Below are 51,568 nucleotides of genomic sequence, written 5' to 3'. Positions count from 1 at the left end.
AGCCACCGCCACGGTTGCCACCGCGGTCGTCACGGTTGAAACCGCCACCACGGTTGCCACCGCGGTCGTCACGGTTGAAACCGCCACCACGGTTGTCGTCGCGGCGGAAGCCGCCACCACGGTTGTCGTCACGGCGGAAGCCGCCACGGTCGTTGTCACGACGCTCGAAGCCGCCACGGTTGCCGCCACGGTCGTTGTCACGACGGTCACGACGCTCGAAGTTGCCCCGGTCGTCACGGCGCTGACGCGGCTGCTCGTACGAGGACGACTGCTGCGGCACCTCGGCGGCGACGGCCTCGGCGGCCTGCTCGGCGGCGGCCTCGGCGGCGGCGGCGACGGCCGCGGCCACGCCCTCCTCGTCCTCGCCGCGCTCACGGGCGGCACGCGCGGTGAGGCGGTCGGCCTCCTCGCGCAGCTCGGCCGCGCGACGGCCCGCGCGCTCCAACTGCTTGGTCAGCTGGGTGACTTCGCGCTCGGCCTGCTGCGCCGCGTTGCCCGCGGACTCGGCCTGCACCTCGGTCATGGACCGGGCACCGGTGATCTCCGCGACCTCGGGGTCGAAGGCGGCACCGCCCTGGATGATGTGACGCCCGGCGTCGACGCCCGCGTCCTCCATCAGACGGAAGATCTGGCGGCGCTGGTGCGGCAGCGACAGGGAGACGACCGTGCCGGTGCGGCCGGCGCGCGCCGTACGGCCCGCGCGGTGCAGGTAGTCCTTGTGGTCACCGGCCGGGTCCACGTTCAGGACCAGGTCGATGCCGTCGACGTGGATGCCGCGGGCGGCGACGTCGGTCGCGACGAGCGCGTTGACGTAGCCGTCCTTGAAGTCGGCGAGGGTGCGGGTACGCGCGCCCTGCGTCATGCCGCCGTGCAGGGCGTCGGCCTTCACACCGGACTCGCGCAGCTGCTCGGCGATGCGGTCGGCACCCAGCTGGGTACGGACGAAGATGATCGTGCGGCCCTTGCGGGAGGCGATGGCCGCGGTGACCGGCGCCTTGTCCTTGGGCTTCACGATGAGGATGTGGTGCGACATCGTCGTGACGTTGCCCTGGGCGCTGTCGACCTCGTGGCTGACCGGGTTGTTCAGGTAACGGGAGACGAGGGTCTTGATCTCGTTCTCCATCGTGGCGGAGAACAGCATCCGCTGGCCGCCGGCCGGGACCTGGTCGAGCAGCTCGGTGACCTCGGGCAGGAAGCCCAGGTCGGACATCTGGTCGGCCTCGTCGAGGACGGCGACCTCGATGTTGCCGAGGTTGCAGGCGCCACGGTTGATGAGGTCGCGCAGTCGGCCCGGGGTGGCGACGAGGATGTCGACGCCTCGCTCCAGGGCGTAGATCTGGTTGCTCATCGACGTACCGCCGCAGACGACCTTCATCTTCAGGCCGACCTGGTCGCCGTAGGGCTGCAGGGCGTCCGCGACCTGCATCGCGAGCTCACGGGTCGGGGTGAGGATGACGGCGCGCGGCTTGTGCTTCTCGGAGCGGCCGCCGGTCAGGCGGGCCAGCGTCGGCAGACCGAACGAGAGGGTCTTGCCGGAGCCGGTACGGCCACGGCCGAGGATGTCCTTGCCGGCCAGGGCGTCCGGGATGGTCGCGGCCTGGATCGGGAAGGGGGTCGACACACCGTTCGCGGCGAGCTTGCGCACGACGGGCTCGGGCAGGCCGAGGTCCGCGAAGGTGAGGGTGGGCTCGGCGGCCTCGTCGTTCTCAACATCGGTGTCGACGGTCTCGAGCGCCTCGACGGCCTCGGCGATGTCGACGTTCTCGTCGGCGGTCACGATGGTGTGTTCAGCAGAAATGGACATGCGAAATGCGAAACCTTCCGGAGTTTCGGCACGCGCCCGTCAACTCCGTGTATTCGCAAATTCGCAAATCGACCGCCTCAATGCGGTCCAGCCACGGCAAGGGAGAGTACGCGCCACGCGGCGCTCTTGTACGGCGCCGGGCAAATGGGATCAAACGATCTACCACCATACGCACCCCCCACCCCCGAAGGCAAACCGCTTCCTGGCGAAACCCCCTCGTGAGACGCGGCTCACACGCCTACGCCGGGCTTCCGGCCTGCGGCGCCGGCTCACGCATCAGCTGCGGGGAGGCCTGCTGCTCGTGCGCGGACGACGACGGCTCCGCTGTCGTCGCGGACGGCGTGGGCGTCGGCGTCGGCGTCTCCTCCGGCGGGGCCGGCGACGACGGAGTGACGCGCGGCGGACTCGGCCTCGCCGGCGGTGTGGTGCCCCGCGCGGGCGGTGCCGCCTTCGACGGGGCCGCGCCGCGCGACGCGGAGGCGGCGGGAGGCGAGGCGGAACCCGAGGCCGAAGCGGCGGCGTCCGGACCCGCCGACGACGCGCCCTCGCCCCGCCCCCCGGTACCGCCGACCCCGTCGGAGACCATCGTGCCCCCGTCGGGTGCGGGGCCCGCGCCGCGGTGCGCCGTGGGGTGCGAGGGCGCGGGGGACCGCCCGTCGTCGGCCACGCTCATGCACCCGGCGGCCGCGGCGACGGCGACCGTGGCCGCGGCCAGACGGCTCAGTCGAAGGGCACAAAGCGATACGGGCAGCTGGCGCACGGGCGCACCTCCGGGCACGTGACAGGGTCACCGTTCCCAACTCTCGCGCCGCACAAGAAGACACGCACCGCACAAAGCCCGCACAAACAACGCCGGACGGCCCTGCTTCTCAGCCGTCCCCCGAGAAGCAGCCGCAGCCGTGAGGCCTCAGCCGTACCCGAGAGCGTGCAGCCGCGCGTCGTCGATCCCGAAGTGGTGCGCGATCTCGTGCACCACCGTGATCTCGGTCTCCGCGACGACGTCCTCCCTGGACTCGCACATCCGCAGCGTCGGACCCCGGTAGATGGTGATCCGGTCCGGCAGGACCCCCGCGTACCACTCACCACGGTCGGTGAGCGGCGTCCCTTCGTAGAGCCCGAGCAGCTCGGGCTCGCCCGCGGGCGGTTCGTCCTCGACGAACACCGCGACGTTGTCCATGAGCCGCGTCAACTCGGGCGGAATCCGGTCGAGCGCCTCGGCCACCAGTTCCTCGAATGCCTCGCGCGTCATCTCCAGCACACCGCCATTGTCCGGCACGACCCCGCATATCCACCCGTCCACTTGGGCATACGGCAGCAATGGCCCGCTCTCCCGCTGTCGCCATACGCCGAGTCCTCCACCGGTTACGGGGCTCCCGCACCGCCCCATCGCCCCTCCCGCGGCGCCGCTCGCGCCCCCTTTCACCCCCGGACCTGCATACGGCCCCCGCGCCCCGCCCGTACATACGCGCCCTGGGCCTGGTCACGGTCGTCCTGCTGGGCGCCTGGCTCGGCCTCCTCGTCGTCGGCAGCGTCCGCGCCCCCGTGGGACCGATGGACACCCGGATGACGCTGCGCCCGTCCCTGTCCGGCGGAACGAAGATCAACGTGTCCCCGCTCGGCGCCCTGGAACTCAAGTCCCACACGGCCCCCATCCGCCTCGACGTCGACGTCGACCAGCTGGACCCGATCCGCTCGCGGGCCCTGGTCGACCACCCGGAGCGCATTTCGGGGCTTCAGGACGAGGTGGCCCGCGACGTCGAGCACGGCACCCTCGACCTGGCCGTCCGCTCCTGCGTGGCGGTGGTCTCCGGCGCGACCGCGCTCGGCCTCGCCGTCTACCGGCGCCCGCGCCGCGCCCTGGCGGCCGGCGGTCTGGCCCTCGCGCTCCTCGCGGCGTCCGGCGGGACCGCGTACGCGACCTGGAACCCGAACTCGGTCCTGGAGCCGAAGTTCTCCGGGCTGCTCTCCTCGGCCCCCTCCGTGGTCGGCAGCGCCCGCTCGATCGTCACCGAGTTCGACGTCTACCAGGAGGAGTTGGCCCGCCTGGTCACCAACGTCACCAAGCTCTACGACGTGACGTCCACGCTGCCCACGTACCGCCCGGACCCCTCCACGATCCGCGTCCTGCACGTCTCCGACATCCACCTCAACCCGGCCTCGTGGAAGATCATCGCGTCGCTCGTCGAGCAGTACCGGATCTCGGTCATCATCGACACCGGCGACACCATGGACCACGGCTCGGCCGCCGAGAACGCCTTCCTCGACCCGATCAGGGACCTCGGCGCGCCCTACGTGTGGATCCGCGGCAACCACGACTCGAAGACGACCCAGAAGTACCTGTCGTCCCGCAAGCGCTTCAAGAACGTCCGCGTACTCGACGACGGCAGGGCCGTCACGGTCGCGGGCCTGCGCATCGCCGGCACCGGGGACCCGCAGTACACCCCGGACCGCTCCACCAAGGCCCAGGGCGACCCGGCCGAGCGGATGGCGGGCATCCGGCTCGCCTCGGCGCTGCGCGACCAGCGGGCGGCGGGCACCCCGGTCGACATCGCGCTGGCGCACGAACCGGTGGCGGCCCGCGAGACGGACGGCGCGGTGCCGCTGGTCCTGGCCGGGCACATCCACCGCCAGAAGATGCAGGTGCTCCCCCTCGGGACCCGGCTCCGCGTCGAGGGCTCGACCGGCGGCAGCGGCCTGCGCGCGGTCGACGACAAATACCCCGATCCCGTCGAGACGTCCGTGCTCTATCTGGACAGCGCCACCAAGCGTCTGCAGGCCTGGGACGAGATCAGGCTCGGCGGTCTCGGCCTGTCGAAGGCCGAGGTCAGCCGCCACCTCCCCAAGGAGAACCAGCCGGGTGCGACCCCCTCGTCGCCCGGCTCCGCCTCCACCACCGATTCCGCCTCCACGGGCCCCCGGTAAACCGTTTTGGCGATAGCTCCCCGCATCCCATATGCTTCTCACGTCCCCGACGCGCTGCGAAGCGCCCAGGCGGGCCGATAGCCCTCATCGTCTAGCGGCCTAGGACGCCGCCCTTTCAAGGCGGTAGCACGGGTTCGAATCCCGTTGGGGGCACGTAAGTCCGTGTGCAACACTGTTGCACGCAACAGCTTGGTCCTGTGGAGCAGTTTGGAGTGCTCGCCACCCTGTCAAGGTGGAGGCCGCGGGTTCAAATCCCGTCAGGACCGCTGAAGTTCCTCGTGAACTTCGTGGCTGGGTAGCTCAGTTGGTACGAGCGATCGCCTGAAAAGCGATAGGTCGCCGGTTCGATCCCGGCCCCAGCCACAGGAATTAGGCCCCGTCCTCGGACGGGGCCTATTGCGTTGCCCGGCAGCCGGCCCTACACGGCCGCCGCGTGCAGCGGCTGGGTCCCGCGTCCGCCCGGATGCTTGTGCCGCCAGAACCAGAACAGGCCGCTCGACACGAGCCCCCACCCGGCCAGCACCAGGAACGGGAAGGCGTGCTGGTGGCCCTGGAAGTAGACCGCGGTGTGCTGGGCGTTCACCGACGCACCCGGTGGCAGCCACTGTCCGAGGCGGCCGACGAACGTGGGCAGCAGCGGCGGCGCCACCGCCCCGCCCGACGCCGGATTGCCCACCAGGACCAGCAGCCCCCAGGTCGGGATCATCGCCCAGCGGTGGAAGAACGTGTTGAACATCGTGAAGACCATCCCGCAGCTGAACATCGTCAGCGCGAGGATCAGCCAGGACTCGACGAACGGCAGATCCAGCGCGCCGAGCCCCCAGTCCACGACCGCCGCCACGGCGAACCCGCCGAACAGCGCGTAGATCACGGTGAAAGCGATCCGCTCGGCCGGGTTCAGGCCCCGCGCGTGCACGCTCAGCTGGATCGCCCCGACGAAGCCGATGATCACGGCCGCCAGCGAGATGTAGAAGATCGCCAGGCCCCGCGGGTCGCCGCTCTGCAGCGGGTGCAGGTCCTTGGCGGTGACCGGGATCCCGGTCTTCTTGCTGACGACGGGCGCGGCCTCCGAGAAGACCTGGGCCACGGAGACGCCGGACGCGCTGGACACGTCCAGCTCGACCCGGGCCCCCTTGTCGCGCACGTCGAGCACCGCGAAGATCCGCTGCTCGTCGATGGCCTTGCGGGCCGCTGCCCGGGTGGCGTAGTGCTTCAGATCGAGCTCCGCGTCGAGCGCCTTCTCCATCGCTCCGACGAAGGCACTGCGCCGCGCGGCGTCCCGCTCCCCGGTGACGCCGGTGGGGATGTTGTGCGGCGTGGGGTTCGCCATGGAGTACGTGTACGAGGCCGCGAACAGCGCCGCCGCCGCGGCCAGGATGACGACGAGCACGCACGCCGGCAGGAACGGGGACTTCTTGTACGAGGTCCAGCGCTCGGCCTTCGTCGGCGCCCGCCCGTGCTCACCGTGCGGGGGGTGCGGTCGCGGCTGTTCCTGTTCGTGCAAGGACGACATACCTGGACGCTAAAGCACAGATAAGCCGCATACACCCCGAGAGGGTCCACCTGCCGTCCACCTGCCGGGCGCTGTGGCAAAACCGTTCGCCACAAATTTCCCCGAGGTGAGATCCTGAAGGACGTATGTCTACGCAGCCTGCCCCCGCCCTGGACGCCGTCGCGCGGCGCCTCTCCGAGCTGTCCCTCCGTGACGCGCACCGTCTGGGCCGCAGGCTCGAAGGCGCGCGGAAGATCCGCAAGCCCGAGGCCCGCGCCGCCGTGGTCGCCGAGATCGACGCGGAGGCCGAGAAGGCCGAGGTCCGCATCGCCACCCGGCGCGAGCGCCGGTCGGCGCTCGACGTCACGTATCCCGAGCAGCTCCCGGTCAGCCAGAAGAAGGACGAGATCGCCGACGCGATCCGCGACCACCAGGTCGTGATCGTGGCGGGCGAGACGGGCTCCGGCAAGACGACACAGATCCCGAAGATCTGTCTCGACCTCGGCCGGGGCGTGCGCGGCATGATCGGGCACACCCAGCCCCGCCGGATCGCGGCCCGCACGGTCGCCGAGCGCGTCGCCGACGAGCTGCGCACGCCGCTGGGCGAGGCGGTCGGCTGGAAGGTGCGCTTCACCGACCAGGTCGGCCAGGACAGCACGTTCGTCAAGCTGATGACGGACGGCATCCTGCTGGCCGAGATCCAGACGGACCGCGAGCTGCGCGCGTACGACACGATCATCATCGACGAGGCCCACGAGCGGTCCCTCAACATCGACTTCCTGCTGGGCTACCTGGCCCAGCTGCTGCCGAAGCGCCCGGACCTCAAGGTCGTCATCACCTCGGCGACGATCGACCCGGAGCGCTTCTCACGGCACTTCGGGGACGCCCCGATCGTGGAGGTCAGCGGCCGCACGTATCCGGTCGAGGTGCGCTACCGACCGCTCCTCGAAGAGGAGTCGGACGACGCCGACCGCGACCAGATCACCGCGATCACGGACGCCGTCGAGGAGCTCCAGCGCGAGGGCGACAGCGGTGACATTCTCGTCTTCCTCTCCGGCGAGCGCGAGATCCGTGACACGGCGGACGCCCTGGAGAAGAAGAAGTTCCGCTTCACCGAAGTGCTCCCCTTGTACGCGCGGCTCTCGCACGCCGAGCAGCACCGCGTCTTCCAGCAGCACACGGGCCGACGCGTCGTCCTCGCGACGAACGTGGCGGAGACGTCCCTGACCGTCCCGGGCATCAAGTACGTCATCGACCCGGGCACCGCCCGCATCTCGCGCTACAGCCACCGTACGAAGGTGCAGCGCCTGCCCATCGAGGCGATCAGCCAGGCCAGCGCCAATCAGCGCAAGGGCCGCTGCGGCCGTACCTCGGACGGCGTCTGCGTACGCCTCTACAGTGAGGACGACTTCCTCGCGCGGCCCGAGTTCACGGACGCGGAGATCCTCCGGACGAACCTCGCCTCGGTCATCCTCCAGATGACGGCGGCCGGCCTCGGCGACATCGAGAAGTTCCCCTTCATCGACCCGCCGGACCACCGCAACATCCGCGACGGCGTCCAGCTCCTCCAGGAGCTCGGGGCGTTGGACCCCGGCGAGAAGGACTCCCGCAAGCGGCTCACTCCGCAGGGCCGCAAACTGGCCCAGCTTCCCGTAGACCCGCGTCTGGCCCGCATGGTGCTGGAGGCCGACAAGAACGGCTGCGTGCGCGAGGTCATGGTGATCGCGGCGGCCCTGTCGATCCAGGACCCGCGTGAGCGTCCCTCCGACAAGCAGGCGCAGGCCGACCAGCAGCACGCCCGCTTCAAGGACGAGACCAGCGACTTCCTGGCCCTCCTGAACGTGTGGCGCTACGTCCGTGAACAGCAGAAGGACCTGGGCTCCTCCGCCTTCCGCCGGATGTGCAAGCGCGAGTTCCTGAACTTCCTGCGCATCCGCGAATGGCAGGACATCTACACGCAGCTGCGCACGGTCGCCAAGCAGATGGGCATCCACCTCAATGAGGACGATGCCCCCGGCGACTCGATCCACGTCTCCCTCCTCTCCGGTCTCCTCTCCCATATCGGGATGAAGGACGTGAAGGAGACGAAGGAGTCCGTCCAGAAGGACCCCAAGCAGCGCGAGCGCGGCGGCGGCCGCAACGAGTACATCGGCGCCCGCAACGCCAAGTTCGCGATCTTCCCCGGCTCGGCCCTCTTCAAGAAGCCGCCCCGCTTCGTGATGTCGGCCGAACTGGTCGAGACATCCCGCCTGTGGGCGCGGGTCAACGCGCGGATCGAGCCCGAGTGGGTCGAGCCGCTGGCCGAGCACCTCCTCAAGCGCACCTACAGCGAGCCGCACTGGGAGAAGGACCAGGCGGCCGTGATGGCGTACGAGAAGGTGACGCTGTACGGCGTTCCGCTCGTCGCCCAGCGGAAGATCAACTACGGCCGGATCGACGCCGAGGTCTCCCGCGAGCTGTTCATCCGCAACGCGCTGGTCGAGGGCGACTGGCGCACACACCACAAGTTCTTCGCCGCCAACCGCAAACTCCTCACCGAGGTCGAGGAGTTGGAGCACCGGGCGCGCCGCCGCGACATCGTGGTCGACGACGACACCCTCTACGACTTCTACGACCAGCGGGTGCCCGAGGACGTCGTCTCCGGAGCGCACTTCGACTCCTGGTGGAAGAAGAAGCAGCGCGAGGAGCCGGAGCTGCTCGACTTCGAGCGGTCCATGCTCATCCGCGAGTCCGCGGAGGCCGTCACCAAGGACGACTACCCGGACACCTGGCACCAGCGGAACCTGAAGTTCCGGGTGACGTACCAGTTCGAGCCCGGGGCGGACGCGGACGGCGTGACCGTCCACATCCCGCTCCAGGTCCTGAACCAGGTGGACGACGAAGGCTTCGACTGGCAGATCCCCGGTCTGCGCGAGGACGTCGTGGTCGAGCTGATCCGGTCCCTGCCCAAGCCGATCCGCCGCAATTACGTGCCGGCCCCCAACTTCGCCAAGGCGTTCCTGGAGCGGGCCGTGCCGCTGCAGGAGCCGCTGCCGACGACGCTCGCGCGCGAGCTGCAGCGGATGGTCGGCGTCCCGGTGTCGCCCGACGACTTCGACCTGAGCCGCGTACCGGACCACTTGAAGATCACTTTCCGGATCGTCGACGAGCGGCGCCGCAAGCTCGCCGAGGACAAGGACCTGGAGACCCTCAAGCTGCGGCTGAAGCCCAAGGCCCGCCAGGCCATCTCCCAGGCGGCGGCCGCGACGGCCGAGCGCTCCGGCGGCGAGTCCGTCGAGCGCAAGGGCCTGGCCGACTGGACCATCGGCACGCTCTCCCGCGTCTTCGAGACACGGCGCGCGGGCCAGCCGGTCAAGGCGTATCCGGCGCTCGTGGACGACGGAGACACCGTGTCCGTACGCCTCTTCGACACCGAGGCCGAGCAGGCGCAGGCCATGTGGAAGGGCACGCGCCGGCTCATCCTGCGCAACATCCCGGTGAACCCCGGCAAGTTCGCCTCGGACAAGCTGAGCAACGCCCAGAAGCTGGCCCTGTCCGCGAACCCGCACGGCACCGTGCAGGCCCTCTTCGACGACTGCGCCATGGCGGCCGCCGACAAGCTCATCGGAGACTTCGGCGGCCCCGCCTGGGACGAGGAGTCGTACCGCAAGCTCTACGAGAAGGTGCGCGCGGAGATCGTCGACACGACCGTGCGGACGGTCGGGCAGGTGCAGCAGGTCCTCGCGGCCTGGCAGGCCTGTGAGCGGCGTCTGAAGTCCACGACCAGTCCGACGCTGCTGCCCAACCGCCAGGACGTGCGCACGCAGTTGACGGCCCTGGTCCACCCCGGCTTCGTGACGGGCACGGGCCTGCGCCGGCTGCCCGACCTGATGCGGTACTTGGTCGCGGCCGACCGCCGGCTCCAACAGATGCCGACCGGCGTCCAGCGGGACACCACCCGCATGGAGAAGGTCCACGAGATGCAGGACGAGTACGCCTGGCTGCTCGAACAACTGCCGCAGGGGCGGCCCGTGCCGCAGGAGGTACTGGACATCCGCTGGATGATCGAGGAGCTCCGCGTCAGCTACTTCGCGCACGCGCTGGGCACGGCGTACCCCGTCTCGGACAAGCGGATCGTGAAGGCGATCGACGCCGCCGCGCCGTGAGCGGCCGGGTACGTGGAGTGAGTTCGACCGGCGGGCCTGCACTGCTGTAGAGTCCTGCTCGCAGCGCAACGCAGTAACAGCGCAGCGAAACCTGGTCCTGTGGAGCAGTTTGGAGTGCTCGCCACCCTGTCAAGGTGGAGGCCGCGGGTTCAAATCCCGTCAGGACCGCAGTAGATGAGAAGCCCGCACCGAATCGGTGCGGGCTTCTTCTCGTATGTCCTCGCATGCCCCCATATGCCGCGGAAGGCGCCCTTGACGGCGGCGCGGCCCCTCGGTACGCCAGAACCAGGCGGAACCGGGGCCAGGACAGGAGGCTGATGCATGGCGACACCGATACGACGGCACGAAACCCGCGCCCTGTTGCGCGCGCACCTCTCCGCCGCCTCCGGCCGGCCTCATCTGACCCGGCACTGCCCGATCTGCCACCGACTCCTGCGGCTGGCCATGGACCCCGCCACAGAGGCCCAGGAGGACCTTGAGAGCGCCTGGGAGGGCGACGAGGACGAAAGTCCCCCGAAGGGGTGACCTAAGCCGCCCCACGCGCCCCTCAACTGGTGGGAGCCTGGGGAGAGTCGGAGACGACCCCGGGACCGCCTGAGCGCGCCGGCCTCCTCTAGCGCACAGGCGTCACCGGCAACAACCTCCGCGGTATGTGACGGGTGTCACCGAACTAGTTTTGGAAACACCGTTTCTTACACCCTTCCTACAACTGCTCAATTTAATATGTGCAATTGCACCACTCTCACAGCGGGCCGCCAGGCACCGCTCAGGGACCGGCCGGGGACCGCCCGGGTCCGGGCCGGGGAACCCCCCAAGGTCCGACAAGGGCACCCACAGAACACCGCCGACCAGGCGCTCAGCGCACAAAAAAGATCGCGCTGGACCCGGCGGAGTCCAGCGCGATCGACGACGCGCCCGTGATGCAGTGGAGATGACGCTTCAGTGGGCAGCGGTCCTGTTGGGGCAGGACCCACGTCGTGTGGTGCAAGGTGGGCGCGAAACGAGTTGGGGGACCCGAAACGCCCGGTATTGCTGCGTTATGCGGTGCCTCAGGCCTCGCTGCGCTGCTGCGGAATACCCGCAAGCAGTGCGCGGACCTCGGCCTCGCGGTAACGGCGGTGCCCGCCGAGCGTACGAATCGACGTGAGCTTGCCAGCCTTCGCCCAGCGCGTGACCGTCTTCGGGTCCACGCGGAACATCGTGGCGACCTCGGCGGGGGTCAGCAGCGGCTCGGCATCAGGGGTGCGAGCGGTCATGAGCGGCCTCCTCGGGAGAACCGAACCTTCTCGGTTCTTTCCTTTAAATTCTGCACCTTGACCCGCGTTGCCCGAAATGGCGGACACGGGTCGAGTCGGTTATAGGACGAACGGCTTGTCCTCGGCACTACAACTACACCATCCGTCCAGCCTCGTCGGCCAAACCGATGGAATTGCCCTCCCAGGTGTTCATCAGCGACGGAAGCCGATGGACCATGCCATAGCGGACAGTCACGCCACAGTGACGATCAGTCACAGAGCGATCAGGAGTCGTCAGACCCCCCAGCGACAGTGCAATGCCGAGTAATCCATCCATGCTTGCCTATGGGTGGACATAGCCGGACGGATGGAGCCCTCCCCGGACTCCTTGTCCTATTTTGGCACGAGGAGGGGTGATGGGCGCAAGGGCGTAGTTAGTGCAGTCCGTCACGCTTGACACAAAAGCCCGGATCGGGACGTAGGTCCCGAAGAAGCCTGTGCGTCCCGAGAGTTGGGTTCACAGCCCGCTCTCAGTTGGAGTTCTGCCGGTCCCGCACTGCCCGCCAGCGTGCCACGAGCCGGGCGTACGCCTCCCCCGCTCCGTCGTCGTCACCGGAGCGCAGCGCCTCGATGCCCTCGGCGACGTCGGCCGCCGAGTGGTCACCGTCGAGCACGTCGGGCGGCAGCGAGTGCGCGAGACCGCCGTAGTCGAGCTCGACGAGCGAGCGGGGGTGGAACTCCTCCAGCCAGCGCCCCACGTCCAACAGCCCGTCGATCAGGGGACTTTCGTCGATCGCGTCCCTCAGCGCCTTCAGCCCGCGCGCGACCCGCCGCCTCGCCTGCACCATCGGGGTGCGGTAGCGCAGCACCGGACCGCCCTCGGCCGTCTCGCCCCCGGCCCCCTTGGCCTCGTACTCGCGCTCCTCGTCGGCGACGAGCACGAACCAGCTCAGCGGCACCTGCCACGTCGACGTACGGATCCAGGGCCGCGCGTCCGGATTGCGCTCCAGCCAGCGCTCGTAGTCGTCGGACGCCTGCCGGCGCACCACCGGCGGGAGCGCCGCGTCCAGGACCGGGGCCGGCAGCAGCCCCGGCAACGCCTCCAGGGCCTGCCAGCCGCGCAGCCGGGTGCGCCACGGGCAGACGCACAGCACCCCCTCGACCTCGATCACGAACGCGTCGTCGCTCTCGTGCACCGGCACCGGAATCGGCGGTACCGGGAGCAAGTCGGCCAGGGAGCGGTGCAGTTCGTCCTGGCAGGAGGGATGGTGCTCGCGCTTCGCGTACCGCTCCCAGTGGCCCCGCTCCGGCTGCGGAAAAGCCGCGAGGGGTTCGTACACGCGCAGATACGCCGCGTACGGGACGGTCACCGACGACACCTTGGGCACGGCTGCTCCCTCCCCCGCCGTCCGGCTGGAAAACACTGCAAATCGTCCCACGGCGGGATCGCGCGGGACTCGGCGGGATTCGACCGTACGTCCCTCGCCCCTCCGCGCGAGAGAGTGATCCTCGGCACTGCGGCCGTGGCGGGCACGTACACGCTCTAATCTCGTGCCCACGAAAAGACGGAAAGCCCGCCACCCGCACGGGATTCCGCCCAACCGCCGCTACGTACTTGGGAGTCACCACAGTGACCGATGTGACCGGCGACCCTGTCACCATCTCCGGCGCCTCCGCTGCCTCTGATGTGCTGCACACGCTCTTCCACTCGGACCAGGGCGGGCACGAGCAGGTCGTGCTCTGCCAGGACCGGGCGAGCGGCCTCAAGGCCGTCATCGCCCTGCACAACACCGCCCTGGGCCCGGCCCTCGGCGGCACGCGCTTCTACCCGTACGCCTCCGAGGCCGCGGCCGTCGCCGACGCCCTGAACCTGGCGCGCGGCATGTCGTACAAGAACGCCATGGCCGGCCTCGACCACGGCGGCGGCAAGGCCGTGATCATCGGCGACCCCGATGTGATCAAGAGCGAGCAACTGCTGCTCGCGTACGGCCGGTTCGTGGCCTCCCTCGGCGGCCGGTACGTGACGGCCTGCGACGTCGGCACCTACGTGGCCGACATGGACGTGGTCGCGCGCGAGTGCCGCTGGACCACCGGGCGCTCCCCCGAGAACGGCGGCGCGGGCGACTCCTCCGTGCTCACCGCCTACGGCGTCTTCCAGGGCATGCGGGCCAGCGCCCAGCACCTGTGGGGCGACCCGACGCTGCGCGGCCGCAAGGTCGGCGTCGCGGGCGTCGGCAAGGTGGGGCACCACCTGGTCGAGCACCTGCTGTCGGACGGCGCCGAGGTCGTGGTGACGGATGTGCGCCCCGAGTCCGTGCGGCGCGTCACGGACCAGCACCCCGAAGTCGCGGTGGCCGCCGACACCGAAGAGCTGATCCGCGTCGAGGGGCTCGACATCTACGCCCCCTGCGCGCTGGGCGGCGCCCTGAACGACGACAGCGTGCCGGTGCTCACCGCGAAGGTGGTGTGCGGCGCTGCCAACAACCAGCTCGCGCACCCGGGCGTCGAGAAGGACCTCGCCGATCGCGGGATCCTCTACGCCCCGGACTATGTGGTGAACGCGGGCGGCGTCATCCAGGTCGCCGACGAACTGCACGGTTTCGACTTCGACCGGTGCAAAGCCAAGGCCTCGAAGATCTTCGACACCACGCTTTCCATCTTCGCGCGCGCAAAGGACGATGGGATTCCGCCAGCCGCCGCGGCCGACCGGATCGCCGAACAGAGGATGGCGGAGGCGCGTTCCCGGCACTGATCGGGGCGGCTACGTAACGAGAGTCACGCCGATCGGCGGGTCGCCGTCCAAGAAGAGGTTAAAATGCAGCTGACCAGCGAGGACAGGGCTCCTTGCTGGTCCTGTGCACAGGCGCGTCCTGCGGGCGACGTACCGTATGGGCGTGGGCTCAGGTACCGTGGAAGCCCTACGGACCGGTCTCCTTACGGGGAGCCCGTTCCAGTTCATGAACGCGTGTCAAGACTCTGGGGCCACCGAGCCCCGTATTCGAGGGGGTCGAGCCATGGGGCGCGGCCGGGCAAAGGCCAAGCAGACGAAGGTCGCCCGCCAGCTGAAGTACAGCAGCGGCGGGACTGACCTGTCGCGTCTGGCCAATGAGCTGGGCGCATCGTCGGAGCCAGTATCGAATCAGCCGCCTAACGGCGAGCCTTTCGAGGACGACGACGAGGAAGACGACCCGTACGCCCGCTATGCGGATCTGTACGACGAGGGCGAGGACGAGGACTCCGACGGGTCCGGTCCTTCGTCTCAGCGCCGCGGCGCTTGACCTCGTACCAGCACCACCAGCACGTAGCTGATCTCTGCTGACTGATTTCTGCTTCCTGCTGCACTTCACCCGGTCCGGGGTGGTCACCACGCCGGACCGGGTTTTGTGCTGTCTTCTTCCGTGCTGCCTTCGGAGCGCCGCTCCGGACTCCTGCCCCGCGCGGCGCCCCGGAGGGGCCTACTTCGCGTAGTCGCCCGTGAGCTCGGCGCCCGTGGCGTGCTCGCCGCGGTCGGTGATCTCGCCGGCCACCCAGGACTCCACGCCGCGGTCGGCGAGGGTCGTGAGGGCGACGTCGACCGACTCCTGCGGGACGATCGCCATCATGCCGACGCCCATGTTCAGCGTCTTCTCGAGCTCCAGGCGCTCCACCTGGCCGGCCTTGCCGACGAGGTCGAAGATCGCTCCAGGGGCCCACGTGGAGCGCTCCACGGTGGCGTGCAGGCCGTCCGGGATCACCCGGGCGAGATTGGCCGCGAGACCGCCGCCGGTGATGTGGCTGTAGGCGTGGACCTCTGTGGTGCTGGTGAGGGAGAGACAGTCCAGGGAGTAGATCTTCGTCGGCTCCAGGAGCTCCTCGCCGAGCGTCCGGCCGAGCTCGTCGACCTGCTGCTCCAGGGCCATCCCGGCGTGCTCCAGGAGGACGTGGCGGACCAGCGAGTACCCGTTCGAGTGAAGACCGGACGACTCCATGGCGATCACCGCGTCACCCTTACGGATGCGATCCGGTCCCAGCAGGTTGTCGTACTCCACGACACCCGTGCCGGCGCCGGCGACGTCGAAGTCGTCCGGGCCGAGCAGTCCGGGGTGCTCGGCCGTCTCACCGCCGACGAGGGCGCAGCCCGCGAGGACGCAGCCTTCGGCGATGCCCTTCACGATCGCGGCGACACGCTCCGGGTGGACCTTGCCGACGCAGATGTAGTCGGTCATGAAGAGCGGCTCGGCGCCGCACACGACGATGTCGTCCATGACCATCGCGACGAGGTCGTGCCCGATGGTGTCGTAGACGCCGAGGCGGCGGGCGATGTCGACCTTGGTGCCGACGCCGTCGGTCGCGGAGGCCAGCAGGGGCCGCTCGTACTTCTTGAGGGCGGAGGCGTCGAAGAGGCCGGCGAAACCGCCGAGGCCGCCGAGGACCTCGGGGCGCTGCGTCTTCTTCACCCACTCCTTCATCAGCTCGACGGCGCGGTCGCCCGCTTCGATGTCCACGCCCGCGGAGGCATAGCTGGCACCGGTGCCCACGCGGGGAGCACGCTCGGAAGACTCAGAAGACATGAGTGTGGAGAGCTTTCGTGTCGGAGCTGCGGAGGTTACGGACGACGGATCGCGTCGTTCGCCGCCGTGGACGCCGGACCCGCGGCCAGTTCCGTCTCCAGGAGCTGCTTGCCGAGCAGTTCGGGGTCGGGAAGATCCATCGGGTACTCGCCGTCGAAGCAGGCGCGGCAGAGGTCCGGCTTGGCGATGGTGGTCGCCTCGATCATGCCGTCGATGGAGATGTAGGAGAGCGAGTCGGCACCCAGCGAGGTGCCGATCTCCTCGACCGACATGCCGTTGGCGATCAGCTCCGCGCGGGTCGCGAAGTCGATGCCGAAGAAGCAGGGCCACTTCACGGGCGGGGACGAGATCCGGATGTGGACCTCCGCCGCGCCCGCCTCGCGGAGCATGCGGACCAGGGCGCGCTGCGTGTTGCCGCGGACGATCGAGTCGTCGACGACCACGAGCTTCTTGCCCTTGATCACTTCCTTGAGGGGGTTCAGCTTCAGCCGGATGCCGAGCTGGCGGATCGTCTGCGAGGGCTGGATGAAGGTGCGGCCCACGTAGGCGTTCTTCACCAGGCCCGCACCGAAGGGGATGCCGCTGGCCTCGGCGTAACCGATCGCGGCCGGCGTGCCGGACTCCGGGGTCGCTATGACGAGATCGGCCTCTGCGGGGGCCTCCTTCGCCAGGCGGCGGCCCATCTCCACGCGGGAGAGGTACACGTTCCGGCCCGCGATGTCCGTGTCGGGACGGGCCAGATAGACGTACTCGAAGACACAGCCCTTGGGCTTTGCTTCGGCGAAGCGGGACGTTCGCAGGCCGTTCTCGTCGATCGCGACGAACTCGCCCGGCTCGATCTCACGTACGTACGCGGCGCCGCAGATGTCGAGAGCGGCGGACTCGGAGGCGACGACCCAGCCGCGCTCCAGGCGGCCGAGGACCAGCGGGCGGATGCCCTGCGGGTCACGGGCCGCGTACAGGGTGTTCTCGTTCATGAAGACGAGCGAGAAGGCGCCCTGGGCCTGGGGCAGCACCTTGGGCGCGGCCTCTTCTATGGTCAGGGGCTTGCCGTCGTCGTCGACCTGGCCCGCGAGCAGCGCGGTGATCAGGTCGGTGTCGTTCGTGGCGGCGACCTGCGTCGACCGCCCGTTCTCCTTGGGGAGGGCGGCGACCATCTCGGCGAGCTGCGCCGTGTTGACCAGGTTGCCGTTGTGACCGAGCGCGATCGAGCCGTGCGCGGTGGCACGGAACGTCGGCTGGGCGTTCTCCCAGACGGAGGCCCCGGTGGTCGAGTAGCGGGCGTGACCGACCGCGATATGACCTTGCAGGGAGCTCAGGGACGTTTCGTCGAAGACCTGGGAAACGAGTCCCATGTCCTTGAAGACGAGGATCTGGGAACCATTACTGACCGCGATTCCCGCGGATTCCTGACCCCGGTGTTGGAGGGCGTAGAGCCCGAAGTAAGTGAGCTTGGCGACCTCTTCACCCGGAGCCCAGACACCGAAGACGCCGCAAGCGTCCTGGGGGCCTTTCTCGCCGGGGAGCAGATCATGATTGAGTCGACCGTCACCACGTGGCACGCCTTCGAGTGTAGGCGAGATCGACCACGGGTCCGAATTGGGGATGGTCGGTTCCTACGTCGACGGGGCCCCGCCGCGCTTGGTGGAAGCCACCGGACGCGCGTAGCGCGAGACGGCGCCGAAGGCTCCTCGGGCCCGGTATTGCAGGGCTCCGCCGCTGTTCGCCGGGGTGAATGCCGGGTCGGCCGGGCCGCGGGGTGGCGCCCGCGCCGAATGTGACGGGACGCACTCCGTGCGTCCGGAGTGCGGACCGGCCGTTGACAGGTGTACGTCCGGGTCGGCATCGTCCTGGATCATGCAGCCCCTCCGTGACCGCACGGTCACCCTCGTGGAGCGCCGGCACGTCGACCTCGTCCGTGTCGCCAGCGCGATCTGTCGCCGCGCCTGAGCTGTCCCGCCGTACCCCGCCGTACCCGGAACGTCCGTGTTCCGCTCCTTCGCGCCGGAGGAGCGGGGCCCCTTCCTGCTTCCTTCCAGCTCCTGCGGAGACCTTCCATGCCCTCGCATGCCTCGAACCTGTCCCGGCGCGCCTTCGGCGGGGTGATCGGCGCCTCGGCGACCGTCGCCGCGCTCGGCACAGCGGCCCCGCCCGCCGAAGCCGCGTCCGAACCCGCTCCGGCGGAGCGCCCGTTCCGTGCCGCCGGACGGCCCGCCAAGCGGCCCAACATCCTGTTCATCCTCGGTGACGACCTGGGCTGGGCCGACCTCTCCTCGTACGGCGCTCCGCACATCAACACCCCCCACCTGGACAAGCTGGCCCGGCAGGGGGTCCGCTTCACCGACGCGTACAGCGGCTCCGCGACCTGCTCGCCGACCCGGTTCAGCCTCTACACGGGCCGTTATCCGGGGCGTACGAAGGGCGGGCTCGCCGAGCCGATCGCCGACCGGTCCGTCGGGCTCGACCCGAACCACCCCACCCTCGCCTCGCTGCTGCGGGGCGCCGGGTACGCGACCGCGCTGATCGGCAAGTGGCACTGCGGCTATCTGCCGGACTACTCGCCGACCAAGTCGGGCTGGGACGAGTTCTTCGGAAACTTCGGCGGGGCCCTGGAGTACTACTCGAAGCTCGGGCTCGCCGGTGAGTACGACCTGTACAAGGGCGACGTACGGGAGGGCGACGCCGAGTACAAGGACCTGCGGTACTACACGCGGATCCTGACCGAGCGGGCGAGCGAGTACGTGGGGCGCGACCACGGCGACAAGCCGTGGCTGCTCAACCTGAACTTCACCACCCCGCACTGGCCGTGGATAGCCGACGGCGACGAGGCGGAGAGCGCCGAGGTCGTACGGAAGATCAAGGCCGGGAACGCCGGGGCGCTCTTCCACAACGACGGCGGGTCCGTGGAGAAGTACACGGAGATGGTCCAGGACCTGGACCGGTCGGTCGGGCAGGTGCTGAAGGCGCTCAAGGAGTCCGGGCAGGAGAAGGACACCCTCGTCTTCTTCGCCTCGGACAACGGCGGCGAGCGCTTCTCCTACAACTGGCCGCTGACCGGCAACAAGTCGTCCCTCCAGGAAGGCGGCATCCGCGTGCCGACGATCGTGCGCTGGCCCGCGCGTCTGGACGGCGGGCAGGTCAGCCACGAGCCCGTCTTCACGCCCGACTGGACGGCGACGCTGCTCGAGATCGGCGGGGCGCGGCCCGACCAGGCGTACCCGCTCGACGGCACCAGCCTCGCCGGATATCTGCTGCGCGGCGAGGAACTGGCCGAGCGCGAGCTGTTCTGGCGGGTGCGCGGGGAGCGCGCCGTGCGGCGCGGCGACTGGAAGTACTACCGCGGAAAGGGCGGCGCGGACCAGCTGTTCGACCTCTCCGCCGACCGGCGCGAGCAGGCCGACCGGGCGGCAGACGAGCCGGCGCTGCTGGCCGAGCTGAAGGCCGTCTGGGAGAAGAAGGACAAGGAGCTCCTGCCGTACCCGGCCTGAGGGCCCCGCGGCCGGGCGTCACTTCGCCGCCCTGAGCCCTACCGCGGTGCCGTCGGCCGCGGTCAGGGTGAGGCCGTCGCCCTGGATCTCGTAGCTCGCCTTGCCGTCGAGGACGCTCTTCATCGTCTTCTCCAGCTCCGCGGCCTCACCGACGCAGCCCATCTTGGTGCTGACCAGCGGGCCGAAGGTGATGCGGCCGTCCTTGACGGTGGCCTTGGCGCTGCCGCTGTTGCAGCCGAGGCGGGCTTGGACGTGGCCGTCCTTGTCGAAGACGAGCCGGGCCCGGTCCCGCGCCGCCTCCGGCAGGGACTGGGCCGCGTCGCCGGAGTGGAGCGTGTCGACCGTCCACCGCGTGCCCACGAGCTCGGCGTCACGCTGCTTGGCGAGGCGAATCGTGTCGCCGTTGGCGCGGGTGAGTGTGAGCCGGTCGTCGCCCTGGGCCTTGACGGTGTTCTTGTCGGCGAGGGCGCGGGCGAGGGTCTTCTCGAAGGCGCGCTGGTTCTTGTCGGCGCACCCCATGAGCGTCGTCCTCGATGTGCCCAGGTCGACACTGTCGCCGTCGACCCTGGCCTGCGCGTCGAAGTCGTTGCAGCCGTAGTTTCCGCGTACTCGTTCGTCCGAGACGAACTTCAGGTACGTGCCGCTCGGTGCCTTCGTCGTCGCCCCGTCCACCGTCACGCTCTCCACGTTCCAGGTGACGCCGGCGACCGGAGCGCCGCCGACCTTCACCGTGCCGGGCGCCTTCTCGTTACCGCAGGCCGCGACGGTGGTGAGCGCGACCAGGGGCAGAGCGGCGGTGAACAGGGCGCGGGTGCTGCGTTGCGTGAACATGCCGATGGGACGGGGCGGCCCCCCGGATCGGTTCCGTACCGCCGTTCGTTTCACGCCATGATCGGCAACAGCCCTGTCAGATCGGCTCGTTCACCGCTTGCGCTGACGAGCGCGTCGTCGATCGCCACCGACCACGGCGTACGTCCCGTGGCAAGCCGGATCCAGGTCAGCGGGTCCGTCTCCACCACGTTCGGCGGGGTGCCGCGGGTGTGCCGGGGGCCCTCCACGCACTGGACGACGGCGAACGGCGGGACCCGCACCTCGGTCGAGGCCCCCGGCGCCTTCAGGGCGAGCGCGTCGGCGAGCAGCCGGGTGCAGGCGGCCAGCGCCTGCCGGTCGAACGGGACGTCGAGGCCGGCCACCGCGTCGTTCAGATCGTCCGTGTGGACGACGAGTTCGACGGTGCGGGTGACGAGATAGTCGGCGAAGGACATGGCGCCGGTCCGCACCGGGAGCACCCGGCTGTCGGCGGTTTCGGCCAGGTTCGCCACGAAGCGCTCCTCGGTCCGGGCGAGCAGCGCCGTGATGTCGGGGTGGTCGCGGGCGACGTCACGGCTGCGGTCCGCGATGCCCGGCGCGTTGGCGGCCGTGGCGAACGGCCAGTCGAGCGCGGCCACCTCGGACTTGGCCGGCTCCGGCAGCGCGAGGAACCGGTCGACCGCGCCGAGGGCCATCGACAGGTGCGCGAGCAGGTCCCGCACCGTCCAGTCGCCGAGCCGCGTCGGGCCCGCGAGCTGCTCGGGCGTGAGGCTCTCGGCCGCCTTCCGTACGTTCCCGAACTGGGTCAGCACGGCATCGCGGATCTTGGCGGAGGCGTAGGCACGCACACGCTTCTTGGACGCCGCCCCGGTCCCTCCGACGCCGCCCCTGCCACTGCTGCCACTACCGCTCGGCGAAGGTGTCATGCCGGCGACCCTACGCCCGCACCGCGAACCCGCTCATCCCCATTTCGACCAGCGCGAACGCCCGCTCCACGCGCTCCGGAGCACCCGCCGCGACATCCGCCGGGGACTCGCCCGCCAACACCCTCCGATGGTGCTCGCTCATCAACGTGCTGACCACACCCGCCAGTTGGGCCGCGGCCACCGCGGAGAGCAGCGCGTCCCCGGTCTCCTCGGTGAGCACTTCGGCGGCGAGCCGCTCGCTGCGCACCGACCACAGCAGGGCACGGCGGGCCAGGGCGGGTGTGCCGTTGATCAGCTGGATCAGCGCCAGCTCGCCGCCCTCCTCGCTCAGCCCGATCGACGGGTCCCGCTCGGCGACCTTGCGCAGGACCATCCCGCGCGTCGCGTCGACCGCGGTCTGCCCCGGCGCGCGCTCCCTGAGGGCCCGCGCAAGGTCCTCGATGTGCTCCTCCATGGGGCTGAGCAGCAGGTCTTCCTTGGTCTTGAAGTAGTTGAAGACCGTCATCTTCGAGACCTCGGCGGCCTCGGCGATCTGCGCGACGGAGACCTGGTCGAAGCCGTGCTCCAGAAACAGGTCCGCGGCCGTGCGCCACAGCTTCGACGCCGTCTGCTTCTTCTTGCGCTCGCGCAGCCCGAGTCCGTCGTCAGCCATGGCGACACTGTACCAAGACAAAATTTAGTCCCGGCTTAAATATTGACTCGGTATATTTTCTCAGGCACGGTGAACCGCATGCCCCCTCCCGCGACACCGGCCCCGGCGACTCCGATGACCTCAACTGCGATGACCACGGCTCAACGCAAGGTCGGGATGGTCCTCTGCCTCCTCACGATCGTCCTGGCCGTCCTCGACATGCAGATCGTCTCGGCGGCCGCCGTGCCGATCGTCCGCGACCTCGACCCGGCACACGGCATCGACCGATTCCCCTGGCTGGTCAGCGCGTTCGCGCTCGCTTCGGCCGCGATGCTGCCGCTGTACGGCAGGCTGTGCGACACCCTCGGCGCCAAACGGGTCTTCGTCGGGGCCGTCGCCACGTTCCTCCTCGGCTCGGCGCTGTGCGGGCTCGCCCAGTCGATGACCCAGCTGATCGCGGCCCGCGCCGTGCAGGGCCTGGGCGGCGGCGGCCTGATGAGCGTCACGATGGTGGTGATCGCCCACCTCAGGGACCCCGACGACGACCGGAACGGTGGCAGCGGCGGCGGGCTCGGCGGCATCGTGGCCGGCGGCGGCATGGCGCTCGGCCCCTGGCTCGGCGGCTTCCTCTCCGACCACGCGAGCTGGCGCTGGATCTTCTACGTCAACCTGCCCATCGGCCTCGCCGTCCTCGCCGCCTCCGCGCTCGTCCTGAACCTGCCGGAGCACCCGGTGCGCCGCCCCGTCGACTGGGCCGGGGCGGCTCTGGCCGCCGCGTTCTCCACGGCTCTGCTGCTGGCCACCGACTGGGGCGGCAAGAAGTACGCCTGGTCGTCACCGGAGATCATCGGGCTGCTGTGCGCGGCCACCGCGGGGCTCGGCCTCTTCCTCTGGCGCCAGTCCCGCGCCGCCGAACCCGTCCTCCCCCTCTCGCTCTTCCGCATCCCCGAACTGCGCTGGGGCTTCGCCGTCCAGGGCATCACCGGCGCCGCCATGATGTGCGCGATCTACTACGTCCTGGTCTATCTCCAGGTCGCCCGGGGTCTCTCCAGCTCCGCCGCGGGCCTGTATCTGCTGCCGATGGCGCTCGGGATGACGGCCGCCGGACTGCTCGCGGGACGGCTGCGCTGGTCGGCACGGACCTTCACCGTCACCGGCACCCTGACGATGACGACGGTCTTCGTCCTCCTCGCCACGACCCTCGGGCCCGACACCTCCCTGTGGCTGGTCCGCGCCGAACTGCTCCTGGCCGGAATCGGCTTCGGACAGCTCATCGGCCAATTGATCCAACTCGTGCAGGACGCCGCTCCCCGCCCGCTGCTCGGCGTGGCCACGACGAGCATCCGCTTCTTCCAGACCCTCGGAAACGCGCTGGGCGCGGCCCTCTTCGGCACCATGCTGTTCCGCCTGCTCGACACCGACGTCAACACCATCCCCACGCTGCGCGGCGCCCAACACGCCGTCGCTGTAAGGGACTTCGTCCACGCCACTGACCTCGTGTTCTGGTGCGGGGCCGCCGTGATGCTGCTCGGAACCCTGCTGGCCACGCGACTGCCTCGCCGCCACGGAGCAGACACCGGCGCACCGCCGCTCAGCCGACCCGCGTCCGACCAGCCGGCGCCGGATCGGCCTGCACTCGATCGGCCTGCGCTCGATCGACCGTGAACGTCTCGCCGCCCGCCGGCACCACGACCCCGCTCCAGCGGAACGGGAGGCCTGCCGCCGAGTCCGGGTCGGGGCCGTCCATCAGCTGGAAGTGGACGTGCGGCTCCGTCGAGTTCCCGGAGTTGCCGCAGCGGGCCAGCTCCTGGCCGGCCCGCACCCGGTCGCCGGGGCGCACCGCGAGGGAGCCGCGCCGCAGATGCCCGTACAGGGCGTGGACCCCGTCCCCCAGATCGAGCACGACATGGTTGCCGATGATCCAGCCCGCGCCGCCCATCTCCCGTATCGCACTCTCCAGGAGCATCAAGTAGGCAAGCGCGGCACCGGAGTTGCGGCTCATGTGGTCGCGGCGCCAGTCGGAAACGTGGACGACCGTGGCATCCGCGACGGCGTACAGCGGCTCGCCGAATCCGGGGAAGGCACGGGGGCGCCGGGCAATCGGCCACACGGCGGCGAACCCGGGCCGCTCCCGCTCCCCGTCGTCGCCCTCCGCCACGATGTCGATCGCGTAGGTCTGCCCGTACGCGTGCGTGCCGTGGCTCGGCACCTTGTCCGCCGGACTGTTCACCGCGGTCCAGCGCCCGCGCACCGGTGGGTCCACCTCGACGGGTTCCCGGTCGGCGTCCTTCGGGCGGGGCGTGAGTCTGCCCATGGCCAGCGCCACCGCGAAGGACAGCCCTCCCGGCACGAACGCCCAGCCCCAGGCCAGTGGCCAGCCGTCGAAGAACTCCCCGACGATCATGGCCAGGAACGCCAGCTGAAGCAGGCGGTAGAACACCATCGCGGTCTTGCGTACAGACAGATTGCGTACAGACAGATTGCGCACGGACATGGCTCCCCCAGTTTTGGTCCCGCTCGTCTCGTCTCGTCGTCTCGTCCCGTCAGGCCGGTCGGGCCGCGGTCAGCGCCACCAGGAGCGGCACGACTCTCCCCGCCGGCACCTCATAGCGCCCCCGCCCCGCGGAACGCAGCCACCCGGCAGCGGTCAACTGCCGCAGGTGGTGGTAGATCTGGCCGCTGGTCCCCACGTCGTCGAGCTCGGCCAGCTCGGTGGCGGAGGTGCGCCCGCTGAGGACCTCGCGCAGCAGCCGGAGTCGCAGCCCATGCCCCAGCGCGGCGAACGCCTCGGCCACATCGGTCCAGTCGGACGCGAGCAGCTCGTCGGTGACAGCCCCGTACTGCCACTCGTACTCCCGGCCTCCCTCCGCGCCCGGCAGCCGCACCGATCCCGTGAACAGCACGCCGCCGCCCGTGACGTCGGCGAGCTGTTCCTTCAGCCCTTCGAGCGCCCAGAACGTGCCCGGAGCGACGGTCGGCGCCGCCGGACCGCACTCCAGGGCATCGAGACGCCGCTCCAACCCGGCGACCCGCCGCTCAAGATCCGTCATTCTTCGAGATTACGTAATTACGTAGAACCAGGCAATCCCTCGTTCGAGCTATCCGAACACCGAGCCACCCGAACACGCCGAAGCCCCCCACCCGTCACGGGCAGGGGGCTTCGCCTGATCAGCGGAACCGGGGCGCTCAGGCGAGCAGCGCCGGAATCGTGTTCTCGTGCGCCTCGCGCAGCTCGGCCAGCGTCAGCGTGAACTCGCCCTGCACGTCCACCGCGGCGTCCTCGCCGGAGCCGTCCACGACACCGATCCGGGTGACGGGCAGACCTCGCGCCCCGCACATGTCGTTGAACCGCAGCTCCTCGCTCCGCGGCACGGCCACGACCGCGCGGCCCGCCGACTCGGAGAAGAGGAAGGTGAACGCGGAGAGACCGTCCGGGACGATCAGCCGCGCGCCCTTGCCGCCGAGCAGCGACGACTCGACCACGGCCTGGATCAGACCGCCGTCGGACAGGTCGTGCGCGGCGTCGATCATGCCGTCGCGGGACGCCGAGATGAGGATCTCGCCGAGCAGCCGCTCGCGCTCCAGGTCCACGGCCGGCGGCAGACCGCCGAGGTGGTCGTGGACCACCTGCGACCAGGCCGAACCGCCGAACTCCTCACGGGTGTCGCCCAGCAGGTAGAGGAGCTGGCCCTCTTCCCGGAAGGCGACCGGGGTGCGCCGGGCGACATCGTCGATGACGCCGAGCACCGCGACGACCGGCGTCGGGTGGATGGCGGCCTCGCCCGTCTGGTTGTAGAGCGAGACGTTGCCGCCGGTCACCGGGGTGCCGAGCTGCAGGCAGCCGTCGGCGAGGCCGCGGATGGCCTCCGCGAACTGCCACATGACGGCCGGGTCCTCGGGCGAACCGAAGTTCAGGCAGTCGGAGACGGCGAGCGGCTTGGCGCCGGTCGTGGCGACGTTGCGGTACGCCTCCGCGAGGGCGAGCTGCGCGCCCGTGTACGGGTCGAGCTTCGCGAACCGGCCGTTGCCGTCCGTCGCGATGGCGACGCCGAGCCCCGTCTCCTCGTCGATGCGGATCATGCCCGAGTCCTCGGGCTGCGCGAGCACGGTGTTGCCCTGCACGAAGTGGTCGTACTGCGAGGTGATCCACTTCTTGGAGGCCTGGTTCGGCGAGGAGACGAGCTGGAGGACCTGCGTCTTCAGTTCGTCGCCCGTCGAGGGCCTGGGCAGCTTGTTCGCGTCGTCGGCCTGGAGCGCGTCCTGCCACTCGGGGCGCGCGTAGGGGCGCTCGTAGACGGGACCGTCGTGGGCCACCGTGCGCGGGTCGACGTCGACGATCTTCTCGCCGTGCCAGAAGATCTCGAGGCGGTCGCCGTCGGTCACCTCACCGATGACGGTGGCGATGACGTCCCACTTCTCGCAGATCTCCAGGAAGCGGGCGACCTTCTCCGGCTCCACGACGGCGCACATGCGCTCCTGCGACTCGCTCATGAGGATTTCCTCGGGCGAGAGCGTGGAGTCGCGCAGCGGTACGTCGTCCAGCTCGACGCGCATGCCGCCCGAGCCGTTCGACGCCAGTTCGCTGGTGGCGCAGGAGATTCCGGCGGCGCCGAGGTCCTGGATACCGACGACGAGCTTCTCGGCGAAGGCCTCCAGGGTGCACTCGATGAGGAGCTTCTCCTGGAAGGGGTCGCCGACCTGGACGGCGGGCCGCTTCGAGGGCTTCGCGTCGTCGAAGGTCTCGGACGCCAGGATGGAGGCGCCGCCGATGCCGTCGCCGCCGGTCCGGGCCCCGTACATGATGACCTTGTTGCCGGAGCCGGACGCCTTCGCGAGGTGGATGTCCTCGTGCCGCATGACACCGATCGCACCGGCGTTGACCAGCGGGTTGCCCTGGTAGCAGGCGTCGAAGACGACCTCGCCGCCGATGTTCGGCAGGCCCAGGCAGTTGCCGTAGCCGCCGATGCCGGCGACGACGCCGGGCAGGACGCGCTTGGTGTCGGGGTGGTCGGCGGCGCCGAAGCGCAGCGGGTCGACCACGGCGACGGGACGCGCGCCCATGGCGATGATGTCGCGCACGATGCCGCCCACTCCTGTAGCCGCACCCTGGTAGGGCTCTACATAAGAGGGGTGGTTGTGGGACTCCACCTTGAAGGTGACGGCGTAACCCTGGCCGACGTCCACGACGCCGGCGTTCTCACCGATGCCGACGAGCATGGCGTCGGAGTGCGGCGCCTTCTCGCCGAACTGGCGCAGGTGGACCTTGGAGCTCTTGTACGAGCAGTGCTCGGACCACATCACCGAGTACATGGCGAGCTCGGCACCCGTGGGACGACGGCCGAGGATCTCCACGACCCGCTCGTACTCGTCCTTCTTCAGGCCGAGTTCGGCCCAGGGCAGTTCGACGTCGGGGGTCTTTGCGGCGTTGTCGACGGTGTCGAGGCTCATGAGGCGGCGACCAGCTTCTTGAGGATCGAGGTGAAGAAGGGCAGGCCGTCGGTGCGGCCGGACCCGACGAGGGGTTCCACGGCGTGCTCCGGGTGCGGCATCAGACCGACGACGTTGCCCGCCTCGTTCGTGATGCCGGCGATGTCGCGCAGCGAGCCGTTCGGATTGCCGTCGAGGTACCGGAAGACGACGCGGCCCTCCGCCTCCAGCGTGTCGAGGGTGCGCTCGTCGGCGACGTACCGCCCGTCCATGTTCTTCAGCGGGATGTGGATCTCCTGGCCGGCCGTGTAGTCGGCGGTCCAGGCGGTCCCCGCGCTCTCCACCCGCAGCTTCTGGTCGCGGCAGATGAAGTGCAGGTGGTCGTTGCCGAGCATCGCGCCGGGGAGCAGATGGGCCTCGGTGAGGACCTGGAACCCGTTACAGATACCGAGGACGGGAAGGCCCGCCTTCGCCTGCTCGATCAGTGTCTCCATGACCGGCGAGAAACGGGAGATGGCACCCGCGCGCAGGTAATCGCCGTAACTGAATCCGCCCGGCAGGACGACCGCGTCGACCTGCTTCAGATCCTTGTCCTTGTGCCAGAGGGCAACCGGCTCGGCACCGGCCAGCCGGATCGCGCGCTGCGTGTCCCGGTCGTCGAGCGAACCCGGAAAGGTGACGACGCCAATACGAGCGGTCACTTTTCGGCCCCCACCGCGGACTGAGCGGCCTCTTCCACCTTCACGGTGAAGTTCTCGATCACGGTGTTGGCGAGGAAGCTTTCCGCGAGCTCGTGGATACGGGCGAGGGCGGCGTCATCCACCGGCCCGTCCACTTCGAGTTCGAATCGCTTTCCCTGGCGAACGTCGGAGATGCCGTCGAAACCGAGGCGCGGCAGCGCACGCTGCACCGCCTGGCCCTGGGGGTCGAGGATCTCCGGCTTGAGCATGACGTCGACTACGACGCGTGCCACTGGCACTCCCGGTGTGTGGTGCTGAGCAGGTCCGTTCAGCGTACCTGCCCAAATCTTCTACTCGCGTAGACCGTAGGAAGCTACGAGAGCCGGATCACGTTACGGCAACGACATGAGATCCGCACGGAAAATTCAGGGAAAGAGTCCCGATAAGCGGGGCATCGGACACGCGGAGGTTTTTAACTGGTCTTCCCAGCGCATTGCCGGGCAGGGTAAAAAGGAAATGGCGCATACAGGCAACCTGCCTGAACTCGGGGAGCAGTATTGCCCGAGCTTTGCTCGACAAGAGCTGGACAGTCGACATCACCGCACGTCAAAGCGGGGGTGCCGGACGAAGGGACCGATATTCGTGGCGCAGCGTGTCGTGGTCACTCTCTTTGACGACATCGACGGCGGAGAAGCGGCGGAAACGGTCGTCTTCGGTCTCGACGGCAAGTCGTACGAGATCGACCTCACCCAGGCCAATGCCAAAAAGCTCCGCACGGCCCTCGCGCCGTACCTGCAGGCGGGGCGCAAGCAGTCCAGCCGGACCGGCAAGGCCTTCAAGCACACCGACCTCAGCCCGGACCCGGCGGCCGTACGTGCCTGGGCCCGCTCCAACCGGTTCGACGTACCGCCGCGCGGCCGGATCCCGAAGCGGGTCTACGAGGCGTTCGCCGAGGCCAACTGAGAACCCGTCCGCTGCCGTCAGGAACCCCTCGGGGCAACCGACTTGCGCTGCACCCCTGCCGGTCGGCTAGAGTTCGGAGCACGCCGAGGGGCAAGGCCGAAAAGCCGCACCTCACGGGGTACATGCGGGTGTAGTTCAGTAGTAGAACATCCCCCTTCCAGGGGGAAGGCGCAGTGTGCAATTCCTGTCACCCGCTCCGCATCGCGTACCGATCACTCTTCTGGGTGCGGTAGGCTGATGCTCGCGCCGGTCGGTGAAAGCTGGTCGGAGGCAATGCGAACGTAGCTCAGTTGGTAGAGCGCAACCTTGCCAAGGTTGAGGTCGCCGGTTCGAACCCGGTCGTTCGCTCCAGTTCGAGAAGCCCCGAATCCTGATGGATTCGGGGCTTCTCGCGTATCCCGGCTCCTTCTGACATTTGTCATGTGCGTCGATGACACCGCGCACTGCCGCCCGGCCGGAGCCGCCGCGAGGCTGGACACATGACCAGCAACGAGCGCGTGATCGATGTCACTGATCTGCGCCGTGTGTACGGGGACGGAAAACGGGGTTCCTTCGAGGCGGTGCGCGGAGTCAGCTTCTCCGTGGGCCGCGGCGAACTCTTCGCGCTCCTCGGCACCAACGGCGCGGGCAAGACCTCCACCGTCGAACTCCTCGAAGGACTCGCGGCGCCCGCCGGCGGCCAGGTACGGGTGCTCGGGCACGACCCGCACACCGAACGCGACCGGGTGCGGCCGCGGATCGGCGTGATGCTCCAGGAAGGCGGGTTCCCGGCCGAGCTCAACGTCGCCGAGACCGTCCGGATGTGGGCCGGCTGCACCAGCGGGGCACGGCCGGTCGGCGAAGCCCTGGAGATGGTGGGCCTCACCGGCCGTGCGGGGGTCCGCGTCAAGCAGCTGTCCGGCGGCGAGAAGCGACGGCTCGATCTCGCGCTCGCGCTGCTCGGCCGGCCCGAGGTGCTGTTCCTCGACGAACCGACGACCGGACTCGACGCCGAAGGACGCAGGTCGACCTGGGAGCTGGTGCGACAGCTGCGCGCCGACGGCACGACCGTGCTGCTGACCACGCACTACCTCGAAGAGGCGGAGGCGCTCGCCGACCGGCTCGCGATCCTGCACGAGGGGCGGATCGCCGCCGAGGGGCGCGTCGACGAGGTCGTCGCCACCCAGCCCTCGCACATCGCCTTCGAGCTGCCCGACGGCTACCACGTGGGCGACCTGCCGCCGCTCGGCCCGCTCGGCGTGACCGGCCACGAGGTCGCCGGGCGCGCTGTCCGGCTGCGTACCGACGAACTCCAGCGCGCCGCGACCGGCCTGCTGGTGTGGGCCCGGGACGCGGGGGTGGAGCTGCGCCGGCTCGATGTGCGGGGCGCGTCCCTCGAAGAGGCGTTCCTGCGGATCGCGCAGGACGCGAAGGGCGGGACCGGGAAACAGGAGCGGCAAGGCAAGCAGCAGAAGGAGATGGCGGCGTGAGCACCGCAACGATGACGACCACCCCGGCGGGCCGTCTGCGGGCGCTCGCGCGAGCCGAGCTGACGCTCATCGGACGGAGCAAGGGCGTCCTGTTCAGCGCCGTGTTCGTGCCCCTGGTGCTGCCGTTCAGCGTCAGCATGTCGATCGACGAGGACGCGCTGAAGAACACGGGGCTCAGCGTCGGCACCGTCGTCCTGTCCTCGGCGATGGGCTTCTCGCTGCTGTTCGCCGTGTACAGCGCGCTGGTGAGCGTGTACGCGGCACGGCGCGAGGAGCTGGTCCTCAAGCGGCTGCGGACCGGCGAACTGCGCGACGCCGAGATCCTCACCGGGGCCGCGCTGCCCTCCGTCATGATCGGGCTCGTGCAGTGCGTCGCACTGGCGGTCGCCTGCACCGTGGTGCTCGACGTGGGCGCGCCCGAGGCGCCTCAATACGCGCTGCTGGGCCTTGCGCTGGGCATTCCGCTGTGCGTCGCGCTCGCCGCGCTGACCACCGTGTTCAGTCGCAGTGTCGAGAGCGCCCAGGTCGCCTCGATGCCGATGCTGCTCGTCTCGATGCTCGGCTCGGGCACGGTCGTCCCGCTGGAGGTCATGCCGGACCGGCTGGCGTCCGTCTGCGAACTGCTGCCGCTCACGCCGGCCCTCACCCTGATCCGCGGCGGATGGAGCGGCGAGCTGTCCGCGCACGACGCGCTGGGCGCCCTCGCCACGGCGGTGGCCTGGATCGTCGTCGCGGTGTTTGCTGTACGACGGTGGTTCCGGTGGGAGCCGCGGCGGTGAAGCGGGCAGGAGCGTAGCGGTGCGATTGCGGGGCCGGTGGCGGGAGCGCAGCAAGGTCGAGCGGGTCGAGTGGCAGAGCCGGACCATGCTGCGGTCGATGAACTGGCTGTACCTCGTGGCCTGGACGGCGCCGACGCTCGCCGGTTCCCTCCGCCACGACAGCGTCGCCTTCGCCCTGGGCGTGGCGCTGGCCGCGGTGAACGTGGCCCAGTGCGCCGTCGCCCACGTCCACCTGCGCAGTGCCCTGGACCAGTACCTGGGGCGTGGCCGCGTGCCCCGCGCACAGACCCGCGTGGCGGCGGGGCTCACCGTGGCGGCGGTCGGTCTGATCGCCGCCCTCATCGCGACGGACAGCGTCAAGAACGGCATGGTCGCCCTGCCGCTGCTGTTCGTGCCGATGCCGTTCGGCAGCGCCTACGTCCTGACCGTGCCGGTCCGCTCCTTCCTCAAGGGGAGCGCCGTGGCCGTCGTGGCGGCGCTTGCCCTGTTCGTCGCCGTGGGCGCGGACACCGGTCAAATGGTCGGTCTCGCCGTCGTGTTGGGGCTCAGCGTCCCCCTGGAGCTGCTGTGCGCACGGTGCAGCGCCTGGAACCTCTCCGTCATGTGGGAGTCCGAGCACGCCCGCGAGATCGAGGCGCGGCTCGCCGTCGCCGAGGAGCGGCTGCGGTTCGGCCGCGATCTGCACGACGTCATGGGCCGCAACCTTTCCGTCGTCGCGCTCAAGAGCGAACTCGCGGTGCAGCTCGCCCGACGCGGCCGGACGGAGGACGCCGTGGCCCAGATGATCGAGGTCCAGCGCATCGCGCAGGAGTCGCAGAAAGAGGTACGTGATGTCGTACGGGGATATCGCGAGGCGGATCTGGGGGCGGAACTCGCCGGTGCGCGGGGCGTGTTGAGCGCGGCCGGGATCGACTGCACGGTGGCCGGGTCCGCCGCGGGGCTGACGCCCGAGGTGCAGTCCGCGCTCGGCTGGGTGGTGCGGGAGGCCACCACGAACGTACTGCGGCACGGCGACGCGAAGACCTGCCGGGTGGAGCTGCGGGCCGGGGAGCGGAAGGTCGAGCTGACGGTGGAGAACGACGGCGTCGGCGGATCCGGCGCCGACGGGCCCGGCGCCGACCGCCGGGGCTCGGGTCTCGCGGGGCTGCGGGAGCGGCTGGCCGTGCTGGACGGGACGCTGGAGGCGGGTGTGGTGGTGGGGGACGGGGTGTTCCGCGTGACGGCATCCGTGCCGCTGCCGTCCGCGACAGAGCCCTCGGCGTCGGCCTTGGCAGCACCCGGGGCAGCGCCGTCGGCATCGGAACAGCAAGCACGGCGCACGGAGGTCACCCGATGACGCTGCGCGTGCTCCTCGCCGACGACGAACACCTGATCCGCGGCGCCCTCGCCGCCCTGCTCGCGCTGGAGGAGGATCTGGTCGTCGTCGCCGAGGCCGCCACCGGGCCCGAGGCGCTCGCCATGGCGCGGGCGCACAAACCGGACGTCGCCGTGCTCGACCTGCAGATGCCTGGCGCCGACGGTGTGAGCGTGGCCACAACTCTCCGTACCGAACTGCCCGGCTGCCGGACCATGATCGTGACCAGCCATGGCCGCCCGGGGCATCTGAAGCGGGCCCTCGCGGCCGGCGTGCGCGGCTTCGTGCCGAAGACCGTGAGCGCGCAGCGGCTGGCCGAGATCATCCGGACCGTGCACGCCGGAAACCGTTATGTGGACCCGGAGTTGGCGGCCGACGCCATCTCCGCCGGAGACTCCCCCCTGACCGCGCGCGAGGCCGAGGTCCTGGAACTCGCCGCCGACGGAGCGCCCGTGACGGAGATCGCCGAGCGGGCGGCGCTGTCGCAGGGGACCGTCCGGAACTATCTGTCGTCGGCCGTCTCGAAGCTCGGCGCCGAGAACCGGCACGCCGCGGTGCGGATCGCGCGCGAGCGAGGTTGGGTATAGTAGGCGTCGCGCTTCTGCGCACAGAGCACTGCGAGAGCAGCGCTTCGCGAACGTAGCTCAGTTGGTAGAGCGCAACCTTGCCAAGGTTGAGGTCGCCGGTTCGAACCCGGTCGTTCGCTCCACGGAAACGAGAGCCCCGGTCCTCACGGACCGGGGCTCTCGGCGTTCTCGGCTCTCTACGACCAGGGGATCCCGGTCAGCAGCTCGTACGCCTCGATGTACTTGGCCCGCGTCGCCGCCACGACGTCGTCGGGCAGGGCCGGCGGCGGCTGCTCGCTCTTGCGGTCCCAGCCGGAGGCCGGCGAGGTCAGCCAGTTCCGCACGAACTGCTTGTCGTAACTGGGCTGCGGACGGCCCGGCTGCCACTGGTCGGCCGGCCAGAAGCGCGAGGAGTCCGGGGTGAGCACCTCGTCGCCGAGGACCAGCGTGCCCTCCTTGTCGAAACCGAACTCGAACTTCGTGTCCGCCAGGATGATGCCGCGCTCTCGCGCGATGTCCCGGGCCCGGCCGTAGACGGCGAGCGTCGACTGGCGCAGGTGCGCGGCGGTCTCCGCGCCGACCTGGCGGGCCACCTCCTCATAGCTCACGTTCTCGTCGTGCTCGCCGACCGCGGCCTTCGTGGCGGGCGTGAAGATCGGCGCGGGGATCTCCGAGCCGTCCTCCAGCCCCTCGGGCAGGGCGAGGCCGCAGACCGTACGCGTCTCGTTGTACTCGAGGAGGCCTGAGCCGGTGAGGTAGCCGCGGGCCACGCACTCGACCGGCACCATCTCCAGGGACTTGCAGACCAGCGTGCGGCCCGCCCAGTCGGCGGGGGCACCGGGCGGCAGCTCCGTGGACACGACGTGGTTCGGCATGAGGTCCGCTAGCTGGTCGAACCACCACAGGGAGAGCTGGGTGAGGACCCGGCCCTTGTCCGGAATGGGCGTGGGCAGAACCCAGTCGAAGGCCGACAGGCGGTCACTGGCGACCATGATCAGATCGCCCGCGTCGTTGCGGTACAGCTCGCGCACCTTGCCGGTGTGGAGATGTACCAGGCCCGGGACCTGCGCTGGCTCGGGCTTTTCGACGAATCCGGACACGGTGCCTCCCGTGGTTCTGTACAAGTGCCTCTGATTCTCCCGTACCGGGGGACGAGTTTTGGCCAGGGGTCCCGTGGGGTGCCGTGAGGGGGCCCGTGGGCTGCTGTGCGCTCAGTCTCGTTTGCAGATGCGGTCGAGCAGGTTCGCCGTCGCCCGCTGAACCCGCGGGTCCACGTGGCCGGGGCGGTCCAGGGCCGGGGACCACGCGAACGTCCCGGACGCGAAGACCAGCGCGCCCGACGGCGCCCGGTACAGGGACGTCTCCTGGTGCCGGCGGGCCCTGTCGCTGTCCCGGTAGGGGGAGTGGGCCAGCAGGATGCGGTCCTGGTGCTCGGGCAGGGCCGTACGCGGGAAGTAACGGTCGGCCTCACCGGCGACCAGGCCCTCGATCTCGTCCCCCTCGTGGGCGCCGGTCGCCTCCCACAGCCAGTGGTCCGCGTTCCGTACGACCAAGGGGTACGGCTCGGGGACGCGGCCCGCGTACTGGATGCCCATGAGCTGCTGCTCGGGTCTGTCGATCTCCCGCCACAGGGAGGCCTTGCCCGGGCCTCTGCGCTTGCGGCAGGTGAGCAGCCGGTCGGCGACGCCGGACGGGGACGGGCCCAACTCGACCTGCCAGTACATGGTGTTGGCGGAGAGGAAGACCAGGGACGTGCCGTTCTCCCGGGCCAGCTCGGTGGTCCGGCGCATGTTCGCCGACCAGTACTCGTCGTGGCCCGGGAAGACCAGGCCCCGGTAGCGGGCCGGGTCGATCCGGCCCGCGTGCAGATCGCGGGCGTCGGCGTACGCGAGGTCGTACCCGTACCGCTCGGCCCAGCGGATGAAGTCGTAGGCGTGGCCGACGTGCAGGGGCAGGCCCGCGCCCGCGTACGGGCGGTCGAAGGAGACCGTGATCGCCGCCTCGCTCTCGCCGAGGAGCCGGCCGTCCTCGTCCCAGGCGTGGTAGAGGCTGGCGCCCGTGCGGCCGTCCTCCGGATAGAGGTTGTACGCCTGCCAGGTGATGTCCGGGAGCAGCAGGAGCAGGTCGGCGGGCTGGGAGTCGCGGACCGTGAAGGGGACGTGCGAGCGGTAGCCGTCGACGGTGGTGAGGACGGCCACGTACGCCCCCACGTTCCAGTACGACGGGATCTGCAGCCGCCAGGACAGCCACCAGTGGTGGCAGGAGACCGTGCGGTCGGCGGTCATCGGGGCGGGCTGGACGATGCCGGAGAGCCGGGGGCTCGTGGTGATCTTGCAGGCGCCGTCACCGCCGTAGTGGCCGATGCGGTAGATGTCCACGGTGAACTGCTGGGGCGGGTCGACCGTGATGTGGAAGTCGATCGCCTCGCCGGGCGCGGCCGCGCCGGTCGAGGTGAAGCCCTTGATCTGCCGGTGCACGTCGTCGGCAGTCCGGGGGTTGCTGGAGCGCGGCGCCGGAATGTCACTGGCGCCGGGGGTGTGGTCCACGTACCAGGGGACGACCTGACCGGTGTCGCCGAAGTAGTGCTCGCTGCCGCGCAGCCAGGGCAGCGGGCCCTGGCCGAACGGGTCGCTGACGGCATGTGCCATCGCTCCGGACTCCCAGCGGGGCGTGCGCGCGCGGGGCCTCGGGGCAGCGCTCTGCCGCGCCACTTCCTCCGCGTGACCCGCGCTGTCCGGCCCCATGGCCGCTCCCCTCCCACGCTCTCCCCCGAGCCTTCGTGCGCGGTGTTGTTCCGCGACCGGTCCCAGCACATCACATTACGCACGCATCTCGTCACCGTTCGTCGTGAATTGGCGCGAGCGGAACAAGTCCCTCCAGTTGTGGGCAGGGAGCCGGGGCGGCGGTCAGACCAGGCGTACGGGCTTCTCCGGGCGGACGCCGAGCCGGGCCAGCCAGCCCTTGAGGGGCTCCGGGTCACCGTCCTCCACCAGGCTCAGGACGCGGGGCGCAAGGTCCCCCGCGCGCTCCCCGTCGACCAGCAGCGCGGGGCCGTCGAGCCAGTCGAGGCCCGGGGCCGCGCCGGCCGTGTCCACGGCCGCGCAGCACACCATCGCGGTGACGTGGTCGGCCAGCAACTCCCGGCCACTGCGCGGCGGTTGCAACGGGAACAGCGGCAGCGCGCCCTCGTCCCACAGCGCGCCGTCCGGGCCCTGGCTCGTGGGCGCGGGGGCCGGAGGACGCGCGTCCTCCTCGCGGGCCAGCTCGGCGCTGAGCCCGGCGGAGAGGGAGTCCGCCTCGGGGCGGGGGGCGGGGGTGAGCAGTGCTTCGAGCTCGGCGTCGGTGTAGGTCTCGGGGGCCTGATCCGGGTCCAGGGCGGCGCTCGGTGTCGGGGTCGAGGGGGCCGTCTCCTCCGGCAAGGGGCCCGGACCCGTCGCGAGGTGGTCGAGGACGCGCGCGAGGGTCGGGCCCTCGGAGGCGGAGGCGGCGGTCCGGGTGCTGTGCACGCCCAGGGTGTCCAGAACCCGGTGCAGGCGGGCGGCGTCGGTGCGCCACTTGCGGTCCACGACCTCGTCCGGGTACTCCTGCCAGTCCACCGGCGCCCAGTCGGGGCCCGGCTCCGCGGGGCCGCCGTGGAAGAGGCGGGCGGCGAGCAGGGAGGCGGCCTCGTCCACGATGCCGGGCTCTTCGAGGAGATCGCAGGCCGGGCGCTCGCCGAGCCGGGAGGTGAAGCCCTCCGCGAGCCGGTCACGCCGGGACAGCTCGGTGAGGGCGGCGACCACCCCCACGTCCAGCCGGGACGGCCAGCGGCCCATCCGCCAGGCGGGCAGCGCGACCCGGGTGAGCAGCCGGTCCCAGCCCGCGTACGCGAGCCCGACCTGCTCCTGGGCGACGATCCTGAGGCCGTAGTCCACAGCCTGTGCGCGCTCGGCGCCGGCCACGGCGACCCCGCGCTCCATCTCGGCGGCGTGCACCCGGCAGCCGCTCAGCAGCAGCCGCGCGACCCGGCCGACACCGCCCAGGACGATCCGGGCCACGAGCCCGCGCCCGGGCGTCGCGGCGACCGCGACGGCGGCGTCCAGGCCGCGCACGAAACGCCGGGCCGCCGCTATGTCGGGATGGGCCGAAGGACCCGTACCGGCGACGACCGGGGCGAGGACGGCCCGCAGCTCGGCCACCCGCATCCACCACAGGAACGGGGAGCCGATGACCAGGACCGGCGCGACCGGCGCCTTGGCGCCGGCATCCGCACCGGTGCCGTTCGCCATGGCGTCCACGGAGGGGCGCGGCGGGCCGTGCGCCGGATGCGTACGGTCCTCCAGCCAGCTGTCGCAGTCCGGGGTGAGCGCTATCGCCGACGGCGCCGGGACGTCCAGGCGGTCGGCCAGGTCGCGCACCATGCGGTACAGGTCGGGAGCGGTGGCCTCGGCGATCGGGACGGTCGGGCTGAGGGCGGGCCTGGCCCGCGCCACGACCAGTGCGACGGTCACCGCGGCGAGCAGCACCAGCACCGCCAGACCGGAGACGGTCACACGCGCGACGTCCCAACCGCCGCCCGTCAGACGGCCGGTGGCGCCGCCCGCGAGCAGGATCACCGACGCGGCCGCGGGCAGCAGGGCCAGCGCTGTCGCCCTGCCGCGGATACGCAGCACGGCGACGGCCCGGGAGCGCGCTGCCTGCGCGCCCGCTTCCACACTCATACCGGACACGATCGATGTCACCCCCTGCTGCCTGTGCCTCTTGTCCGGCCGCGGACCGAGACCCGCGGCAGAACACTGGTGGCGTTGCTCACTCCCCCACTGTGGCACCCACCAACGACATCGCAATGCCGGTGGTCCGTCTGGTCCTGTCCGTACCGGGGACAGGTCCTGCCGGGCGGTGGTTCGGCTTCGCGGGTGCCGGAACTCCGTGCGCCGCACCCTAGTTGGGAGCAGGGGCATCGTCAGCCGGATGGGCCAGCGGTCACTCGATGGAATGGCTTTGGGTAAAGGTGGCTGACAGCGGGAGGCCGGGCGGGAGAGGGTGGCACCCGCCCGGCGCCTCTGTTCGGATGTCCGGACCGGTCGCGGTCAGCTTTCGGCGGCGGCCTTCGCGGCGATGTCCGTGCGGTGCTGGGACCCGTCGAGGTCGATGCGGGTGAGCGCGGCGTACGCGCGCTCGCGGGCCTGCGCGAGGTCGGTGCCGGTCGCCGTGACCGACAGCACCCGGCCGCCCGCGCTGAGGACCGGCCCGTTCTCGCCGTCGCGCTTGGTCCCGGCGTGCAGGACGTACGCGTTCGGGGCATCCTGTGCGGCCACCGCGTCGAGCCCGGTGATCGGATCGCCGGTGCGCGGGGTGTCCGGGTAGTTGTGCGAGGCGATGACGACGGTGACGGCCGCGTCGTCGCTCCACCGCAGCGGCTCCAGGTCGGCCAGCGTGCCGTTCGCGGCGGCGAGCAGGACGCCTGCCAGCGGCGTGCGCAGGCGGGCGAGGACGACCTGCGTCTCGGGGTCGCCGAACCGGGCGTTGAACTCGATGACGCGGACGCCGCGGCCGGTGATCGCGAGACCGGCGTAGAGCAGACCCGAGAAGGTCGTGCCGCGCTTCTTCATCTCGTCGACCGTCGGCTGCAGGACCGTGTCGAGGACTTCCTGCACCAGCTTGGGGTCGGCCCACGGGAGCGGCGAATAGGCGCCCATGCCACCGGTGTTGGGGCCCTCGTCGTTGTCGAGCGCGCGCTTGAAGTCCTGAGCGGGCTGGAGCGGGACGACCGTCGTGCCGTCGGTGATCGCGAAGAGCGAGACCTCGGGTCCGTCGAGGAACTCCTCGATGACGACGCGCTCGCAGGCGTTCGCGTGGGCGCGGGCCTTGTCGATGTCGTCGGTGACGACGACACCCTTGCCGGCGGCGAGGCCGTCGTCCTTCACCACGTACGGGGCGCCGAACGCGTCGAGCGCCTCGTCGACCTCTTCCGGGGTCGTGCAGACGTAGGACCGGGCGGTCGGCACACCCGCGCCCGCCATGACGTCCTTGGCGAACGCCTTGGAGCCCTCCAGCTGCGCGGCCTCGCCGGACGGGCCGAAGACCGGGATGCCGGCGGCGCGGACGGCGTCGGCGACGCCTGCGACGAGGGGGGCCTCGGGGCCCACGACGACGAGGTCGGCGTCCAGCTTCCGGGCGAGGGCTTCGACCGCGGCGCCGTCGAGCGCGTCGACGGGGTGCAGTTCGGCGACCTCGGCGATGCCTGCGTTGCCAGGGGCGCAGTGCAGGGCGGAGACGGCGGGGTCGAGGGACAGAGAGCGGCACAGGGCGTGTTCGCGGGCGCCGCCGCCGATGACGAGGACCTTCACGTCGGTCAGCCTATCCGTCCGCGCGGTGTGCTCTTGTACGGCCTTCCCAATGCGGGGCGGGCTCGGGCTTGTGGGTTTCTCCAGGTGAGCGGGCAACTGCGGGCCCGGCCCTACTCGTACTCGTACTCGTACTCGTACTCGTACCTGTACCTGTACCTGTACGCGTACTCGTCTGCTCGATTGCTCGTTTACTCGTTGCTGAATTCCTCGACCACCGTCGCGCCCAGCTCGCGGACGATCAGGTCGTGTCCCGACAGGGCGTTCTCGTCCAGGTCCGGGTCGTCGTCCTCCGGGATGTCGTCCTCCACGGAGACCGGGCGGCGAGCCGGGGCCGGTGCCGGGGACGGCGTGGAGGGGGCCGGTGCCGGGGCGGGCGCCGGGGCCGAGGTCGGGGCCGCCGGGGCCGGGGCCGGTGCGGGAGCGGGGGCCGGGGGCGGGGTGTAGCCGCCTCCGAAGCCGCCGGGGGCGGGCGGCGGCGGGGGGCCGCCCGCGGCGTCGACCACCGCGTCGACCTTCCAGTGCACGCCGAACTGTTCGGTCAGAGCCGCCTTCAGTACGTCCTCGCTGCCGCTGCTCGCGAAGTTGTCCCGGGCGCCGGCGCTGACGAAACCGAGCTGGACCGTGGTGCCGTCGAAGCCCGTCACCTGCGCGTTCTGGCTGAGCAGGATCCAGGTGAAGCGGCGCTTGTTCTTCACCGCCTCCAGGATGTTCGGCCAGAGGGTGCGGGGGTCCGGGCCGCCGACGGGCGCCGGTGCCGCGGGCGGGGCGGCCTGTTGCGGAGCGGGGGCGGTCGGCGCGGGGGTCGCGGGGTCCGCCGGCGGGGCGGGCGGGCGGCCGGTACCGGCGGATGCGGCGGTGGGCCAGCCGCCGGGCCTGCGCGCTCCACCCGCGGCGCCTGCCGGGGCAGCGGTGGGCCAGGCGCCGGGGGCCGCGGGGCCTGCCGGGGCGGTGGGTTCGGCGGGGGCCGGGGGCGCGGCCTCCTGGGTCGGAGCGGGAGCCGGGTCAGGCGCCGGGGCAGGCGTCACGGGTGCCGGAACCGGGGCGTCCGGGGCGCCGCCGCGCACCGCCGCCCTGGCCGCGGCCGGGCCGCCACCGGGTGCGACCGGTGCCACGGGGCCCGGCGCGGGCGGGGCGGGTGCGTGGGCATCGGGCCCGGGAACGTACGCCATGGCAGGGCCGGGGCCCTGCCCGCCCGGGGTGAAGACGCCGCCACGCTCGATGCGGTCGAGGCGGGCCATGACGGAACGCGGGTCGTCGTAGGCGGCGGGCAGCAGCACGCGCGCGCAGATCAGCTCCAGCTGGAGGCGCGGCGAATTGGCACCGCGCATCTCGGTCAGGCCCTCATTGACGAGGTCGGCGGCGCGGCTGAGCTCGGCGGCGCCGAACGTCGAGGCCTGCGCCTGCATCCGCTCGACGACATCGGCCGGGGCGTCGATGAGCCCCTTCTCCGCCGCATCCGGAACCGCGGCCAGGATCACCAGATCCCGCAGCCGCTCAAGAAGATCGGTGACGAAGCGACGCGGGTCGTTGCCCCGCTCGATGACGTGGTCCACGACCTCGAACGCGGCGGCCCCGTCACCGGTGGCGAACGCCTCGACGACGGAGTCGAGCAGCGAACCGTCCGTGTACCCGAGCAGAGAGGTCGCCATGGCATACGTCACACCGTCCTCACCGGCCCCGGCGAGCAACTGGTCCATCACGGACATCGAGTCACGCACGGACCCGGCCCCGGCGCGCACGACGAGCGGCAGCACGCCGTCCTCGACGCGGCTGTCCTCCTTGCCGCACACCTCGCCCAGGTACTCGCGCAGGGTCCCGGGCGGCACGAGCCGGAACGGGTAGTGGTGCGTACGGGACCGGATCGTCCCGATGACCTTCTCGGGCTCGGTGGTCGCGAAGATGAACTTGAGGTGCTCCGGGGGCTCCTCGACGACCTTCAGCAGCGCGTTGAAACCCGCCGACGTGACCATGTGGGCCTCGTCGATGATGTAGATCTTGTAGCGGCTGGACGCAGGCCCGAAGAAAGCCTTCTCGCGCAGGTCACGGGCGTCGTCCACACCACCGTGGGAGGCCGCGTCGATCTCGATGACGTCGATCGAACCCGGCCCGTTGCGTGCGAGGTCCTGGCAGGACTGGCACTCACCGCACGGCGTCGGCGTGGGACCTTGCTCACAGTTCAGACAGCGGGCCAGGATGCGCGCGCTGGTCGTCTTGCCGCAGCCGCGCGGACCACTGAACAGGTACGCGTGATTGACCCGGTTGTTCCGCAACGCCTGCTGCAGCGGGTCGGTCACATGCTCCTGCCCGATGACCTCGGCGAACGACTCCGGGCGATAACGGCGGTACAACGCGAGAGACGACACGCATACGAGGTTATAGGCGACCACTGACAACCCGGCCCCGCCCGAACCAGACACCCGCCTCGCGACCGCGTCCGTCCGGGAACGCAGACGCCCCCCACGCACCCGCCAGAGCCAACCTACCCTTGCTGCCTTCCGGCCCTGGGGGAGTTCAGTCAGATAGCGCCACGTGAGGGGCTGCGCCCAGAATACATGCTCCGGACCGTGCCCAGGGCCGGAGGAACGCGCTCGTTCCGGCCAGAGGGGAACGTGTTCGCGAGCACTCCCCAACGTCTTGTATTGTTTGCCGCGGAGGATTCGCCTAGTGGCCTAGGGCGCACGCTTGGAAAGCGTGTTGGGGGCAACCCCTCACGAGTTCGAATCTCGTATCCTCCGCCAGTGCCTCACCGGGCACTAACGTCGAAGGCCCCGCTGCTCGCAGCGGGGCCTTCGACGTTGTCCGTCTCAGTTTTCGTCTCAGTCGGCTTCTGGGGCAGTTGGATGCGGCTCCCAGAGAGCATGCGCGACCTGCCGCGACATCGGCCCGGTGACGTGGATGTACCGAGCGCGCATCGGGCCGCGCCACCGGCCACATCACTAGCGGTTCCGACGACGTACACGCGGCGTCGCCACAACAACGAAGCAGCGGATCGCCGGGGTCACCGAGAAGCTCGACGAGGCTGAAGGACCCCATCGGGAAGCGTCAACCGTTGCCGAAGTGGCGGGAGACCTCTTCGATCGTGAAGCGGGCCCGCAGCTTGCAGGCAGAGTTCTGGTTCGCGAAGAGGCCCGTCCGCCAGAACGCCTCCTCCCGTGGCACGGAACGCTCCCAATCGACGGGAACGATCCACTCCCGGCGGTCCGCGGTGTCGCTCGCCGACACGGCCGAACCGTTCTCGGGCCAGTAGCCGCCCTGGAGCGGGAGGTCACTCATCCGTCGGCTCGCACCGTCGACGATGAGGACAGCATCGTCGAAGGGGCGCGCCTCACCGGACACCGTGCCCACGCCTACGTACCCCGCCTTGGGGATGTGCGTGAACACCCGCGCTCCCACGGGCAGGGAGCGGATCGTTCGGGAGAACCAATCCCCACCGCCGGCAGACACAAAGCCGTGTCGGCGGGCATCGTCCCAGCTGCGCCCGCCTGGCTCGTCTCCGAAGGAGACATACCAATCGGTGCCGTTCCACGGCTCTTGCTTCGCGCGTCTCTTGGTTCCTGCGGGCGCCACCGCCGCCTCGGCATCATCGATCAACCAGGTGCGGGCGAGGTAGGCGCGCCCCTCGTCCTCGAAGTGGCGGAAGAACAGAACGTTGAGGGGAACCTGGTAACCGGACGCCAAGTAAGTGACGATCCGTTCCGTCGCTGCATCGATCTCGCTCGCGACGACGGTGAGGGTGTGGGTGCTGTTCAGTTCCTCGGGCGGGCTGCCGCCGAAGCGCAGCGCGAACGCCTCGTCCAGTTCCTCCGCCAGTCCGCGTCCCCGGGCATACGTGGCGTAGATCTCGCGTACTTGCTCGTTACTGAGGTCCTGCACCCACGAGCCGTAGTCGAGCAGCTGAGCGACGACCTCGCGGGGCGTGCGGTCCCGCTTGAGCTCCAGGACGCACAAGCCCCCCTCCACGTCCATGCCAAGCAGGTCGATGAACTTGCCGTGATCGGTCTGCACCTGTCGGCCGATCAAGAGAAGCGGTCTCCCCAAGATCTCCGCATCGGCCTCTATGAGCTCTTCCAGCCGAGCCTCCAGCCTCATCGGCCGCGTAGTTACCCGGACCGGCTTGTCGTCCACCCGCCACAACCCGAACTCCAACGGCATCGTGCGCTCCTTCCCGATCTGGCATCCACCGCAAGGCAATAAATCTGAGCCCCGTGACGCGTAAAGATCACCCCATGGCTCTAACGCCGACCAGGTCTCCCCCAGGAAGTTGGTGAGTCTGCTGCACTGCTTCCGCCGCCGTACCCCCAGCCCAGCGCCAGGAGACAGAACTTGCGACGGAAAGCCGTACGTTGGCCTGCCTGGCCGCAGCTTCGCGAGGCAACGCTGAAGAGGGCATCCCGCAAACCGCAACACCTTCGTCGGCCGCCCCGCTGAGGCCACCAGTGTCGGCTCGTCCGCCGCGTCGCCGCCGAATTGCAAGCCGGACCCGCAGCTGTGCCGTCGCACAGGTGAAAGCACGCCAACAACGATGAACTACCTTCTTCGGGCCGGTCAGCCGACTCAGGGGGAGTGACGAAGGCATGCGTCGTCGAGAAGGCCCTGGCCATCTACAACGGGACCTATCAATGACGTACAACTTCCTCACTGTGAAGCCCCTCGACAACCAGGCCGTCGCTGAGGGACTCGCCCGCTGCTTCGGCCTGTCCGTCCAAGACGTCGACGTAGCTGACGAACATACTGATCAGGACCTCCGGAACTGGGACGCCCCGATTCTGTGCGAGAAGACGACGGTTCACGGTGACGTGACAACTTCCCTGGACATCTACGCTCAGGAAGGCATCCAGCCACGGCCCAGCGAACCCGATCTCGCCGCTGCTTTCGCACGTGCAGTCCAGGGTGTGGTCCTCTACCCGGCCGAGGAGATCCTCCCCAGCGCCTACTGGCTCGCGACGGACGCCGGCATGATCACCCGGACCCGTCTCCTGGCGTCCGACGACGAGGACCCCTCGTACACGATCGACGCTGTTGAAGTACCCGTGGCCCGTCTCCCGCAGACACCAGTCACCCGACTCCCGGAGATCGTGCGCGAACAACGGAAGCCGACTCCGGTCGCTGATCGCTTCGGTGATCTTCTGAGCACCCTTGGCGCCGGCGACGGCAACGTGCCAGGCACACCGCAATGGCAGGCCAAAGACTGCCTGGGCGCATGGGAACAGCTCGTCCGCACGATGGGAGACGACTGGGCACCGGCCAACTGGTATCCCGCAGACCTCTACCTGGAACGCCTCGAAGCACGAGACGAACTGGAAACGATCCGGCGGCAGCTCACCCACCAAGCCGTCGAACTGCTGAAGCTGGCTGTGGAGCCATTGGACGCACGGTTCCTGGAACTCACGATCCAGGACGGCACGTGGATCAACGAACTCCCCCGACCTTCGAAGCCGGGCGGCGCAACGTCCCAGAGCCACGACTGGTGGTGGCGTCGGCGCCCTGACCCGCTCCCCTGGTGAACGCCTGCCGACAGGCCCAGAGGCGGGCGCAGGGCGGAGCACCGGGCCAACCGTGGTCTCAGTTCCGGTCTCATTCACGCACGTCCGGGATCGTTCACTGGTTTCCTCAGGATCGCCTCCGCGGCAGGTCAGGAAACTCCTGCACCCGACCGAACCCCCAGACGAACACCTGGAAAGCGTGTTGTGGCCAACCCCTCACGAGTTCGAATCTCGTATCCTCCGCCAGTGCCTCACCGGGCACTAACGTCGAAGACTGCCTCGGCGAGAACGCCCGGGGCTTCTACCCCCTGGGCAGGTACGCAGGGGCATGTCCGGGCGTTTTCGCGGCTGGTGACTCACGGGCTGCCCGCCTCCGTGATGCCCTGGGCCACCTGGCCCACGGCGTTCAGTACTCCCTGGCCGAAGTCTGTCGGGGCTATGAGCAGGCCGAAGACCATCACGATGGCTACCGTCAGCCATTGGTCCGCGCGGGTGCGGGGCTGCACGTCTCGGCGTATGCGCAGGAAGATGATGACGGCGAGCAGGACCGCCACGTTCAGCGTCAGCACCATGGGGACCCCCATCCCGGCCGGCTCTGCCGGCACGCCTCCGCGCCTCGCGTGTATGACAGCACGCATCTATGACGGTACGTAAGAAGGCCCTGGCCGGAGGTGATGGTTTTTCGGTCAACTGAGCCTGTGCGAGGAGGGGTTGGCTCCGCGGCGAGCTGGTCTTCGCCGGGGAACCCGCCTGGTTTCGGTCGATTTCCGGGTGCGTGTCAGACCGAGGGGAAGCCGTGCCTGCGGGATGTCAGGATCACGGCCAGTGTCGGGGTCAGGAGCAGCAGTACCGTCCAGGGGAACGAGGGCGAGCCGGCCAGGTCGAGCAGGACGCCGCCTGCCATGCCGCCGCCCGCCATCGCCACGTTCCACAAGGTCACGAGCATCGCCTGGGCGGCGTCCGCGCGGTCACCGCCCGCACGGCCCGCCGCGGTCTGCAGCAGGGTCGGGATGCCGCCCCAGCCGAGGCCCCAGAGGGCCGCCGCGACGTACACGAGCGGCGTGCTCTCGGCGAAGAGGGCGAGGAGGAGTGCGGCCGCCGCGACCAGGAGCGTGCCGGCGACGGTGAGGGCGCGCAGGGCGCGGTGGATGCGCGTTCCGACGATCCAGATGCTCAGGAGCGAGGCCGCGCCGAAGACGAGGAGGATCACGTCCGTCGAGCCGCCCATGCCCAGGTCGTCGAGGAACGTGGCGATGTACGCGTAGAGGATCGTGTGCGCCAGGACGAAGAGCAAGGTGACCGCCAGGACGGCGGTGACGCCCGGGACGCGGAGGGCGGAGCGCATGGGGGTGCGGGCGGCGTGTTCCCGGCCCGGGTGGTCGGGGACCGTCAGGCGGATCCACAGCAGCAGGGCGACGGTCAGCGCCGTCATCGCGAGGAAGGCGGTGCGCCAGCCGAGCGCCGTGCCGAGGAAGGTGCCCGCCGGAACGCCGAGCGACAGCGCCACCGGGATGCCCGCCATGGCGATCGCGATGGCCTTGCCCTGCAGGTGGGGTGGGGCGAGGCGGCGCGCGTAGCCGGCGAGCAGGGCCCAGGCCAGGCCGGCCGCGACGCCGGCGGCGAAGCGGGCCGTCATCGTCAGGGCGTACGAGGAGGAGAGCGCGGTCACCGTGTTGGCGACGGCGAAACCGGTCATCGCGGTCAGCAGGAGCCGGCCGCGGCGCCAGCCCGCCGTGGCGGCGGTCAGCGGGATCGCGGTGAGGAAGGTGCCGACCGCGTAGATCGTGACGGTCTGGCCCGTCGCCGACTCACTCGCGCCGAGCGCTCCGCTCATGGCGGGGAGGAGGCCCGCCGGGAGGGTTTCGGTGAGGCTCGTGATGAAGACGGCGGTGGCCAGGGCCAGGAGGGCGGGGAGGGGGAGTCTGGTGGGGGCCGGTGCCGCGGGGGGTGTGCTCGGGTCCCGCTGCTTGTTCGCGGTACTCGCGTCGAGGTCGATGTCAGACATGGCGGGGGTCTCCGGGTTCGTCGGGCGTTACGTCCACGGGAAGTTCGGTGTTCTTGGTGAGCGGGGAGTCCGCCGCGAGGAACAGGGCCGCGCGGGCCGCCTCGTCGGCGGAGCCGCGGCGTTGCATCTGGTCGTCGCCGTGGCCTCCGGCGACCGTGTTCACGCGCACTCCCCTGGCCGCGGCCTCCCGGGCGCAGGCACGCAGGGCGGGCTGGCTGGCCGGGCAGCCGCTGAGCACGACGGAGCCCTCCGGGGTGAGCAGGGGGAGCAGGGCGTCGAGGGTGGCGCGGACCTCGGCGGCGGCGGTGCTCGGCGAAGTGTCCGGGCTGCCCGCGTGGACGAAGAGGTAGTCGACATGGCCGAGGCGCGTCGCCACCGCGTCCGGGGCCGGGGTCGTGCCGGTCAACAGGTGGGCGGTGCGGCCCAGTTCCGTGCGGGCCTGCGGGAGGGCGGCGGGGTCGCGGGCCGTGACCAGGATGCGGGCACCGCCCTCGACGAGGCGTTTGGCGATGGCCAGCCCCGTGCCATGGGCTCCGCCGGTGATCACCGCGGTTCGGCCGGTGTATTTGGTCATGGGGGGACTTTGGGGGGCGGTGGTTCGGGTCGGCTGAGGGTTCGCTGAGGGTTCACTGATGGTCGCCATCGGTCGCTCTCGATTGCTGATGGTCGCTGATGGTCGCTGACGATTTGGCAGGGGCCGGGGTCCGGAGGCGTCGGCGGGTACCGTTTCCGCATGTGGTTCGGGGTGTTGGGGGCGCTCGTCGTGCGGGGGCGCGACGGCGGCGTGATCGGCGTGCCCGAGGTGAAGGTCAGGACGTTGCTGGCCGTGCTGCTCGCACAGGAGGGGCAGAGCGTCTCCGTGGACCGGCTCGTCGAGGAACTGTGGGGCGCGCGGCCGCCCGCGAACCCGGCGAACTCAACGCAGGCCAAGGTCTCCCAGCTGCGTCGGGCCATCGGCCGGGAGCGCGTCGTGCTGCAAGGCGGCGGGTACCGGCTGGTGCTGGAGGACGCCGAGATCGATGCCGCCGCGTTCCGGGGGATGGTGGAGCGGACGCGTTCCGTGCCGGATGCGGGTGGGCGCGTACAACTGCTGGAGCGGGCACTGGAGTTGTGGCGGGGTTCCGCCTTCGCCGATTTCGCGGACGCGGAGTTCGCGCGCGGGCCGGCCGGCCAGTTGGAGGAGCTGCGGCTCGTCGCCCGTGAGGAGTGGGCCGTCGCGCGGCTCGAACTGGGACAACATGGGCTGGTGGCCGCGGAGTTGGGAGCCCTCGTCGCGGCCCATCCGTTGCGCGAGCGGCTGCGCGGGCTGCAGATGCGCGCCCTGTACGGGGCGGGACGCCAGAGCGAGGCCCTCACCTCGTACGAGCGCCTGCGTGAGGTCCTCGCGGGCGAACTGGGTGTGGATCCGTCCCCGGAACTCGCGTCCCTGCATACGGCGATCCTCCGTCAGGATCATCGGGATCATCAGGATCTTCGGGTGCTCATGGGACGGCCGGAGGGGGCCGGTGCCTCGGGGGCCGGGGCAGGGGCTCGCGGGGGCGGGCTGCCCGATCCTGGGACTCCCCTTGTCGGCCGCGGCCCTGCCCTTCGCGTTCTGGCCCGGCTTCTCGGCGGCCATCGGCTGGTCACGCTCACCGGTCCGGGTGGCGTGGGCAAGACTCGGCTGGCTCTGGAGACCGCGCGGCAGGCGTCAGGTGCCGATGCCGGTGCCGGTGCCGGTGCCGATGGGGTGTGGCTCGTGGAGTTCGCCGGGGTGCGGGGCGACGCCGATGATCTCGCGGGCGCCGTCGCCGCCGCACTCGGTCTGCACGATGAACCGGCCCGGGGCCGGGGCCCCACGCAGCGGCTCGTCGACGCGTTGCGGGAACGGCGCGGCCTGCTCGTCCTCGACAACTGCGAGCATGTCGTCGACGCCGCCGCCGAGTTGACGTACACGCTGCTGCGCGCCGCGCCCCTCCTGCGTATTCTCGCCACCAGCCAGGAGCCGCTCGGCCTGGCCTCCGCCGGCGAGGCGGTGCACGTCGTGGAACCGTTGGCGCCGGCCGACGCGATCGCCCTGTTCACGGCCCGCGCCGTCGCCTCCGCCCCCGGTTTCGACCCCGCCCGCGACCCGGACGCGATCGCCGAGATCTGCCGCCGCCTCGACGGCATCCCCCTCGCGCTGGAACTGGCCGCGACGCGCGTACGGGCCCTGGGCGCGGCGGAGTTGGCGGCCCGGATCGACGACCGGTTCCGGGTGCTCGGACAGCGGGGCGGGCTACGGGGTGCGCCCGCGCGGCAGCGGACGTTGCGCGCGATGATCGACTGGAGCTGGGAGCTGCTCGGCGCGCCCGAGCGGATCGTGCTGCGCCGGCTCGCCGTGCACCACGACGGCTGCACGCCGCGGGCCGCGGAGGCCGTGTGCGCGGGGGGCGGGGTGGAGCGCGCGGACGTCCTCGACGTCGTGGCACGGCTCGTCGACCGGTCCCTCGTCGTCGCGGTCGACACCCCGGCCGGGCCGCGCTACCGACTGCTCGAATCCGTCTCCGCGTACGCCCTGGAACGGCTCGAAGAGATGGGCGACACCGACGCCGTACGCGATCGGCATCTGCGCTACTACCTCTCTCTCGCCGAGCAGGCCGCACCCCGGCTGCGGGACGGCGGACAGCGTGACTGGCTGCTCCGGCTCGACGCCGAGTCCGGCAATCTGCGCTACGCCCTCGCCACGGCCACCCGCGACGACCCGGCCGCCGCGGCGCGCCTCGCCTCCGCGCTGGCCTGGTGGTGGCTGCTGCGGGGACGGCTGACGGAGGCGTACCGGGCGTTGTCCGGGGTGGCGGATCGCGTACAGGCGGACGGCGTGCGGGGGAACCGTGTGCAGGCGGACCGCGTACAGGCGGACCGCCTACAGGAGCCGGCGTCCGGTGAACTGCGGGTGCTGCATGCCGCGTTCGGACTGCTGACCGGCGCCGCCGCCCCCATCGAGGCCCCGGACACGGGCGCAGGTCCCGCGTCATCGTCCGCCCAGTGGCTCTACGCGTACGGCCTCTTCAACGGGGGCGACCCCGACGCCTGCGGACGCCACCTCGACGCGCACCCGCCGCACCCCGACGATCCCTGGTCCGGCGCCGCCGCCCTCGCCCTGCGCTCGCTGCACGCCCTCATCCGCGGCGACCTCGACACCGTACGGCGGGACGGGATGCGATCGGCGGATCTCTTCCGTCAACTCGGGGACCGGTGGGGCGAGTTGCAGACGGTTCAGCCGCTGGCCGCGCTCGCCGAGATCAAAGGATCGTACGCGGAGGCCGAGCGGCTCGGTCAGGAAGGACTGCGCATCGCGGAGGAGCTCGGTCTCGCCACCGAGGTGTCCGCGCGGCTATCCGGGCTCGGCCGTCTCGCGCTTCTGGACGGTGCCTGGGAGCGCGCCCGTGACCTGCACGAACAGGCGCTGCGCCGGGCCGTCGAACAGGGCTACAAGTACGGCGAGATCCACGCCCGGATGGGGCTCGCGCTGGGCGCCCGGCGCTCCGGTGACCTCGACGCCGCCGAACGTCTCCTCGTCCGGCTCCGTGACTGTCACAGCGAGCTGTCGTCGCCCGCGGGTGATCATTTGCTCGCCGCCGAGTTCGGGTTCCTCGCGGAGGTGCGTGGTGATGCGGCCGGGGCTCGGGACCATCATCTGCGGGGGCTGGACGCCGCGCGGGTTCTTGGGGAGCCCCGGGCGTTCGCGCTGTCGTTGGAGGGGTTGGCGGGGGCCCTGTCCTTGGCGGGGGCCGTGGGGGAGGCGGCTCTGTTGTTGGGGGCGGCGGATGCGGCTCGGCGGGGGGTGGGGGTTCCGTTGCCCCTGGCCGAGCGGGTGGATGTGGCGCGGGTCGAGGCTCGGGTTCTGGCCGCGCTCGGTTCTGCCGGGTTTGGCTCGTGGTTCCGGGTCGGTGGGGGGCTTGATCCTGAAGCGGCACTCCAGCGCGCCGTCACGGGGCTCCGCCCCGGACCCCGCTCCTCAATCGCCGGAGGGGCTTGATTTGACGGGGAGCTCGATTGCCGGAGGCGCTGGAATTGGCGGGGGGCTGGACTCCGGAAGCGCTGGAATTGGCGGGGGGCTGGGTTTCCGGAGGCGCTTGATTTGCCGAAGGGCTGCATTTTTCGGAGGCGCTTGATCGCCGGAGCGCTTGCTTGATCTACCGCGGCACTTGATTCGCCGAAGGGCTTGAGCCTGCTGGAAGGGCTGGACTTGCCGGAAACGCCCGAGACTGCCGGACGGGCTGGAGTTGCCAGAGACGCCCGCGACTGCCGGAAGGACCGAACTCGCCAGAGACGCCCGCGACTGCCGAAAGGACCGAACTCGCCAGTAGGCTGCACTTGCCGGGGCGCTTGAATCTGCCAGAGAACTCGAGTCTGCCGGAGGCGCTTGCGTCTACCGGAGGCGCTTGCGTCTGCCGGAGGCGCTCGAACCTGCCGGACGCGCTTGCATCTACCGGAGGCGCTCGAACCTGCCGGACGCGCTTGCATCTACCGGAGGCGCTCGAACCAC

General features: G+C 70.5%; 40 protein-coding genes, 8 tRNA genes and 1 other RNA gene. 24 read left to right on the top strand and 25 right to left on the bottom strand.

Annotation, left to right across the window (positions count from 1 at the left end; translation table 11 throughout):
- The coding region (locus tag AB0J02_RS35200; protein ID WP_363197907.1) for a DEAD/DEAH box helicase at positions 1 to 1,804 on the bottom strand (1,804 nt) is incomplete at its 3' end.
- Between the two features lie 218 nt (positions 1,805 to 2,022).
- Between AB0J02_RS35200 and AB0J02_RS35195 the strand changes: the two genes are divergently transcribed.
- A complete protein-coding gene (locus AB0J02_RS35195; RefSeq protein ID WP_363197906.1) occupies positions 2,023 to 2,586 on the top strand; it encodes a hypothetical protein in 564 nt (187 codons plus the stop codon).
- A gap of 125 nt (positions 2,587 to 2,711) precedes the next feature.
- Here the strand turns inward: AB0J02_RS35195 and AB0J02_RS35190 are convergent, their stop codons facing one another.
- Positions 2,712 to 3,062 carry a metallopeptidase family protein gene (locus AB0J02_RS35190; RefSeq protein WP_363197905.1) on the bottom strand — a complete coding sequence of 117 codons (351 nt, stop codon included), beginning with the start codon at positions 3,060 to 3,062 and terminating at the stop codon, positions 2,712 to 2,714.
- A 59-nt stretch (positions 3,063 to 3,121) separates the two neighbouring features.
- Here AB0J02_RS35190 and AB0J02_RS35185 point away from each other — a divergent pair, with 59 nt between their 5' ends.
- From AB0J02_RS35185 to AB0J02_RS35170, 4 genes are all read left to right on the top strand, one after another.
- On the top strand, positions 3,122 to 4,726 hold the full coding sequence (locus AB0J02_RS35185; RefSeq protein ID WP_363197904.1) for a metallophosphoesterase: 1,605 nt from the start codon (positions 3,122 to 3,124) through the stop codon (positions 4,724 to 4,726).
- An 80-nt stretch (positions 4,727 to 4,806) separates the two neighbouring features.
- Positions 4,807 to 4,879 (top strand) — tRNA-Glu (locus AB0J02_RS35180).
- 38 nt (positions 4,880 to 4,917) lie between these two features.
- Positions 4,918 to 4,992 (top strand) — tRNA-Asp (locus tag AB0J02_RS35175).
- A 23-nt stretch (positions 4,993 to 5,015) separates the two neighbouring features.
- Positions 5,016 to 5,089: transfer RNA gene (locus tag AB0J02_RS35170), tRNA-Phe, on the top strand.
- Between the two features lie 55 nt (positions 5,090 to 5,144).
- Here AB0J02_RS35170 and AB0J02_RS35165 read toward each other — a convergent pair.
- On the bottom strand, positions 5,145 to 6,239 hold the full coding sequence (locus AB0J02_RS35165; protein ID WP_363197903.1) for an ABC transporter permease: 1,095 nt from the start codon (positions 6,237 to 6,239) through the stop codon (positions 5,145 to 5,147).
- A 125-nt stretch (positions 6,240 to 6,364) separates the two neighbouring features.
- Between AB0J02_RS35165 and hrpA the strand changes: the two genes are divergently transcribed.
- From hrpA to AB0J02_RS35150, 3 genes are all read left to right on the top strand, one after another.
- Positions 6,365 to 10,363: an ATP-dependent RNA helicase HrpA gene (gene hrpA, locus AB0J02_RS35160; protein ID WP_363197902.1), complete on the top strand. Its 3,999-nt coding sequence runs from the start codon at positions 6,365 to 6,367 to the stop codon at positions 10,361 to 10,363.
- Positions 10,364 to 10,456: 93 nt separating this feature from the next.
- Positions 10,457 to 10,531: transfer RNA gene (locus AB0J02_RS35155), tRNA-Asp, on the top strand.
- Positions 10,532 to 10,684: 153 nt separating this feature from the next.
- On the top strand, positions 10,685 to 10,888 hold the full coding sequence (locus AB0J02_RS35150; protein WP_363197901.1) for a DUF6274 family protein: 204 nt from the start codon (positions 10,685 to 10,687) through the stop codon (positions 10,886 to 10,888).
- A 524-nt stretch (positions 10,889 to 11,412) separates the two neighbouring features.
- Here AB0J02_RS35150 and bldC read toward each other — a convergent pair.
- Together bldC and AB0J02_RS35140 are read right to left on the bottom strand one after the other, a co-directional pair.
- Positions 11,413 to 11,619 carry a developmental transcriptional regulator BldC gene (gene bldC, locus AB0J02_RS35145; RefSeq protein WP_003949541.1) on the bottom strand — a complete coding sequence of 69 codons (207 nt, stop codon included), beginning with the start codon at positions 11,617 to 11,619 and terminating at the stop codon, positions 11,413 to 11,415.
- A 509-nt stretch (positions 11,620 to 12,128) separates the two neighbouring features.
- Positions 12,129 to 12,986 carry a hypothetical protein gene (locus AB0J02_RS35140; protein ID WP_363197900.1) on the bottom strand — a complete coding sequence of 286 codons (858 nt, stop codon included), beginning with the start codon at positions 12,984 to 12,986 and terminating at the stop codon, positions 12,129 to 12,131.
- Between the two features lie 242 nt (positions 12,987 to 13,228).
- Between AB0J02_RS35140 and AB0J02_RS35135 the strand changes: the two genes are divergently transcribed.
- Both AB0J02_RS35135 and AB0J02_RS35130 read left to right on the top strand, forming a co-directional pair.
- Positions 13,229 to 14,350, top strand: a complete 1,122-nt coding sequence (locus tag AB0J02_RS35135; protein ID WP_363197899.1) for a Glu/Leu/Phe/Val dehydrogenase dimerization domain-containing protein — start codon at positions 13,229 to 13,231, stop codon at positions 14,348 to 14,350.
- A gap of 262 nt (positions 14,351 to 14,612) precedes the next feature.
- Entirely contained in the window at positions 14,613 to 14,876 is a 264-nt protein-coding gene (locus tag AB0J02_RS35130) for a DUF3073 domain-containing protein (protein ID WP_363197898.1), read from the top strand.
- Positions 14,877 to 15,053: 177 nt separating this feature from the next.
- Here the strand turns inward: AB0J02_RS35130 and purM are convergent, their stop codons facing one another.
- A complete protein-coding gene (purM, locus tag AB0J02_RS35125; RefSeq protein WP_363197897.1) occupies positions 15,054 to 16,148 on the bottom strand; it encodes a phosphoribosylformylglycinamidine cyclo-ligase in 1,095 nt (364 codons plus the stop codon).
- Between the two features lie 35 nt (positions 16,149 to 16,183).
- Entirely contained in the window at positions 16,184 to 17,710 is a 1,527-nt protein-coding gene (gene purF / locus AB0J02_RS35120) for an amidophosphoribosyltransferase (protein WP_363197896.1), read from the bottom strand.
- A 295-nt stretch (positions 17,711 to 18,005) separates the two neighbouring features.
- Between purF and AB0J02_RS35115 the strand changes: the two genes are divergently transcribed.
- Together AB0J02_RS35115 and AB0J02_RS35110 are read left to right on the top strand one after the other, a co-directional pair.
- Positions 18,006 to 18,098 (top strand): putative leader peptide, encoded by a 93-nt coding sequence (locus AB0J02_RS35115; protein ID WP_363197895.1) that lies wholly within the window; start codon positions 18,006 to 18,008, stop codon positions 18,096 to 18,098.
- Positions 18,099 to 18,205: 107 nt separating this feature from the next.
- Positions 18,206 to 19,636 carry a sulfatase-like hydrolase/transferase gene (locus tag AB0J02_RS35110; protein WP_363197894.1) on the top strand — a complete coding sequence of 477 codons (1,431 nt, stop codon included), beginning with the start codon at positions 18,206 to 18,208 and terminating at the stop codon, positions 19,634 to 19,636.
- Positions 19,637 to 19,654: 18 nt separating this feature from the next.
- Here AB0J02_RS35110 and AB0J02_RS35105 read toward each other — a convergent pair whose 3' ends face one another.
- The 3 genes from AB0J02_RS35105 to AB0J02_RS35095 are packed head-to-tail and all read right to left on the bottom strand — an operon-like array spanning position 19,655 to position 22,024.
- Positions 19,655 to 20,467, bottom strand: a complete 813-nt coding sequence (locus AB0J02_RS35105) for an META domain-containing protein (RefSeq protein ID WP_363197893.1) — start codon at positions 20,465 to 20,467, stop codon at positions 19,655 to 19,657.
- A gap of 50 nt (positions 20,468 to 20,517) precedes the next feature.
- Positions 20,518 to 21,372: a sterol carrier family protein gene (locus AB0J02_RS35100; protein ID WP_363197892.1), complete on the bottom strand. Its 855-nt coding sequence runs from the start codon at positions 21,370 to 21,372 to the stop codon at positions 20,518 to 20,520.
- 10 nt (positions 21,373 to 21,382) lie between these two features.
- Positions 21,383 to 22,024 (bottom strand): TetR/AcrR family transcriptional regulator, encoded by a 642-nt coding sequence (locus AB0J02_RS35095; protein ID WP_363197891.1) that lies wholly within the window; start codon positions 22,022 to 22,024, stop codon positions 21,383 to 21,385.
- A gap of 129 nt (positions 22,025 to 22,153) precedes the next feature.
- On the opposite strand from AB0J02_RS35095, the gene AB0J02_RS35090 reads away from it, so the two are divergent.
- Complete coding sequence (locus AB0J02_RS35090) at positions 22,154 to 23,668, top strand: MFS transporter (RefSeq protein ID WP_363197890.1); 1,515 nt, start codon at positions 22,154 to 22,156, stop codon at positions 23,666 to 23,668.
- Here AB0J02_RS35090 and AB0J02_RS35085 read toward each other — a convergent pair.
- The 5 genes from AB0J02_RS35085 to purS all read right to left on the bottom strand — a co-directional run bounded on the left by AB0J02_RS35085 (position 23,595) and on the right by purS (position 28,403).
- Positions 23,595 to 24,467, bottom strand: coding sequence for a M23 family metallopeptidase (locus tag AB0J02_RS35085; protein WP_363197951.1), 873 nt, complete (start codon positions 24,465 to 24,467; stop codon positions 23,595 to 23,597). The genes AB0J02_RS35090 and AB0J02_RS35085 overlap by 74 nt on opposite strands.
- Positions 24,468 to 24,546: 79 nt before the next feature.
- Positions 24,547 to 25,053, bottom strand: a complete 507-nt coding sequence (locus AB0J02_RS35080; RefSeq protein ID WP_363197889.1) for an ArsR family transcriptional regulator — start codon at positions 25,051 to 25,053, stop codon at positions 24,547 to 24,549.
- A 136-nt stretch (positions 25,054 to 25,189) separates the two neighbouring features.
- Positions 25,190 to 27,451 (bottom strand): phosphoribosylformylglycinamidine synthase subunit PurL, encoded by a 2,262-nt coding sequence (gene purL, locus AB0J02_RS35075; protein WP_363197888.1) that lies wholly within the window; start codon positions 27,449 to 27,451, stop codon positions 25,190 to 25,192.
- A complete protein-coding gene (gene purQ / locus AB0J02_RS35070; RefSeq protein ID WP_363197887.1) occupies positions 27,448 to 28,131 on the bottom strand; it encodes a phosphoribosylformylglycinamidine synthase subunit PurQ in 684 nt (227 codons plus the stop codon). Before purQ ends, purL begins: the two co-directional genes overlap by 4 nt.
- Positions 28,128 to 28,403: a phosphoribosylformylglycinamidine synthase subunit PurS gene (gene purS, locus AB0J02_RS35065; protein ID WP_363197886.1), complete on the bottom strand. Its 276-nt coding sequence runs from the start codon at positions 28,401 to 28,403 to the stop codon at positions 28,128 to 28,130. The genes purQ and purS overlap by 4 nt, the downstream gene beginning before the upstream one ends.
- 349 nt (positions 28,404 to 28,752) lie before the next feature.
- Here purS and AB0J02_RS35060 point away from each other — a divergent pair, with 349 nt between their 5' ends.
- From AB0J02_RS35060 to AB0J02_RS35025, 8 genes are all read left to right on the top strand, one after another.
- Positions 28,753 to 29,073, top strand: coding sequence for an Lsr2 family protein (locus AB0J02_RS35060; RefSeq protein WP_363197885.1), 321 nt, complete (start codon positions 28,753 to 28,755; stop codon positions 29,071 to 29,073).
- Positions 29,074 to 29,197: 124 nt separating this feature from the next.
- A tRNA-Gly gene (locus AB0J02_RS35055) sits at positions 29,198 to 29,269 on the top strand.
- Positions 29,270 to 29,348: 79 nt separating this feature from the next.
- A tRNA-Gly gene (locus AB0J02_RS35050) sits at positions 29,349 to 29,424 on the top strand.
- 128 nt (positions 29,425 to 29,552) lie between these two features.
- The gene (locus tag AB0J02_RS35045; RefSeq protein WP_363197884.1) at positions 29,553 to 30,542 is read left to right on the top strand and encodes an ABC transporter ATP-binding protein; all 990 of its coding nucleotides are present in this window, start codon (positions 29,553 to 29,555) and stop codon (positions 30,540 to 30,542) included.
- Positions 30,543 to 30,553: 11 nt separating this feature from the next.
- A complete protein-coding gene (locus tag AB0J02_RS35040) occupies positions 30,554 to 31,321 on the top strand; it encodes an ABC transporter permease (RefSeq protein WP_363197950.1) in 768 nt (255 codons plus the stop codon).
- 19 nt (positions 31,322 to 31,340) lie between these two features.
- The gene (locus tag AB0J02_RS35035) at positions 31,341 to 32,657 is read left to right on the top strand and encodes a histidine kinase (RefSeq protein ID WP_363197883.1); all 1,317 of its coding nucleotides are present in this window, start codon (positions 31,341 to 31,343) and stop codon (positions 32,655 to 32,657) included.
- Positions 32,654 to 33,262, top strand: coding sequence for a response regulator transcription factor (locus AB0J02_RS35030; protein ID WP_363197882.1), 609 nt, complete (start codon positions 32,654 to 32,656; stop codon positions 33,260 to 33,262). Before AB0J02_RS35035 ends, AB0J02_RS35030 begins: the two co-directional genes overlap by 4 nt.
- A gap of 46 nt (positions 33,263 to 33,308) precedes the next feature.
- Positions 33,309 to 33,384 (top strand) — tRNA-Gly (locus tag AB0J02_RS35025).
- A 54-nt stretch (positions 33,385 to 33,438) separates the two neighbouring features.
- Here the strand turns inward: AB0J02_RS35025 and AB0J02_RS35020 are convergent.
- From AB0J02_RS35020 to ffs, 6 genes are all read right to left on the bottom strand, one after another.
- Positions 33,439 to 34,341 carry a phosphoribosylaminoimidazolesuccinocarboxamide synthase gene (locus AB0J02_RS35020; RefSeq protein ID WP_363197881.1) on the bottom strand — a complete coding sequence of 301 codons (903 nt, stop codon included), beginning with the start codon at positions 34,339 to 34,341 and terminating at the stop codon, positions 33,439 to 33,441.
- 111 nt (positions 34,342 to 34,452) lie between these two features.
- On the bottom strand, positions 34,453 to 35,889 hold the full coding sequence (locus AB0J02_RS35015) for a N,N-dimethylformamidase beta subunit family domain-containing protein (protein WP_363197880.1): 1,437 nt from the start codon (positions 35,887 to 35,889) through the stop codon (positions 34,453 to 34,455).
- Positions 35,890 to 36,147: 258 nt separating this feature from the next.
- Positions 36,148 to 37,941 carry a hypothetical protein gene (locus AB0J02_RS35010; RefSeq protein WP_363197879.1) on the bottom strand — a complete coding sequence of 598 codons (1,794 nt, stop codon included), beginning with the start codon at positions 37,939 to 37,941 and terminating at the stop codon, positions 36,148 to 36,150.
- Positions 37,942 to 38,310: 369 nt separating this feature from the next.
- On the bottom strand, positions 38,311 to 39,570 hold the full coding sequence (gene purD, locus AB0J02_RS35005) for a phosphoribosylamine--glycine ligase (protein ID WP_363197878.1): 1,260 nt from the start codon (positions 39,568 to 39,570) through the stop codon (positions 38,311 to 38,313).
- A 188-nt stretch (positions 39,571 to 39,758) separates the two neighbouring features.
- Positions 39,759 to 41,933: a DNA polymerase III subunit gamma and tau gene (locus tag AB0J02_RS35000; RefSeq protein ID WP_363197877.1), complete on the bottom strand. Its 2,175-nt coding sequence runs from the start codon at positions 41,931 to 41,933 to the stop codon at positions 39,759 to 39,761.
- 82 nt (positions 41,934 to 42,015) lie between these two features.
- An RNA gene (gene ffs / locus AB0J02_RS34995) (signal recognition particle sRNA small type) lies at positions 42,016 to 42,112 on the bottom strand.
- A gap of 108 nt (positions 42,113 to 42,220) precedes the next feature.
- On the opposite strand from ffs, the gene AB0J02_RS34990 reads away from it, so the two are divergent.
- A tRNA-Ser gene (locus tag AB0J02_RS34990) sits at positions 42,221 to 42,308 on the top strand.
- A 304-nt stretch (positions 42,309 to 42,612) separates the two neighbouring features.
- On the opposite strand, the gene AB0J02_RS34985 is transcribed toward AB0J02_RS34990, so the two are convergent.
- Positions 42,613 to 43,722 (bottom strand): endonuclease NucS domain-containing protein, encoded by a 1,110-nt coding sequence (locus AB0J02_RS34985; RefSeq protein WP_363197876.1) that lies wholly within the window; start codon positions 43,720 to 43,722, stop codon positions 42,613 to 42,615.
- 467 nt (positions 43,723 to 44,189) lie between these two features.
- On the opposite strand from AB0J02_RS34985, the gene AB0J02_RS34980 reads away from it, so the two are divergent.
- Positions 44,190 to 45,074 (top strand): hypothetical protein, encoded by an 885-nt coding sequence (locus AB0J02_RS34980; protein WP_363197875.1) that lies wholly within the window; start codon positions 44,190 to 44,192, stop codon positions 45,072 to 45,074.
- A 335-nt stretch (positions 45,075 to 45,409) separates the two neighbouring features.
- On the opposite strand, the gene AB0J02_RS34975 is transcribed toward AB0J02_RS34980, so the two are convergent.
- The 3 genes from AB0J02_RS34975 to AB0J02_RS34965 form a co-directional block, all read right to left on the bottom strand.
- A complete protein-coding gene (locus tag AB0J02_RS34975; RefSeq protein WP_363197874.1) occupies positions 45,410 to 45,625 on the bottom strand; it encodes a hypothetical protein in 216 nt (71 codons plus the stop codon).
- A 206-nt stretch (positions 45,626 to 45,831) separates the two neighbouring features.
- Positions 45,832 to 47,058, bottom strand: a complete 1,227-nt coding sequence (locus tag AB0J02_RS34970; protein WP_363197873.1) for an MFS transporter — start codon at positions 47,056 to 47,058, stop codon at positions 45,832 to 45,834.
- Entirely contained in the window at positions 47,051 to 47,632 is a 582-nt protein-coding gene (locus AB0J02_RS34965) for an SDR family NAD(P)-dependent oxidoreductase (RefSeq protein WP_363197872.1), read from the bottom strand. The genes AB0J02_RS34970 and AB0J02_RS34965 overlap by 8 nt, the downstream gene beginning before the upstream one ends.
- A gap of 159 nt (positions 47,633 to 47,791) precedes the next feature.
- Between AB0J02_RS34965 and AB0J02_RS34960 the strand changes: the two genes are divergently transcribed.
- On the top strand, positions 47,792 to 51,058 hold the full coding sequence (locus AB0J02_RS34960; RefSeq protein WP_363197871.1) for a BTAD domain-containing putative transcriptional regulator: 3,267 nt from the start codon (positions 47,792 to 47,794) through the stop codon (positions 51,056 to 51,058).
- Positions 51,059 to 51,568 lie beyond the last annotated feature (510 nt).

Origin of the sequence: Streptomyces sp. NPDC050264, from assembly GCF_040655895.1 — a bacterium.
Taxonomy (GTDB): Bacteria; Actinomycetota; Actinomycetes; order Streptomycetales; family Streptomycetaceae; genus Streptomyces.
The sequence above is the reverse complement of the archived record's forward strand: the minus strand, read 5'-3'. Positions and strand labels throughout refer to the sequence as shown.

Coding starts and splice junctions, on each gene's coding strand:
- purL (WP_363197888.1), bottom strand. CDS start 27,451: ATGAGCCTCGACACCGTCGACAACGCCGCAAAGACCCCCGACGTCGAA.
- hrpA (WP_363197902.1), top strand. CDS start 6,365: ATGTCTACGCAGCCTGCCCCCGCCCTGGACGCCGTCGCGCGGCGCCTC.
- AB0J02_RS34960 (WP_363197871.1), top strand. CDS start 47,792: ATGTGGTTCGGGGTGTTGGGGGCGCTCGTCGTGCGGGGGCGCGACGGC.
- AB0J02_RS34980 (WP_363197875.1), top strand. CDS start 44,190: ATGACGTACAACTTCCTCACTGTGAAGCCCCTCGACAACCAGGCCGTC.
- AB0J02_RS35010 (WP_363197879.1), bottom strand. CDS start 37,941: ATGAGTGTGGAAGCGGGCGCGCAGGCAGCGCGCTCCCGGGCCGTCGCC.
- AB0J02_RS35130 (WP_363197898.1), top strand. CDS start 14,613: ATGGGGCGCGGCCGGGCAAAGGCCAAGCAGACGAAGGTCGCCCGCCAG.
- bldC (WP_003949541.1), bottom strand. CDS start 11,619: ATGACCGCTCGCACCCCTGATGCCGAGCCGCTGCTGACCCCCGCCGAG.
- AB0J02_RS34965 (WP_363197872.1), bottom strand. CDS start 47,632: ATGACCAAATACACCGGCCGAACCGCGGTGATCACCGGCGGAGCCCAT.
- AB0J02_RS35100 (WP_363197892.1), bottom strand. CDS start 21,372: ATGACACCTTCGCCGAGCGGTAGTGGCAGCAGTGGCAGGGGCGGCGTC.
- AB0J02_RS35095 (WP_363197891.1), bottom strand. CDS start 22,024: ATGGCTGACGACGGACTCGGGCTGCGCGAGCGCAAGAAGAAGCAGACG.
- AB0J02_RS35090 (WP_363197890.1), top strand. CDS start 22,154: ATGACCACGGCTCAACGCAAGGTCGGGATGGTCCTCTGCCTCCTCACG.
- AB0J02_RS35080 (WP_363197889.1), bottom strand. CDS start 25,053: ATGACGGATCTTGAGCGGCGGGTCGCCGGGTTGGAGCGGCGTCTCGAT.
- AB0J02_RS35015 (WP_363197880.1), bottom strand. CDS start 35,889: ATGGCACATGCCGTCAGCGACCCGTTCGGCCAGGGCCCGCTGCCCTGG.
- AB0J02_RS34975 (WP_363197874.1), bottom strand. CDS start 45,625: ATGGTGCTGACGCTGAACGTGGCGGTCCTGCTCGCCGTCATCATCTTC.
- AB0J02_RS35030 (WP_363197882.1), top strand. CDS start 32,654: ATGACGCTGCGCGTGCTCCTCGCCGACGACGAACACCTGATCCGCGGC.
- AB0J02_RS35185 (WP_363197904.1), top strand. CDS start 3,122: ATGGCCCGCTCTCCCGCTGTCGCCATACGCCGAGTCCTCCACCGGTTA.
- AB0J02_RS34970 (WP_363197873.1), bottom strand. CDS start 47,058: ATGTCTGACATCGACCTCGACGCGAGTACCGCGAACAAGCAGCGGGAC.
- AB0J02_RS35105 (WP_363197893.1), bottom strand. CDS start 20,467: ATGTTCACGCAACGCAGCACCCGCGCCCTGTTCACCGCCGCTCTGCCC.
- purM (WP_363197897.1), bottom strand. CDS start 16,148: ATGTCTTCTGAGTCTTCCGAGCGTGCTCCCCGCGTGGGCACCGGTGCC.
- AB0J02_RS35040 (WP_363197950.1), top strand. CDS start 30,554: ATGACGACCACCCCGGCGGGCCGTCTGCGGGCGCTCGCGCGAGCCGAG.
- AB0J02_RS35150 (WP_363197901.1), top strand. CDS start 10,685: ATGGCGACACCGATACGACGGCACGAAACCCGCGCCCTGTTGCGCGCG.
- AB0J02_RS35045 (WP_363197884.1), top strand. CDS start 29,553: ATGACCAGCAACGAGCGCGTGATCGATGTCACTGATCTGCGCCGTGTG.
- AB0J02_RS34985 (WP_363197876.1), bottom strand. CDS start 43,722: ATGCCGTTGGAGTTCGGGTTGTGGCGGGTGGACGACAAGCCGGTCCGG.
- AB0J02_RS35165 (WP_363197903.1), bottom strand. CDS start 6,239: ATGTCGTCCTTGCACGAACAGGAACAGCCGCGACCGCACCCCCCGCAC.
- AB0J02_RS35110 (WP_363197894.1), top strand. CDS start 18,206: ATGCCCTCGCATGCCTCGAACCTGTCCCGGCGCGCCTTCGGCGGGGTG.
- AB0J02_RS35115 (WP_363197895.1), top strand. CDS start 18,006: ATGCAGCCCCTCCGTGACCGCACGGTCACCCTCGTGGAGCGCCGGCAC.